Source organism: Aliiglaciecola sp. SL4 (genome assembly GCF_041538045.1).
Taxonomy (GTDB): domain Bacteria; phylum Pseudomonadota; class Gammaproteobacteria; order Enterobacterales; family Alteromonadaceae; genus Aliiglaciecola.
Genome location: NZ_JBGOSE010000004.1, coordinates 287,556 through 345,226 on the forward strand (window position 1 = coordinate 287,556; position 57,671 = coordinate 345,226).

Annotated in this window: 42 protein-coding genes and 1 pseudogene (2 of these 43 cut by a window edge); 25 read left to right on the forward strand and 18 right to left on the reverse strand. The window is 41.4% G+C overall.

Annotation, left to right across the window (positions count from 1 at the left end; genetic code table 11):
* From AB6T38_RS08365 to AB6T38_RS08375, 3 genes are all read right to left on the reverse strand, one after another.
* Positions 1-1,937 carry the 5' portion of a TonB-dependent receptor family protein gene (locus tag AB6T38_RS08365; protein ID WP_372546865.1) on the reverse strand. It extends 247 nt beyond the left edge of the window, so 1,937 of the gene's 2,184 nt are visible here — the first part of the coding sequence; the start codon lies at positions 1,935-1,937; the stop codon falls past the left edge of the window.
* A 256-nt stretch (positions 1,938-2,193) separates the two neighbouring features.
* Positions 2,194-3,114 (reverse strand): glutaminase, encoded by a 921-nt coding sequence (locus AB6T38_RS08370; protein ID WP_372546866.1) that lies wholly within the window; start codon positions 3,112-3,114, stop codon positions 2,194-2,196.
* A gap of 45 nt (positions 3,115-3,159) precedes the next feature.
* Complete coding sequence (locus AB6T38_RS08375; RefSeq protein WP_372546867.1) at positions 3,160-4,137, reverse strand: LLM class flavin-dependent oxidoreductase; 978 nt, start codon at positions 4,135-4,137, stop codon at positions 3,160-3,162.
* A gap of 310 nt (positions 4,138-4,447) precedes the next feature.
* On the opposite strand from AB6T38_RS08375, the gene AB6T38_RS08380 reads away from it, so the two are divergent.
* Positions 4,448-5,224, forward strand: a complete 777-nt coding sequence (locus AB6T38_RS08380; RefSeq protein ID WP_372546868.1) for a hypothetical protein — start codon at positions 4,448-4,450, stop codon at positions 5,222-5,224.
* 144 nt (positions 5,225-5,368) lie between these two features.
* On the opposite strand, the gene AB6T38_RS08385 is transcribed toward AB6T38_RS08380, so the two are convergent.
* Entirely contained in the window at positions 5,369-6,658 is a 1,290-nt protein-coding gene (locus tag AB6T38_RS08385) for a dihydrolipoamide acetyltransferase family protein (RefSeq protein ID WP_372546869.1), read from the reverse strand.
* Between the two features lie 9 nt (positions 6,659-6,667).
* Positions 6,668-9,340 carry a pyruvate dehydrogenase (acetyl-transferring), homodimeric type gene (gene aceE, locus AB6T38_RS08390; RefSeq protein WP_372546870.1) on the reverse strand — a complete coding sequence of 891 codons (2,673 nt, stop codon included), beginning with the start codon at positions 9,338-9,340 and terminating at the stop codon, positions 6,668-6,670.
* Between the two features lie 123 nt (positions 9,341-9,463).
* Between aceE and AB6T38_RS08395 the strand changes: the two genes are divergently transcribed.
* The 6 genes from AB6T38_RS08395 to AB6T38_RS08420 all read left to right on the forward strand — a co-directional run bounded on the left by AB6T38_RS08395 (position 9,464) and on the right by AB6T38_RS08420 (position 18,270).
* Complete coding sequence (locus AB6T38_RS08395; protein WP_372546871.1) at positions 9,464-9,943, forward strand: Lrp/AsnC family transcriptional regulator; 480 nt, start codon at positions 9,464-9,466, stop codon at positions 9,941-9,943.
* A gap of 162 nt (positions 9,944-10,105) precedes the next feature.
* Complete coding sequence (locus AB6T38_RS08400) at positions 10,106-11,056, forward strand: phytanoyl-CoA dioxygenase family protein (protein WP_372546873.1); 951 nt, start codon at positions 10,106-10,108, stop codon at positions 11,054-11,056.
* Positions 11,057-11,308: 252 nt separating this feature from the next.
* The gene (locus tag AB6T38_RS08405) at positions 11,309-12,220 is read left to right on the forward strand and encodes a LysR family transcriptional regulator (protein WP_372546874.1); all 912 of its coding nucleotides are present in this window, start codon (positions 11,309-11,311) and stop codon (positions 12,218-12,220) included.
* A gap of 136 nt (positions 12,221-12,356) precedes the next feature.
* On the forward strand, positions 12,357-13,679 hold the full coding sequence (locus AB6T38_RS08410) for a spinster family MFS transporter (RefSeq protein WP_372546875.1): 1,323 nt from the start codon (positions 12,357-12,359) through the stop codon (positions 13,677-13,679).
* Positions 13,680-13,884: 205 nt separating this feature from the next.
* Positions 13,885-16,281 carry a TonB-dependent receptor gene (locus tag AB6T38_RS08415; RefSeq protein ID WP_372546876.1) on the forward strand — a complete coding sequence of 799 codons (2,397 nt, stop codon included), beginning with the start codon at positions 13,885-13,887 and terminating at the stop codon, positions 16,279-16,281.
* Between the two features lie 588 nt (positions 16,282-16,869).
* Positions 16,870-18,270, forward strand: a complete 1,401-nt coding sequence (locus AB6T38_RS08420) for an FAD-dependent oxidoreductase (RefSeq protein WP_372546877.1) — start codon at positions 16,870-16,872, stop codon at positions 18,268-18,270.
* Positions 18,271-18,386: 116 nt separating this feature from the next.
* On the opposite strand, the gene AB6T38_RS08425 is transcribed toward AB6T38_RS08420, so the two are convergent.
* A complete protein-coding gene (locus AB6T38_RS08425; RefSeq protein WP_372546878.1) occupies positions 18,387-19,889 on the reverse strand; it encodes an AMP-binding protein in 1,503 nt (500 codons plus the stop codon).
* Positions 19,890-20,121: 232 nt separating this feature from the next.
* Here AB6T38_RS08425 and AB6T38_RS08430 point away from each other — a divergent pair, with 232 nt between their 5' ends.
* From AB6T38_RS08430 to AB6T38_RS08450, 5 genes are all read left to right on the forward strand, one after another.
* Positions 20,122-21,288, forward strand: a complete 1,167-nt coding sequence (locus AB6T38_RS08430) for an amino acid aminotransferase (RefSeq protein WP_372546879.1) — start codon at positions 20,122-20,124, stop codon at positions 21,286-21,288.
* A gap of 126 nt (positions 21,289-21,414) precedes the next feature.
* A complete protein-coding gene (locus AB6T38_RS08435) occupies positions 21,415-21,924 on the forward strand; it encodes a cupin domain-containing protein (RefSeq protein WP_372546880.1) in 510 nt (169 codons plus the stop codon).
* 4 nt (positions 21,925-21,928) lie between these two features.
* Positions 21,929-22,918, forward strand: coding sequence for an ornithine cyclodeaminase family protein (locus AB6T38_RS08440; protein WP_372546881.1), 990 nt, complete (start codon positions 21,929-21,931; stop codon positions 22,916-22,918).
* Between the two features lie 41 nt (positions 22,919-22,959).
* Positions 22,960-23,814, forward strand: a complete 855-nt coding sequence (locus tag AB6T38_RS08445; RefSeq protein WP_372546882.1) for an oxaloacetate decarboxylase — start codon at positions 22,960-22,962, stop codon at positions 23,812-23,814.
* A gap of 48 nt (positions 23,815-23,862) precedes the next feature.
* The gene (locus AB6T38_RS08450; RefSeq protein WP_372546942.1) at positions 23,863-24,513 is read left to right on the forward strand and encodes a dienelactone hydrolase family protein; all 651 of its coding nucleotides are present in this window, start codon (positions 23,863-23,865) and stop codon (positions 24,511-24,513) included.
* A 68-nt stretch (positions 24,514-24,581) separates the two neighbouring features.
* Here AB6T38_RS08450 and AB6T38_RS08455 read toward each other — a convergent pair.
* Positions 24,582-24,761 (reverse strand): annotated as a pseudogene (locus AB6T38_RS08455) (3-isopropylmalate dehydratase large subunit); the annotation flags it as partial.
* A gap of 528 nt (positions 24,762-25,289) precedes the next feature.
* On the opposite strand from AB6T38_RS08455, the gene glpK reads away from it, so the two are divergent.
* The gene (gene glpK / locus AB6T38_RS08460; protein ID WP_372546883.1) at positions 25,290-26,774 is read left to right on the forward strand and encodes a glycerol kinase GlpK; all 1,485 of its coding nucleotides are present in this window, start codon (positions 25,290-25,292) and stop codon (positions 26,772-26,774) included.
* A 133-nt stretch (positions 26,775-26,907) separates the two neighbouring features.
* Here the strand turns inward: glpK and AB6T38_RS08465 are convergent, their stop codons facing one another.
* Entirely contained in the window at positions 26,908-27,687 is a 780-nt protein-coding gene (locus AB6T38_RS08465; RefSeq protein WP_372546884.1) for a hypothetical protein, read from the reverse strand.
* A gap of 272 nt (positions 27,688-27,959) precedes the next feature.
* On the opposite strand from AB6T38_RS08465, the gene AB6T38_RS08470 reads away from it, so the two are divergent.
* The 3 genes from AB6T38_RS08470 (at position 27,960) to AB6T38_RS08480 (ending at position 31,566) form a co-directional block, all read left to right on the forward strand.
* Positions 27,960-28,703, forward strand: coding sequence for a flagellar basal body L-ring protein FlgH (locus AB6T38_RS08470; protein WP_372546885.1), 744 nt, complete (start codon positions 27,960-27,962; stop codon positions 28,701-28,703).
* A gap of 19 nt (positions 28,704-28,722) precedes the next feature.
* Complete coding sequence (locus tag AB6T38_RS08475) at positions 28,723-29,892, forward strand: flagella assembly protein FlgT middle domain-containing protein (protein WP_372546886.1); 1,170 nt, start codon at positions 28,723-28,725, stop codon at positions 29,890-29,892.
* Between the two features lie 315 nt (positions 29,893-30,207).
* Entirely contained in the window at positions 30,208-31,566 is a 1,359-nt protein-coding gene (locus AB6T38_RS08480) for a uracil-xanthine permease family protein (RefSeq protein WP_372546887.1), read from the forward strand.
* A gap of 41 nt (positions 31,567-31,607) precedes the next feature.
* On the opposite strand, the gene ggt is transcribed toward AB6T38_RS08480, so the two are convergent.
* The 3 genes from ggt to AB6T38_RS08495 form a co-directional block, all read right to left on the reverse strand.
* On the reverse strand, positions 31,608-33,281 hold the full coding sequence (gene ggt, locus AB6T38_RS08485) for a gamma-glutamyltransferase (protein WP_372546888.1): 1,674 nt from the start codon (positions 33,279-33,281) through the stop codon (positions 31,608-31,610).
* A gap of 6 nt (positions 33,282-33,287) precedes the next feature.
* Positions 33,288-34,664: a Na+/H+ antiporter NhaC family protein gene (locus AB6T38_RS08490; RefSeq protein ID WP_372546889.1), complete on the reverse strand. Its 1,377-nt coding sequence runs from the start codon at positions 34,662-34,664 to the stop codon at positions 33,288-33,290.
* Between the two features lie 274 nt (positions 34,665-34,938).
* Positions 34,939-35,445 carry an EF-hand domain-containing protein gene (locus AB6T38_RS08495; protein ID WP_372546891.1) on the reverse strand — a complete coding sequence of 169 codons (507 nt, stop codon included), beginning with the start codon at positions 35,443-35,445 and terminating at the stop codon, positions 34,939-34,941.
* A gap of 460 nt (positions 35,446-35,905) precedes the next feature.
* Between AB6T38_RS08495 and AB6T38_RS08500 the strand changes: the two genes are divergently transcribed.
* Together AB6T38_RS08500 and AB6T38_RS08505 are read left to right on the forward strand one after the other, a co-directional pair.
* Positions 35,906-38,290 carry a TonB-dependent receptor gene (locus AB6T38_RS08500; RefSeq protein WP_372546892.1) on the forward strand — a complete coding sequence of 795 codons (2,385 nt, stop codon included), beginning with the start codon at positions 35,906-35,908 and terminating at the stop codon, positions 38,288-38,290.
* Between the two features lie 230 nt (positions 38,291-38,520).
* Entirely contained in the window at positions 38,521-40,578 is a 2,058-nt protein-coding gene (locus AB6T38_RS08505) for a TonB-dependent receptor plug domain-containing protein (protein WP_372546893.1), read from the forward strand.
* Between the two features lie 80 nt (positions 40,579-40,658).
* Here AB6T38_RS08505 and AB6T38_RS08510 read toward each other — a convergent pair whose 3' ends face one another.
* Positions 40,659-41,951: an NAD(P)/FAD-dependent oxidoreductase gene (locus tag AB6T38_RS08510; RefSeq protein ID WP_372546894.1), complete on the reverse strand. Its 1,293-nt coding sequence runs from the start codon at positions 41,949-41,951 to the stop codon at positions 40,659-40,661.
* A gap of 143 nt (positions 41,952-42,094) precedes the next feature.
* A complete protein-coding gene (locus tag AB6T38_RS08515) occupies positions 42,095-44,215 on the reverse strand; it encodes a TonB-dependent receptor (protein ID WP_372546895.1) in 2,121 nt (706 codons plus the stop codon).
* Positions 44,216-44,622: 407 nt separating this feature from the next.
* Here AB6T38_RS08515 and AB6T38_RS08520 point away from each other — a divergent pair, with 407 nt between their 5' ends.
* The 7 genes from AB6T38_RS08520 (at position 44,623) to AB6T38_RS08550 (ending at position 54,017) form a co-directional block, all read left to right on the forward strand.
* Positions 44,623-45,789 (forward strand): porin, encoded by a 1,167-nt coding sequence (locus tag AB6T38_RS08520; RefSeq protein ID WP_372546896.1) that lies wholly within the window; start codon positions 44,623-44,625, stop codon positions 45,787-45,789.
* 155 nt (positions 45,790-45,944) lie between these two features.
* Entirely contained in the window at positions 45,945-47,462 is a 1,518-nt protein-coding gene (locus tag AB6T38_RS08525; RefSeq protein ID WP_372546897.1) for an aldehyde dehydrogenase family protein, read from the forward strand.
* Positions 47,463-47,585: 123 nt separating this feature from the next.
* Positions 47,586-48,563, forward strand: coding sequence for an ABC transporter substrate-binding protein (locus AB6T38_RS08530; protein ID WP_372546898.1), 978 nt, complete (start codon positions 47,586-47,588; stop codon positions 48,561-48,563).
* Positions 48,529-49,344 (forward strand): ABC transporter permease, encoded by an 816-nt coding sequence (locus AB6T38_RS08535; RefSeq protein ID WP_372546899.1) that lies wholly within the window; start codon positions 48,529-48,531, stop codon positions 49,342-49,344. Before AB6T38_RS08530 ends, AB6T38_RS08535 begins: the two co-directional genes overlap by 35 nt.
* On the forward strand, positions 49,338-50,087 hold the full coding sequence (locus AB6T38_RS08540) for an ABC transporter ATP-binding protein (protein WP_372546900.1): 750 nt from the start codon (positions 49,338-49,340) through the stop codon (positions 50,085-50,087). The genes AB6T38_RS08535 and AB6T38_RS08540 overlap by 7 nt, the downstream gene beginning before the upstream one ends.
* Before the next feature lie 68 nt (positions 50,088-50,155).
* Positions 50,156-51,367 carry a nitric oxide-sensing protein NosP gene (nosP, locus tag AB6T38_RS08545; RefSeq protein WP_372546901.1) on the forward strand — a complete coding sequence of 404 codons (1,212 nt, stop codon included), beginning with the start codon at positions 50,156-50,158 and terminating at the stop codon, positions 51,365-51,367.
* Positions 51,333-54,017, forward strand: a complete 2,685-nt coding sequence (locus tag AB6T38_RS08550) for a NahK/ErcS family hybrid sensor histidine kinase/response regulator (RefSeq protein WP_372546902.1) — start codon at positions 51,333-51,335, stop codon at positions 54,015-54,017. The genes nosP and AB6T38_RS08550 overlap by 35 nt, the downstream gene beginning before the upstream one ends.
* 65 nt (positions 54,018-54,082) lie before the next feature.
* Here AB6T38_RS08550 and AB6T38_RS08555 read toward each other — a convergent pair whose 3' ends face one another.
* The 5 genes from AB6T38_RS08555 to AB6T38_RS08575 form a co-directional block, all read right to left on the reverse strand.
* On the reverse strand, positions 54,083-54,748 hold the full coding sequence (locus AB6T38_RS08555) for a response regulator (RefSeq protein ID WP_372546903.1): 666 nt from the start codon (positions 54,746-54,748) through the stop codon (positions 54,083-54,085).
* 61 nt (positions 54,749-54,809) lie between these two features.
* A complete protein-coding gene (locus AB6T38_RS08560) occupies positions 54,810-55,607 on the reverse strand; it encodes an ABC transporter permease (protein ID WP_372546904.1) in 798 nt (265 codons plus the stop codon).
* Positions 55,604-56,368 carry an ATP-binding cassette domain-containing protein gene (locus AB6T38_RS08565; protein WP_372546905.1) on the reverse strand — a complete coding sequence of 255 codons (765 nt, stop codon included), beginning with the start codon at positions 56,366-56,368 and terminating at the stop codon, positions 55,604-55,606. The genes AB6T38_RS08560 and AB6T38_RS08565 overlap by 4 nt, the downstream gene beginning before the upstream one ends.
* The gene (locus AB6T38_RS08570) at positions 56,365-57,324 is read right to left on the reverse strand and encodes a YVTN family beta-propeller repeat protein (protein WP_372546906.1); all 960 of its coding nucleotides are present in this window, start codon (positions 57,322-57,324) and stop codon (positions 56,365-56,367) included. The genes AB6T38_RS08565 and AB6T38_RS08570 overlap by 4 nt, the downstream gene beginning before the upstream one ends.
* Before the next feature lie 2 nt (positions 57,325-57,326).
* On the reverse strand, positions 57,327-57,671 hold the 3' portion of the coding sequence (locus AB6T38_RS08575) for an ABC transporter substrate-binding protein (protein ID WP_372546907.1). The gene runs 936 nt beyond the window's last position; the window shows 345 of its 1,281 coding nt (coding positions 937-1,281); its start codon lies off the right edge, out of view — the gene reads right to left on this strand; it ends in the stop codon at positions 57,327-57,329.

The following is a 57,671-nucleotide window of genomic DNA, read 5'->3' on the forward strand; positions in this document are numbered from 1 at the left end:
ATTAGTTGCCAAGAGTTAGCTTGGACTCCAACAGAAAGATACAGTTGATCATCAGGCAAGTAAGTTAATGAATCCCCTTTTTGAACGTCATCCCAACTTTCAAAATCTGATGAGAAGTCTGAAGCAAATTCTGCATTAGTGTAGGTGTAAGCCAGTTTAACCGGAAAGCTTAGTTGGTTATTTTGTTTAAACTCATAACCTAAACTTAACTCTACACCGCTCACTTCCACTTCGCCTGCATTGTATTGGTTGCCTATATTGTCATCGTCACAACCTTGTGCAGCGGTACAGTTACCGTGCATGTTGCTGTAATCTCCAATAAATACAATTGCCTCAGAACTAAATGCATTTTGTTGATAGCGAAAGCCCGCTTCGTAATTCCAGCTTTCTTCTTCTTGCCCATCTGCATTACCTGGTGCTGCTGGGGAAAACCCTTTTTGCACACCTGCTAATACAATCAGAGATGGGTTAACCTGGTAGGTTGCCGATAGTGAAGGTAAAACAGAGCTAAAGCTGTTCTCGATATCGGTATCAGCAACCCCGTCCCGAGCTGGGTTGGATTTGCCCCAATCTAAACGATTAGTGGTGACATCCTCAAAACGAAGACCAAGGGTTACTGCAAAATTGTCTATAGTGAAACGGTCTTGAACGAACATTGCCCAAGCTTCCGCGCTATCAATCCGGTTTGAATCTGTGCCTGGTATGCCACTTGAGGTGCGAGTCATAATTTGGTTTGTATCTAATTGGTATGTATCAGCCCATTGATAACGATCCATCTCGTCTTCGTGATAGCGCACACCAAATGCAAGCTCATGATTATCAAGGTAGTAGTTAAGTTCCGTTTGAATGCCTTGTGATAAATAATCACGGTTATTGGCTTTAACATCGACTTCTATTGGCGCAGTGATTAAACCTTGGTCAAAATCAGCCGCGGTTTGAATGCCGCCACCACTCAAGCTGTCACCATCAATGTTGTAGGCTTTATACCAATTACGATGGAAATCGTTGTAATAAGCCGTGGTGCTAACTGTTGCATCTGGATTGAAGGCAATTATGTGATTCAACTGAATCTGTTTGTGTTCAGTATTCATCTGATCTTTTTGTGAGGCTGAATAACGCATAAAGGGGCTTGTTGCATAATCTTCATCCGTTAACCCCATATAGGTTTCGTTTGAGACTTCATCTGCATATTTCAGTTTAAGTTCAACAATTTGTTGATATTTAGCGGATTTGTCAGATTTAAAACGAATTTTTGCCATAACATCATTTTTAACAAAACCGGTGTCGCCCCCCACACCATTGATATCACGGAAGCCATCGGCTTGGTAACGATACACTTCGCCTACTGCGTCAACGCGTTCACCTTGACCACCTACATATCCATGTATTTTGCCAAAGCCATCTTGACCTTTAGCCACATCAATTTTACCCGCTAAAGCTTCCTCTGGAATTTCACGGGATAGCATATTGATGACACCACCAGTGGTGCGGGGGCCATACTTAACTGTAGAACTACCTTTTAATATCTCAACACTCTGCATACGACCGGATGTTGGAAAGTAATAAGCTGCGGGAGAAGCATAAGGAGCAGGAGCGGCCAATACACCGTCTTCCATAATCGTTATTTTTTCAGAGCGATTTTGGCCTGTGCCTCGCATACCCAAGTTAGGACGTAAACCATAACCATCTTCTTCTTGAATATATACACCTGGGACGGCTGCCAAAGTACGCATAATATCGGTGTACTTAAATTTTTCAATCTCAGCCTGGCTAATTAAATGAGCGCTACCAGGGACAGTATTTATTGGGTTTTTACTGCCAAAAATATGCATTTGTTCAACCTCTGTGTTTGTCGCATTATCATCTGCAACAACCCCAAATGTAATTAACAAAGCACTTGCTAGTAGGTTTAAACGCCAAGTGTTTGATTGATTCATTCTTTACTCCGATACTCTGGATATTTTTATGTAAATAGAAATTATTCTTATTTACATTGTAATTTTCGAGCATTTTACTCAAGAATTCGTTAAAAGCAATATAGATAATGAATTATTTAGAACTGAATATTTAGAAGATATACGGTATGAATGAGATGCAGGAAAATTGTCACGGCCTTAAGGTGCGATAGGGAAGCTTAGTCTACTCGTCAGAATGATGGCTAGTTGTTTGTGAAGCGGGTTATCTAGCCTAGGGTTATTTACCGAACACTGACCAACCAGTTTTATAGGCCAATAATTCCAATGCTTTTGTACCCAGTTTACTATTGCCGATGGCATCTAGTCCGGGTGACCATACGCCGATGGAGGCATTTCCTGGAGCGACAGCTAATATGCCTCCGCCTACGCCACTTTTGCCCGGTAGTCCGACTCTAAAGGCAAACTCACCAGAGCCATCATAATGACCGCAGGTAAGCATTAATGCATTGATTCGTTTTGCCCGTTGTGCAGAAACAACCGTATAGCCAGTTATTGGATTTACCCCATTGTTGGCTAAAAATAGCCCTGCTTTGGCAAGTTGTGTGCTGTTCATGGCAATTGAACAATGATGGAAGTAGGTACCCAAGACTTCCTCTACAGGGTTTTCGAAGTGACCAAATGAAGACATGAAATAGGCTAGGGAGGCGTTCCTTGCACCGGTTTCCAACTCAGATTTCGCCACTTTTTCATCAATCGCTATGCTGTCATCATCAGCGATATAACGCATAAATTGTATTATTTCGGCTAATACTTCTTTAGGTTGGTGACCTTGCATAATGAGGTCAGCAATTGTTATCGCCCCTGCATTAATAAAGGGGTTACGGGGTTTTCCTTGTTCGTGTTCAAGTTGCACTATGGAATTAAACGGGTCTCCCGAGGGTTCTCGACCGACTCTGTGCCAGATACTATCCCCCAACTTTCCCAGTGCCAAGGTTAGGGTAAAGACTTTCGATATACTTTGAATTGAAAATAATTTGGCGGCGCAGCCCGCCTGATAAATCTCACCATTGGTTAAGGCCACGCTAATGGCAAATTGATTTGGGTCGATTTTTGCCAATTGAGGAATATAGTGTGCTACCTCACCTTTATCCTCAAGGTTCATCATTTCTTCAGCAATTTCATCGACAATTTGTTGCAAAGCTATCTCCATCAATTTGAGCTTGGCATTAGTGTTGATATTGTTTTACATGCTATCTCGTAGTTCTGCCATTAATTTTACACTTTTTAGTCGGGCGGCAGGGTCATGTATGGGGAAGGACATGATCAATTCATTGATACCGGCTTTTTCAATAAAATCTGCCAATTTGGGTTTTATCGATTCTTTTGTGCCAACTAATGAATATTGTAAAACGTGTTCAACATTATACATGTCGGCAATGCTCCAATGGATTTTATCCACTGGTTTAGGGAAGGGAGTATTAGCGCTGGTGCGCATTTGCAGAAATTTTTGCTGCACCGAGGTATACAAATAATTTGCTTCTTCTTCCGTATCCGCTATTACCGCCATAACCCCTGCCATTGAATAAGGTTCTGGGTTTTCATCGGTTGCTTTGAAGTTCCCTCGGTAGCTGTCTAATGCCTGATGTAATTGATCTGGGGCAAAGTGGGATGCAAAAGCGTAGGGCAGTCCGAATTCTGCGGCCAGTTGGGCACTGTATAAACTAGAACCTAATAACCACAAAGGGATATTCGTATCTTGGCCAGGTACAGCCAGCACTGGTTGAGCTTGGGGACCTAAGTAACTTTGTAATTCACGGATATTTTGTGGGTACTGATCTGCCCCCGAGCCGCTTTGTCGACGCAGGGCCATTAACGTTTGCATGTCGGTGCCAGGAGCTCGCCCAAGGCCTAAATCAATACGATTACCGTAAAGTTCTGCCAAAGTTCCGAATTGCTCCGCGATAATTAAGGGGGCATGGTTGGGTAACATTACGCCGCCGCTACCAATGCGAATGTTTTTCGTGGCCGCGCCAATGTTTGCCAGCAATACCGCGGTAGCTGAACTAGCGACGCTTCTCATGCCGTGGTGCTCGGCTAACCAATAGCGTTTATAGTCATAGGCTTCTGCGGTAATGGCGGTTTCCCTAGCCATTTTTAACGCGTCAGAAACACTGCGACCTTCACCAATGGTCGCTAAATCTAATATGGAAATCGGAATCATAATACCTACCGAGTCATTGAATTGTAATAGGATTATTGCGGTGGATGTTTCAACTTACAAGGGGACACCCGCGATTATCAGTAAAGATCTCAGTGGTTGACTATAATATTCAGCATAGTCAAAATAAATAGAACCAAATTGTTATATATACTGTATATCACTATGGCTAACAGTAATTTTCAGGTGGGAATCGAGGATATTGTCGCGAGTTTCAAGTACTTTACATGGTTGACCCAGTTTTGAATGGTGATATTGTGTGTTTTTAAAGGGCTAACAGCCTGTCATCACATTAAATTATGAGAAGAGACTAATGAAAAAAGGATTAATCGTTTTTGCAATTATCATTTTGCTTATTGCAGGCGGTGCTTGGTATTTACTAAGTGGCGCAGGAGACTTCATTCGAGTACAAATGGAGCAACAAGGCTCTAAATATTTAGGTACACCAGTATCTGTTTTTAATGTGGATTTGGCACTTAGTGACGGTCGTTTGACCATCAGCGATATTGACGTTGAGAATCCAGATGGGTTCAGTGATGAAGATGCCTTTAGCGTCGAAAACATCACACTCGATTTAGGCGAAGTATTAAGCGAACCATATGTTGTTCAGACGGTTAGTATCAATGCTCCTGAAGTACTTTATGAAGTAGATGAAAGTGGTAAAGGAAACTTACTTGTTATTAAAGACAACCTAGCTGCTAATTTACCTAAATCTGAAAGCCAACCTTCTTCTGAGCCAGGTGCAAACCCGCTTATTATTGTTGAAAATGTGACTGTCAGTAACGTTCGTCTTAAACTCGATTTTGAAAAACTGTCTACCGGTGAGCTTGAAATCGAACAAAAAACTTACGAGATTACACTACCTACATTTAACGCTGGTCCCATCGGACAGCCAAACGGTATTCCGGCTGATCAAGCGGGTATGGCCATCGTCAATGCTATGTTAGATAACATTATTGACCAAGCGAAATCTGAAGCTAAGAAAAAGTTAGCAGAAGAAGCTAAAAAACTAGCAAAAGAAAAGCTAGACAAAGAAAAAGAAAAACTCAAAGAAAAAGCTAAAGATAAACTGAAAGGTTTGTTTAATTAGGAGCTGAGAACGTTTTTTGAAACGCTTTATAGAGGCTGGGTATGTTTCCAGCCTCGTTAAAAACGTATTTGCCAACAGAATCTAGGTTAGATATCAGCATTATTAAATAACCGTTACCCTCAACCTGAACGATTAGTTAATACGTTACACAAGTAACAACCGAATATCTTCGATTATATCTTTCAGATGCACTAAAAATCTAGCGCCTTCTGCACCATTAATTATACGATGATCAAAACCAAGTGTTACTTTCATTATGCGTCGTTTACATATTTGGTCGTTAATATATTTAGGTAATTCTTCACTAGCAGCAATACCTAAAATGGCAACTTGTGGCCAGTTAACGATAGGAAATATTGAGGTTAACCCAATTCCACCTAGGTTAGAAAGGGTGATACCTGCTCCTTGCATATCTTTTGCGAGCAATTTTCTGTCTATTGCTTTTTTACTTAGTGTTTTGAGTTCACTAGACAACTCATCTAACCCTTTTGAGTCTACAGATCTTAATGACGGAACGACTAAGCCTTGAGGAGTATCTACAGCAATACCTACGTCATAATATTGTTTATATATTAATTCGGAATTTTCCTCATCATAGATACTATTGAATTTGGGGAAAGAACGAAGCGCGGCCGCGAGCGCTTTTGCTAAAATCACCGTAATTGTTAGAGAGCCTCCTTTTTCCTTGTAGCTTTTACGCCAGTTTTCAAGGTCTGTAATATCGATATCTTGTTGCAGCCAAGCGTGTGGAATTTGTGACCAGGCGTAAGTCATATTTGCACTAGTTGCGAAGGTCATTTTAGATACCTTTTGACGTTCAATAGGGCCATAAGCCTCTACATCTGGCAATGGACGACGAACGGCTGAAGAACTATCGTTAACATTTGGCTGTCTTAAAATAATATTTTTAGCATGAAGTTTCACATCATCCGTGGAAATTCTTTTTGTGTTTGGTGCTTGCTTAATATCTTCGAGATTTATACCTAACTTCCTCGCTAGCCTTCTAGTACTTGGGCTTGCTGGCAAGGTATTTGTGTTAATTGCCTCCCTTGTTTGTTCATCGGAAGAAGATTGCAATTTGTTTTTATCTACTGACTTTTCTTCACTAGGGATGGCTAAAGTTACGTTAACGTCTTTTGTCGGTTCTTCTATTTTGGGTTCTTCTATTTTGAGTTCTTCTACTTTTGGTTCTAACGCTGTAATAGTCGCGAACTCAACCCCCTCTGATACTTCCTGATCAATATTGACTAGTATGGAGTCTACTGTGCCTGAATATGTTGAAGGTATTTCTACCGTTACTTTGTCAGTTTCAATTTCCAGTACAGTATCACCTTCTTGTATGACATCTCCGACCTCCATAAGAATACCGACAATCGTACCTTGAATATCATCTCCACTCTCACTTAAGTTAGGGATTATTAAATGGTTTTGCATGTCAGTCTCCTATGAACGAGTGCGAGGGTCACATTTGTTAAAATCTACATTTAACAATTCGGAATGCTGCTGATATTGTTCTTTGCTAATTCGCTCATCTTGGAGCAATGCTGAAATTGCTGCATGGGCAATATAGGTTGTACTGACCTCAAAGAAATCCCTGAGGTTTTCCCTTGATTCACTTAAGCCGTAACCATCTGTACCAAGTACTTCATATCTTCCTGGTATCCAACGACTAATGCTGCTGGCATAACTTTTCATATAATCAGTTGCGGCAATAAAGACACCCTTCTGGCCTTTAAATAATGTTTGTACGAAAGGCGTTTTAGCTTTCTCGGTAGGATGTAAACGATTCCAACGTTCTGCGGTTTCTCCGTCTCGTTGCAATTCGGTAAAGCTGGTAATACTCCAAATATTTACTCGATACCCCAACTTATCAAGTAGCGTATAAGCATCAATAGTTTGTTGCATAATTGAGCCACTAGATAACAGGTTGATCAACTCTCCTTTTTGTTTAGTCGATTTTTTAAAGAGGTAACCACCTTTCAATATATTCTCTGCAATACCTTTATCTTCCGGAAGTGCAGGCATCACATTATTCTCGTTATACACGGTTAGGTAATAAAATATATCTTGTTGTTCCGTATACATGCGTTGGATACCGTCACGGATGATGATGGCTAACTCGTAGCCGAATGCTGGATCATAACTCACCATATTGGGAACAGTTTGAGCTAAAATATGTGAGTGGCCATCTTGATGTTGTAGGCCTTCTCCATTTAATGTTGTGCGTCCGGCTGTTCCACCAATGAGGAATCCTCGACACATCATATCGCCACAGCTCCAGATCATATCGCCGACACGTTGAAAGCCGAAAATAGAATAAAACACATAAAAAGGAATCATTGGTAAATTATGTAACGCATATGCGCTACCCGCAGCCATAAAAGAGGCTATTGCGCCTGTTTCACAGATACCTTCTTGTAAAATCTGACCGTTTTTGGCTTCTCTATAAGGTGATAGAGTATCTGCATCAACGGGGGTGTAGTTTTGACCATCGTGAGAATAGATACCTGCAGCTTTAAACAAACCATCCATACCAAAGGTTCTTGCCTCATCAGGCACTATTGGTACTATATATTTACCAATTTCTTTCTCTTTGAGTAGTTTGGCTAATAGTCTGACGGTGACCATAGTGGTCGATAACTTTCTATCTCCTGACCCTTTTAATATATCGGCAAAAAATGCCAAGGGGGGTGTGGGAATAGATGGACAATTGACGTTTCTACTTGGCAAATAGCCGTTTAGATTTTGCCTATGTTCCTGTAAATAACGCATTTCGTCACTGTTTTCATTGGGGCGATAAAGTTCAGCTTTTGCTGCCGCTTCATCACTGATGGGGATTCCATATTTTCTGGCTAATGCTATGCGCTCTTCATGTTTCAGATCTTTTTTCTGATGAGCGGTATTTCGACCCTCTGCAGTAGGCCCCATTCCATCACCTTTTACGGTTTTAAATAAGATAACGGTAGGTTTATCTGTTTCTAACGAGGCTTGTTGAAAGGCTGCAAAAATCTTTTTAGGATCTTGACCACCGCGTTTTATTTGCTTGAGTTCTTGGTCGGTTAAAGAATTCATCATTTTTTCTAGTTCAGCATTACCTTCAACCCAGTGTTCACGCTGCACACCACCTGGCAGTATAGAGTAACGTTGGTAATCGCCATCTAAGCAAGCATCCATTCGTTTACGTAGTATGCCTTTGCTGTCTTGAGCAAGTAATACATCCCATCCTGATCCCCAAACTACTTTGATCACGTTCCAATCAGCACCTCTAAATGATCGTTCAAGTTCTTGGATTACTTTTCCATTCCCTCTCACTGGTCCATCTAAACGCTGTAAGTTGCAGTTAACGGTCAGCACTAAATTATTTAATTTTTCTCTGGAGGCGATATTAATGGTGCCAAGTACTTCCGGCTCATCTGCTTCACCATCACCAATAAAGCACCAATATTTTCCCCCTGTATCCGCTTTTAATCCTCGGTTAACTAAATATTTGGAGAAACGAGCATGGTAAATAGCCGCGGGAGTAGAGAGTCCCATTGAAGCATTTGGCATTTGCCAGAAAGAAGGCAAAGAACGTGGGTGAGGATATGAAGATAGTCCTCCACCTTCACCTAGTTCACGCCTGTAATTTGATAATTGCTGCGCTGTTAATCGGCCCTCAATAAATGCTCTAGCATATATACCCGGTGCTGCATGAGGCTGGGGCATGACAGTGTCACCGCCATAGGTGTTCGAACTAGCTTTAAAAAAGTGATTAAATCCAACTTCTAAAATGGTTGCAGCAGAGGCGTATGTTGCAATATGCCCTCCAACCCCTGTACCTTGATCTTGGGCTTGAAGTACTATTGCCATTGCATTCCAACGGATAATGTTTTCTATTTTCTTTTCTAGTTCAATATCACCCGGATAAACCGGTTGCTCAGACAATGGAATTGAGTTGATATAGGATGTATTTAAAGTTGCTTCATTAACAGAAATACCTTTACTAAGTGCATAGTCTTGCATGTCTCTTAGTAAATCTTTAACTGCATCATTACCAAAGTGATCACGAATGTAATCGATAGATTCTAGCCACTCTTTTCTATCTTCGACTAATAAATCGCTCAATATTTCTGTCATCACACTCTCTCCCATTAAATTCATAAATTCAGCTTTATTTGACGAAGCTACATTACATTCAAGTTCTAAACAATTGCATAATAAGGTATTATCTATCAATAAAATTCATATTCAGGGTTATATATGCCAAAAATAAAGCTGGATGAGCTAGATGTTCAACTCTTGGAGTGTATTCAAATAAATGGTCGTATTAGTAACGCAGAACTTGCTGATAAAGTAGGTTTATCGCCATCTCCCTGTTTAAGAAGAGTCAAAGCATTAGAAGATAGCGGTGTAATACAGCGCTATGTGGGTATCATTGATCCCACTAAGCTGGGTATGTGGACTAATGTTTTTTTGACCGTACGCCTTAAAACGCAAGGTCGCAGCGCACTAGAACAATTTGAATCTATTGTTAGTGGTTATGAAGAAGTGATGGAGTGTTTTTTAATGACCGGTTCATCAGATTATCTAATACGAGTGTTAGTCGCTGATATGGAGAGTTATGAAAAATTTCTGTTTGACAAAATAACGACGATACCGTGTGTCGGTAATATAGAGTCTAGTTTTTCTTTAAAACAAGTGATTTATCGCACTGAGATGCCAGTGGTGGCAACTAAGTAACATCAATTCTGTATAAATGCCAATTGTCTAATCTATTACGGTTAATTATCTCTGATATGCATATTATCTATTGATGATATATCAACACTCATTGGATCCTTTTTTTTAATCCATTTAGATTGTATTCATCGTCATTAGATTAAATCGAATAGAGGACTAATTATGGCTTTAAATACAGAACTACAGAACCCTATTACACAAGAAGATATAGACACCTATAACCGAGATGGCGTTGTATGCTTGCGTGGCGTATTAAATAGCGAATGGATCAAAACGCTTTTACCTATCGCGAAACGTTTGGTTATTGAAAAAGAAGATTTTGGCTTGTTACCTGCAATTCCAGGTCGTTATATGTCGCGCTGCATTCCAGAATTTCGCAAAATGGTATTCGAATCTCCCATTGCTGAAGCTTGTGGGAAAATATTGGAATCGAATGAAATACGATTTTTCTTTGATGAAATATTTGCGAAACCACCAAAATCAGATGCTAAAACTATTTGGCACACAGATCACATGGGGTGGCCGACAACCGGTGAAATGGTACCTTCTTTGTGGTTGCCAATAACACAAGTGAAAAAAGAAAACTGTTTAGAAATTATTGCCGGCTCTCACCATGAGAATGTACCTTATTGGTTGTTCTCACCTAACGCACGAAAAATGATTAAGCCAGACGACAGAATGCCTCATCCTGAATGTGAATCTCGTCGTAATGATGGTAAAACAAAGTTTTTAAGTTGGGACATGGACGCCGGTGATTTATTAATTGTTCACCCACGAGCGCTACATTATTCATCTGGTAATAGTGCAGATGATTGGCGAGTTGCTATCTCATTTAGAGCTTTCGGTGATGATATACGATGGGCTCCTAGACCAGATTGTGTAAACTTAGCAGGTGTTAGTTTTGATGAAATGATTGAAGGTGAAAAACCAATGGGTAGCCACTTTCCAGTTTTATGGTCGAAAAGCGGTGAAAAAGATTCGGATGAAAATTTCCCTCGAGGTTTTGCTACGACTTGGGCTAAAAGAGAAATGGAAGGTGTTAACGAATATGCCACTTTTAAAACCTTGAAAGGAAAAGAAAATCGAGGTGAATTAGGTAAGCCTAAAAAGTAGTTTGTGTCATTTTATAGTGTAGAAGATTTTAACCGTTGCGCGTTCGCTTAATTAACGTAAAGATAAGTATATGACTTTATTTTAAGTGTTTGTTTTTCCTATCTATTTAATCTTGAGGAGCAATTGAGTTAAAAAAATAGATTGTTTGCAGTTTTTAGAGCACAAAGTTATCTTACCTTTTATGGATGAGTGTGTTATAAAAAACGGGTAACGTTAAATCTTCTATATTAAAAGCGTGGGTCAAGTGTAGTTATGGAAATTCGTCAATTACGTTATTTAGTCGCAGCAATAGAGAAAGGAACACTGAGTGTTGCTGCAGACTCTGTGTTTATTACTCAGCCAGCACTAACTCGCAGCTTAAAAAATCTTGAGCATGAACTTGGTGTGGATTTATTAGAGCGCCTACCTCGAGGCGTTATTCCAACACCAGCTGGAGACTTATTATATCGTCATGCGCATTTAATTATCAATGAAGTCAAAAAGATTAAAGCAGATGTTCCTCTTGCCGCCGAAGGGGTTGTTGGTAATTTGAAGATTGGTGTTGGGGCGTTATTTGCTCAACATATCGTTGACGATGTTGTATGGCAACTTGCTACCACCCACGACAGTTTAAGTATGGGGATTACAGTTGGTTTTTTCGAGGGGTTAATTAACAAATTAGTAGAAGGAAACTTGGATGTCGTGTTTTCCAGTTTACCGTCAGTTAATGTACCTGAAGAATTAATCGTTGAGCCCCTTAGTGATTTGCATGTTAGTTTCGTTACTAATAAAGATCATCCGCTAGCCGAGAAAGACGTTTGTGATTCTAAAGATTTAGAAGCTGCTCGCTGGGTGATTGTAGATCAACCTCACGCAGCCGCAATGTTTACCCAATTTTTTGCGTCTCAAGGTATGGTTACTCCAGCAAGCCTTGTGCGTACAGACTCCCTTGAGCTGATCCACTCACTGCTAAAAAGAGGTGGTTTTGTTAGTGTGTTACCAAGGCACCTAATTCATGATTCCTCAGTAAATGACAATCTAGTTGAACTGAAAGTTAAAGGTCCACCTATTAGTCGTAAATTTGGACTAATTTATCGAGAAGATATTGCTGGTAGGCCTTTGTTAGCGCCCTTCTTCGAAGGAATACGCAGGGCATGCAAAGAAATTGAGGAAGGTTCATACTAACGGTTTGAACTTTATAGATGCTGCTATTTTTGGTCAGATTAGATCTTTGTCTGTTGCTTGAAATCTATGCACCGCCGTTCCGAAACTCAAATTAAATAACTTACCAAAATGGGTCTATTGACCTTGGAAATCACCGATGATTGAAGCTTCAGTAAATATAAGAAAGCAAGACAAATGGTATCAATGGCTTGTCGTTGGAATACTAAGTTTAGCAGCAATAGTGAGCTATGTTGATCGACAGATTATTAATTTATTGGTTGAGCCAATCAAGCTCGATTTAGGTATCAGTGATACTCAAATTAGCTTGTTACAAGGTTTTTCATTTGCAATGTTTTATGCCTTGCTCGCTATTCCAATTGCCAGAGTCGCAGATTCTGGCAATCGGGTTAGAGTGATTATTATTGGCATCATAATTTGGTCTATGGCAACATTTTCTTGTGGGTTAGCGGTCGGTTTTTGGAGTCTTTTTATTGCGCGAATATTCGTCGGTGCCGGTGAGGCAACTTTATCACCTGCGGGATACTCCTTATTGGGCGATTACTTCACTAAAGAAAAACTCCCACTTGCTATAAGCGTGTTTACTGGGGCTGGTTTTGTCGGATCTGGTATTGCGCTTATTTTAGGTGCATTCGTGATAGATAAAGTGATGGTCTTGGGTGATATTTCTTTACCAATATTGGGGGATGTCCAAAGCTGGCAGTTCATCTTTATGCTTGTAGCTTTACCTAGCATTTTGTTGGTTTTGTTAATGGGGTTGGTAAAAGAGCCGCCGCGCACTGGTGAAATTAACGTCGATTCAAGTAATGTCCCACTAAAGGAAGTACTTCAGTACATTATTACGAATAGAAGAATATTCTTTGCTATCTTCATCGGATTTACGTTAATGGCATCTGCTCAATTTGGAATTGGTGCTTGGGTTCCTAGCTTTTTTGTTAGAACTTACGGTTGGACTCCATCTGAAATAGGTACATGGTTTGGAATTATTGCAGCAATATTTAGTACTGCAGGTGTAGTAACTGGAGGGTGGCTAAGTAGCCGAATAACGAAATCTGGTATTCTAGGAAGCAACTTTCTAGTGCCTATTATTGCTACTTTGATTTGTATTCCTATTGCTATCGCCTTTCCAATAATAGGGAGTGCAAAGAGCTCTCTTATTTTACTCGCTCCCTTGTTGTTCTTTGGGGCAATGCCTTTTGGCACTGGAACTGCTACTTTACCGCAAATTGCACCGAATAGAATGCGCGCTCAGGTTGTGGCTATGTATTTACTCATCGCAAATTTAATAGGTTTCACTTTGGGTCCAACTGGCGTAGCTATAACTACCGACCTATGGTTTGGTGATCCTAATTTAATTAGTTACTCAATGGCTTTGGTTCCTCCTATTTTGATGTTTTTCGGGGCCATAGTTGTTGCTTCTGGGCTCGAAGATTATAAAAAATACTTAATTTTAGATAAATAAATCCTGCTGTTTAAATAATCAGTTTTAATTTAAGTGTATAAAAATTATATGTTATTTTTTATCTTTATTTATATTGCAATAAGATATGCGCAGAATTTATCGTTATGCAACTTATAGTTATTTGTTTTCTCGGGGATATTACGGTTATATCTAAATTAACGCAGGAACTTGCGTAATTGCCCAACCTTTCGAGGATAATATAATAATGATAAAAACTAAAATGAACACATTGAAACTGAAGCCTGTTTTTATAGGTGTCGTTGTAATAGCACTTGGCATAACTCCCATACATATGTTGCAAGCCCAGGAAACTGAGTCCCAAGAAGCAGATAAGTCTGAGATAGAACTTATTACTGTTACCTCTCGAGGACGTCCTGAGGTTATCCAAGAAGTACCTCTATCGATTACGGCATTTAGCCAAGAGGATATGAAACGTCGTTCAATTTCCGAATTGGATGATGTTGCGCGTTTTACACCAGGGTTTAGTTTTGAGGATTTTTCAGGTGGTTTTGCTACGCCAATTATCCGCGGACAAGCTCAAACAAGTGTGACTGCACTTGAACAAAACGTCGCCACCTTTTTTGATGGCTTATATATTCCCCGTTCTTGGGCAATTGACATTGGTACTTCCAATGTAGAACGAATTGAAATTGTAAAGGGTCCACAAAGCGCTCGTTATGGACGTAATGCATTCGCTGGTGCTATTAATTATATTCCAGTTAAAGCTGCAGTCGGTGACGATGAGATTTCTGGTAACATCGATGTTGTTTTTGGCTCTGATGAGCGAGTCGATTACGGTGGCTTTATTCAGATTCCTATTTCGGAGAAGTTTGCTATTGCTGCTTCATACAACACCTCTGAATTTGATGGGAGTTGGGAAAATAGTCACCCATACGCAGATTTAGATATTGGTGATGATCGCAGTACCAATGGCAATGTTGGTGGCCGGGATAACACATCTTACTCAATTTCTTTGGCTGCGGAACCTACAGAGAAGTGGAAATTTGATTTAGCTTATTATAATTATGAAGTGAAAAATGAAGCCCGCGCCGGACGAGCTTATGATCACAATTATAATACTGAGGAGTTTAATTGTGGTAATACCCAATTTGGTAAGAACCTGTTAATTTGTGGTGAAATTCCAGCCCCTGACGAGACAACCATAGTTGACCCTAGAGCTTATGGCGTACATGCAAATACTGACACAATTCGTTTTAGCACTTCATATGCTCTGTCAGATATGTGGAGCGTTAGCTATTTGTATGGAAAGATTGAAGGTGACACAGATATCGGAACAAGCAGTGAGCCAGACCCCATTAATTGCGGTACTATTTTAAATGCTAATCTTGGCTTTGCTGATTTATGTAATTTTCAAACTACTCCCATCGGTGGAATTGAATACGATTCTCATGAACTCAGATTCAGTTTTGTTGGTGACAAGCTAAGCGCTGCTTTTGGAGGGTATATATCCTCAGGTGAAGATGATTATCGATTTATTAGTTTCAATATCGCGCCAATTACCGATCCAAATGATTATATGACTTTAGTTAACCAGGTTGTGCCTAGTTATATCCTGAATCCAGGGCCTTTTAATTCTCCGTTAGCAAATGAGTTGACTAAAACTGACGTGAATTCAATATTCGGTGAATTACAGTGGACATCGGAAGATGGCGCAACCCGTGCTGGCACAGAAGTGCGTTATGCAAAAACTGAAGTTGACCTACTTAACAATCGTTCAGGAGAAGCCTTTAATGCCGAGTTTAATGCGGTAACACCACGTTTCACAGTAGAGCATGACTTAAATGACGATTCATTATTATTTGCATCTTTAGCCAAAGGTAATAAGGGTGGCGGCTTTAATGGTTCAGCAACTTTCGTTGAAGATCAGACATTTGGTGAAGAAACAAATTGGGTAGCTGAAATAGGGTCTAAAAATACTTTCTTGGACGGCGATTTAGTTTTAAATGGAAGCGTATATTTCATAGACTGGAGTGACATTCAAGTACAATCTGCTGATCCAGGTTCGGATAGTCCGCAGAATTCGGCTATCACGCTTAATTTGGGTGATGCCGAAGTATTTGGGTTTGAAATTGATACAGTTTATCTACTCACTGATAACCTAACTGTTGATGCGACATTTTCCTATGCTGATTCAACCTACAAGAATGGCACGAAGGATCAACGTTTGGCTCGACCTTCTGTTGGTGGCGGTACGCCATGTGATGATATCGTGTGTAATTCCGACGGAGAAGTGGGTGGTAATGACACGGAAAGAACGCCTAAATCTCAGGCATCTTTAGGTATTCAATGGGAAGGCTCATTAGATAGTGGATATTACTACATAAGAAGTGATTTAAGCTGGCAAAGTAAGTTTTATGCCACTACCGCTAACGTTGCCACTATACCTAGTCGAACATTACTTAACTTAAGTGCTGGTATTGACCTTGATAATGGCATTAGTTTGAATGTATGGGCGAAAAATGCAACGGATGAAATTTACACCTCTAATGCATTTGTAGTGATATCTCCTTTTAATGATTTATACAACTTGTTTTATGGAGAACGCAGAACTGTTGGCTTGAATGCTTCATATAAGTTTTAGTAAATACGTTTAATGGAGCCGCTGCTTAGCGGTTTCATTAAAATTTGTTGATTTTTGAAGTTACACTTCAGCAAAGTATCTTTGAATTTACTCGCAAGCTAATTGCGAGTTTCATTTCTTTCATTCGCATTTTTTACTTCATCGAATCCTTTTTTTTACCAATCATTTTTAGCTTGTACTTAGACTTTGATTTCTACTCTAGGTTCGATCTTTAAAGGCCTATATATCATCTATGCGTTCTAAGTATAGATCCATGAAACTAGCTCAATAGAACTAATTAGGGATCTATGCTAGCTTCATAAATTGTATTTATGATTACGTTTTCTGCTTGCTTTCATATAAGACTTCCCTTGAATAATAGTGTCTAGATTAAGGGGAAATATGTGAATAAAGCTGCTGCAGAATAAAGAATGTGAGCTTGCATCCTCGTGTTTCCGGATGAGCTTATCGAATACGTTAAATCGTTGTCAGGTGACTACGTGCGAATAACTGGTTGATTGGTACGTACAAAATCAAGGAAAACATATACCTGGTCAACTAATAATTAAGAAACGGTATGTTTTCAGTAAAATATAGGTCAAATTAACTATGAAAGTAGAAGTTGTAGAGTCAGCCCCAGCATTTGAAATTACATATCCTGTCGTTGTCATAGGAGCTGGAGCATGTGGGTTATCTGCGGCGTTAGCTGCAAGCGATTCAGGTTTAGATGTTTTAGTCTTGGAGCAGGACAAGTCACCTTTGGGTACTACTGTCATGTCGACAGGGTTGATTCCTGCTGCGGGTACGCCAGAACAATTGGCGGCGGGAATAACAGACTCAGCAGAAATTTTCGCTAAAGACATTCAACGTAAAGCTAAAAATGGTGCAGATCCAGAAGTTGTCATGAAAGTAGCTCAAGAATCAGCAGAGACTATCTCATGGTTACAAACAAAGCATAAGTTACCTTTATCTTTAGTGACTGGATTCTTATATCCGGGGCATAGTGTGCAACGAATGTTTGGTAGTCCTGGTCGAAGTGGAGCTGAACTGATGGCAGGTTTGGAATCCGCAGCTTTAGAAAATCAAGTAGATATCCTAACTGAAGCGTCAGTTGAAGACTTGATTGTAGACAATGAGCACAATGTTTTAGGTGTCAGAGTATTTAGACCTGATGGAGAAAGTGATGTTATTGGTTGCTCAACCTTAATATTGGCCTGTTGCGGTTTTGCTGGTAGTGAAGAAATGGTTGCCAAATACACACCAGAAATGGCCAACGCAACGTTTCATGGGCACCCCGGTAATAAAGGTCATGCGGTAAAGTGGGGAGAAGAAATGGGCGCAGCATTAGGTGATATGGATGCATATCAAGGACATGGTGGATTAGCCCATGGTCATGGTATTCCAATATTATGGCCATTGATTATGGAGGGGGGCTACCAAGTTAATCGTGCTGGTAAACGCTTCTCTGATGAAACCAAGGGATACTCAGAACAAGCTGTCAATGTCATCGCCCAAGAGGGTAATGTTGCGTGGAGTATTTTTGATCAACGATTGTATGAACTAATGATCGAATTTGAAGATTTTAAAGATGCTGTTGAAGCAGGAGCTATTGTGCAAGCCGATAGTCTTGATTCATTAGCTGCGAAAGTTAATATTTCTGCTGATGGTTTAAAAAATACTGCATTACTTGTTGCTAACTGTATCGAAGGAAAAGCCTCTGACGAATTTGGAAGAGACTTCAGCAAAACAACTAATTTGGTTGCTCCTTTTTACGCAGCGAAAGTAACTGGTGCGTTATTTCATACTCAAGGTGGGTTGGCAATCAACGCCGATGCCAGAGTATTAACTAAAGAAGGTAAAGCCTTTCCGAATTTGTTTGCTGGTGGTGGTGCTGCTAGAGGTATATCAGGTTCTGGTGCGTCTGGATATATGGCTGGAAATGGCCTTGTGACTGCGACAACGTTAGGAAAAATAGCAGGTCGTTGCGCTGCCAAACAAGTTAAATCCTAACTTATACCTGTTAAGTTCTCAGTCTATATTCAATGTATTAGTCTGAGAACTGTAGTCACATTTCCTTAGTATCAAATATGATTTTATATTTGTGATAATGAACACATAATTTTAAATTAGATTACTATGTTACAGAAGCGAGTAACAATAATAATTTGGCCGTTATCATCTACATAACCCGTATCACCTGTTTTATAGAAGCCAGGGTATACAGAAAAGTGACTTTCAATAAAATAGGTCTCAGCATTCCACTGATTAACAAGTGAAGCTGGAGGAAGTGGCAAACGACATACAATTTCCCCAGTCTCTCCCCCATTGGTCGGTATACCATTGCTGTCAAGGACTTGTACGTTCCATCCCGGAATTGCGCGACTGACAGCGGTGGGATTTGGTTTAAAATTTCCACAGTCTAAATTGTTTACAGCTGCGATTGGCCAAATCGTTTCTGTCTGCCACCAATGATCAATAATGGGAATATTTAATGTGTTTTTGTACCACAACAGTGTATTTTCTTTACACTTGTCACCCGTTAAATAAATAGACTTTAACGACGAAAAATTATGTGTTTGAAGTTTTTCGGCGACTAAGTTTTCTGCTTTGATTGTTTCAAGTGCTTTTATATCGGTAAGTAAGTAAGTTACTTTATATTCGTCGATAATCCGCAAAAAAGCTCCAGCGTCTAAGGAGTTGCCTTGCTTACCTTCATATAAAATAGTTGTAGCCCCGTTGAATAGTGGCCCATAAACTAAATAAGAATGACCCACAATACAGCTAATATCTGATGACGCCCAAAACACATCATTCAGTTCTAAATTATATATAGATGTCATGGTCCAGTTGAGTTCGACAGCATGGCCACCATTGTCCCTAATTAACCCTTTTTGTTTTCCCATGACGCCAGAAGCATATATAATGTATAGCGGGTCTGTTGCTTCTACGTGAACACAATCTTGTGGTACTGCATCTGCAATAAAGTCAAACCAATTGTGGTCCCGACCAAACTTAAGTGGCGAATTGACATGTTGACGCTGTAATACGACACATAAATCAGGTTGATGTATAGTTTGATCTATAGCTTCATCAATAATTGGTTTGTATTCCACTATTTGGCCAGATTTCAATCCGCAACTGGCTGTAATAACAAGTTTGGCCTTCGTATCTTCCATTCGGCTGGCTAGTTCTTCGACTGCCGTGCCACCATATATAACGGAATGAATGGCACCAACTCTAGCGCATGCTAGCATAGCGATTATTGCTTGTGGGATCATCGGCATGTAGATAATGACACGGTCGCCTTTGCCAATGCCCTGTCTTGCCATTGCTCCAGCAAATGTTGTTGTAGCTTCGAGCAACATTTGATAACTATATTGCTGTCTTTCACCCGTCATATCACTATCGTAAATCAACGCTATATTTTTTCCTCTGCCAGCGTTAACGTGTCTGTCAAGCGCATTGTGGCAGGTATTCATCTGTCCACCCACAAACCATTGTGGAATCGGCACAATCGATTTGTCGATTACTTGTTTGTATGGCTTAAACCACTCAATTTTTTCAGCGATTGTGGCCCAATATTCTTCGAGCTCTTCTGTAGAAAGCGGACTTATTTGTTGTTTGCTCACGGAATAGTCCCAACAATAAACGTTATTACATTATTGGTCTATTTAAGATGAAAGTGGTTTTGTACACAATTTAAAAAATCGTCTGGTGGTATTACTTCCAGTTATAGCAAGACTTTAATTATCTATTTTCTTTTTATTTTCAAGCATGCCAAAGTTCAATGCAAATTAATGATCTAGGTGCGCAGTAAACTTAACTGTAAATCCATTGAAATATCTCTAAGGTGTGTGACAAATGTTCGAACAGTTAGCGAGTACAAAACCCGATGCCATCATGGCTGTAATGGCGCAATATAAAGCTGATCCTAGGGACAATAAAATTGATTTAGGACCGGGCGTTTATCGTGATGATGCTGGTAATACACCGGTAATGGAAGCGGTTAAGTCTGCAGAACAAATACTTCATACAACACAAGATAGTAAGGCATATATTGGACTGGTTGGCGATAAGCTATTTTTAGATCATTTACGAGACCTTGCATTTGGGGATATCTCTTCAGAACACCATCGCCTGACTAGTATTCAAACTCCAGGTGGATGTGGCGCGCTTGGGTTAGCGGCTCAATTGATAAGATATACATCGCAGGCCAGTAAAATCCTATTTGGTTTACCTACTTGGGCTAATCACGGGCCTTTGTTTCAAGCCGCAGGAATTGAAATAGAGTCTCATCAATTTTACGACGCAGATTTGAAAAAAGTAGATTTCGAATCTGTTGTCAATGCGTTGCTAGCCGCAAATGCTGGAGATGTAGCTTTACTTCATGCTTGCTGCCATAACCCGACCGGTAGTGATTTTACCTTAGAGCAATGGCAAGAAATCACTGCTATTTGTAATAAAAAAGGCCTTATTCCATTGGTCGACATGGCGTACCAAGGGTTTGGTGATGGAATTGAAGAAGATAGACAAGGCATTCGTCATATATTGCAAAACGTGGAAGAGGCGATTGTTACAGTATCTTGTTCGAAAAACTTCGGTCTATACCGAGAGCGGACAGGTGCTATTTTCGTCTTAACCAAGGATCAAAGTACTGCCAAGCTAGTACAGGATAATCTTTGCAGCTTCGCTCGCCACTCTTATTCGATGCCTCCGGACCATGGTGCTGCAATCGTTGCCACTATTTTGGGTGACAAAAAATTGAAAGGTATATGGTTAGCTGAACTTAACGTTATGCGTGAGCGTATTATTAATACTCGGCAAACTTTGGCTGCGGAACTAGGTGCTGATTTCAAATTTTTGCAACAGCAACGTGGTTTGTTTTCTCTTTTACCCCTTAGCCAAGCTCAAATTAAAGAATTGAATTCCACACACGGTATTTATATGTCACCCGATGGACGAATTAATTTGGCGGGTTTTAAACATACTGATATCAAACGTTTCGCAAAGGTCATTAACTCCCTGTAATACTGATGTATAAATCATATAGATTACATTCATATATGGTGGTTAAGTTTCTATTGTTTTTTCATTTTTCGCTATGAGACATTGGCGCTTAAGTCGATTTTTCATGCCTCAAAAGAGCAAAATATTATGCCTGAAGATATAACTAAAACGCCCTGGTGGGCAGTGGTAGAACCCGAAGAAGGCGAGTCTTATTGGCAACCTGAACCTTCAAATGGTTTTGTTACCATGAAGTTCAGCCCAGATAATACGCCTTACGATACGTTTACCAGCGGTACACAAGTGTTACCTCCAGGTTGCCATGTTCGTGAGCATGGTCATAAACAAAACCATGAATTGATCTTTATCCATAAGGGGACAGGGATCTGCAAAATAGAAGATGAAACCTACGAATTAAAGCCCGGTGTAACCGTTTTATTCGGCCGATATGCCCGCCATATAATTGAGAATACCGGTGATGAAGACTTACATATGTTTTGGGTATTTTTTCCGCCAGCTCTTGAAAATTGGTTTCGCGCTATCGGAAAACTTCGTATTCCCGGTGACGAACCACCTGCTCACTTTCCCCGCCCAGACGGCGTAGAATCAGTAATGGAACAGTTACGATTTGTTCCACCTAAACCAAAAAGCGAGGACTGAATTAATGTTGATTTTAAATCGGCATGATGTGTCAGCAAGTCTTAGTCATGCTCAATGTGTAGATGTAGTCGAAAGCGCGATGAAAAGTGTTTCTCAACGTAATGTTGTTATGCCTCTGCGACAATTCATTGGTATCCCTCAAACCAAGGGTAAATTCACCATGATGCCGGGATATATTCAAGATCCTAAATGCTTCGGTGTGAAACTCGTGAGTAAATACCCTCCTGTAGAAGGTAGTGAGTTAGGTAGCCATATTGGCGCGGTCATGGTCTTTGATGCAGACACGGGTGTTCCCAAAGCACTATTAGATGGTGGCGAGTTGACCGCCATACGTACATCTGCGGCGAGTGCGTTGGCGACTAAAGTTCTCGCCAGAAAAGAATCTAAAACGTTGACCGTTATGGGCTATGGCGATGAAGCTTGGCATCATATTTTAGCCATACTGGCTGTTACTAAACTTGATAAAATTATCATTTGGGGGCGGTCTTGTGAGCGAGCAACCAAATTAATTGAGAAATGTCAAAGCAGCCCAAAAGTGGCAGATAATATTGAAATAGTATTCGAAATAGATGCGCAGGCAGCTGTCTCTGTGGCTGATATAGTTTGCACTGTTACCTCGTCCACCCAACCCATATTGGAAGGTAAATGGCTGCAACCCGGCACTCACGTTAACTTAGTTGGAGCGGCGATCAGAACATCTTCAGAAGCTGATTCCGATGTAGTGACTCGCGCAAAGTTCTACATTGATTATAAAGAGTCAGCGATGGCGCAAGCCGGTGAGTTACTTGATGCAATAGACGCTGGACTTATCGATGAGAATCATATTGTGGGTGAGATTGGCGATGTGTTGTTAGGCAATAGTCCTGGACGAGAATCTGGTCAAGAAATTACGGTCTATAAATCATTAGGCGTCTCGGCGCAGGATTTAGCTGCTGGGGTGTGCGCATTTAACAATGCAATGGATAACAACATCGGTGTGTCAATCGATTGGTAAATACCGTTGTATTTAATCGACTTTAAAAAAGAAAATTGTATATGAAAATGAACTTAAAAACACGTTTGGCGCAACAAGAACTTTTAATGGCCGCTGGTGTATTTGATGCCTTAAGCGCATTGCTAGTAGAGGAAGCTGGATTTGAAGCTGCTTTTGTTTCTGGTTCCGCAGTTGCCTATTCGCAATTGGCCAGACCTGATATTGGATTGGTGACTTTAACAGAAATGGCATTCGCGTTAGAGCGTATACGTGATCGTGTAGATATGTATTTGTTAGTTGATGCAGACAGTGGATTTGGCAATGCCTTCGATGTGCAAAGAACGGTGAGAACCTTTGAGCGTGCTGGCGCGAATGGTATCCAGATCGAAGATCAATTAAATACGAAATCTCCTAAACAAGTTGCCGCACGTCCAGTTTTATCAACCGATGCCATGGTGGGTAAAATCAAAGCCGCTGTGGACGCAAGACAAAAGTCAGAGACTGTTATTAGTGCCCGCAGTGATGCTGTATTTACCTTGGGTGTTGAACAAGGGCTAATGCGAGCTCAAGCTTTTATTGAAGCCGGTGCAGATATGGTTTTTGTGGAAGGTATAAAAGACCCGGCTGACATTCAAAAACTAACCAAAATATGCGGTGAAAATGCACCAGTGCTATACAATTTAATTAATCCTTCGCTGTTTACCCCTGAGCAGTTACAAAGCTTCGGTGTTTCTATGGCGCTATACCCTGCAGTAATGATAAATAGCATGGCCAATAGTGGTAGAGAAGCCGCGACTAATCTTAGCCAAAAGTTAGGTCTTTTTAAAGGAAATAAACCTATACCAGAGCCTATCAATAACATAATTGGCAGCGATAAGTTCTTACAAAATGGCTATCGATACGACGAACACTCTTAGTGTCAAAAGCGTATGACACGCCCAAAGAAGGTAACAACTGTGAATAAAATGACAAATTTAACTGCAGAAGATGGACATCAATTTTCAGCTTACCTTTGCGATCCAGAAAATGCGGTTGCGGGTTTGGTCATTATTCAGGAGATATTCGGTATTACTGAGCATTTGAAATCGGTGGCAAGAGAATTTTCTGCGATGGGATATCGCACTATCGTTCCATCGTTATTTGACAGAATTGAGCCAGGTATTGTGGTTGATTACGCCAATGTGGATAAAGGTGTTGAGCTCATGGGTAAATCTGACCAGCAAAGTATGATAATCGATATTAAAAGCGCGATGGATGCGGTAAGTGTTGACGGTAAGGTTGCTGTTTTAGGGTACTGTATGGGCGGAACGTTAGCCTATACTAGCGCTTGTGAATTGTCACCTAGTTGTGCGATTAGTTATTACGGTACTGCAATCACATCCCATTTATCTCTGCAACCTAGTTGTCCTATATTATTTCATTTCGGAGAAGAGGATCCCTATGTGCCTTTATCAGACATTGAATTAATCCGTGACGCGAACCCAAAACAACCTTCGTTTGTATATGAGCAGGCCAATCACGGTTTTTCTTGTGCAGATCGTGCTAGTTATCATCAGCCCAGTGCTGAACTAGCCTTAGCACGAACTCGAACTTTCTTATCCGAACATTTAGCCTAAATTATTTTTTTCGCCAAAATCAAGGTTGAATATCACGTTGTCTCTGTTCAAACATTCATAGTTCGTTATCATGATATCTCACCTAAGCCTCTGATCTGTGCTTTATGTGCCGCCGCTGTCTTTGCTAGATTCTTTAACAGTGTGGATCCATCCATGCCATGCCATCCTTCAATGTTTCTATATAAAGTCGAGGCACATCGCTCCCTAGGGTTTAAACGACCATTATTCATTGCAACGCACATAGAACAGCCAGCTGCCCTTTATTCAAATCTGGAATTGATGAAAATTTCATAGAGACTTTTTGTTTCAAAATGCGCTTTGACTTCGCCGGAGCATGGCACCACAATGGCCCAAATATGTTTAGCGATTAGCTTGCCTTTGATTTGCTAATTTTCTGTACTGTTCATATAACCTGGTGCTTTTATTCAACTGGGTTTCGTTGAATCATCTTTAGGCATTTCAAGAAGCCGCGTTTTTTGGCTAATTGCGATGAATTGTTCTGGACTTGCGCTTAGAGTGACTTAGGGTTCAAGATCATTGGTATCAATTTCACAATCATATTTTGTATCTGTATCACACTGTTGAACAACTCTACGATGAGGCTGAAGAAGCGTTTAAAGTGCCAAAAAGAGAGGGATTAGCATAATTGAAGTGTGTAACAGAAATTAATGTTCGATAGGCCACATCATGTTAACGTTATTTTAAAGGTTTGATGTTAAGTTAAGTGGAATATGAAAATGGCCAATGGGCGTGCCTTTTCATCATGGGAGTTCGCAGTGCAAAATTATATTCTGGCTATTGATCAAGGCACAACCAGTAGCAGAGCGATTTTATTTTCGTTGCAGGGTAAACCTTGTTTTATTGCACAACAAGAATTCAGTCAATCTTATCCCGAAGATGCTTGGGTTGAACATGACCCTGAAGAAATTTGGCAAAGCGTCCTTAAAACCTGCAAAGACGTCATACGTGAAGCACAAATCGACATTTCTCAAGTAATTTCCATCGGTATCACAAATCAACGAGAAACAACCCTAGTGTGGGATAAAAAAACCGGTAAGGCGGTTTACCCAGCCATCGTTTGGCAAGACAGACGAACATCTTCAACTTGCAAACAATTTGCACAAGACACTCAACTAGTTGATTACATTGCCAATACTACAGGGCTGTTGTTGGATCCTTACTTCTGTGCCACTAAAATTCAATGGATTCTCGATAATGTAAAAGGGGTTCGGCAAAAAGCTGAATCTGGTTCACTTGCTTTTGGCACTATCGATACCTTTTTAATTTGGCGTTTAACTAAAGGCCGTTGCCACTACACCGATGCAACCAATGCCTCTCGAACTATGCTATTCGATATTCATCGACAGCAATGGGATAGCAAGCTGTTAAACACTTTCGACATCCCTAGCTCAATGTTACCTCAGGTACTAAACAGTGCCGACGAGTTTGGTAAAACCGATCCTAAACTACTTGGCAAAGCTATTCCTATCCAAGGGGTTGCTGGTGATCAACAAGCTGCATTGTTTGGACAGACTTGTTTTAAAAAGGGCATGGCCAAAACAACCTATGGTACAGGCTGCTTTATGGTTTTAAATACCGGCTCTTCGCCTTTAAAATCGGAAAATCGGCTGTTAACCACTGTGGCTTATCGACTAAACGGAGAAACTACCTATGCGTTGGAAGGTAGTATTTTTATGGCAGGAGCCACTATTCAATGGTTACGTGATGGATTGCAATTAATCACAGATGCCGCTGAAAGCGAATCTTTAGCGAAAATGGCCAGTGCAAACAACAGTGTGTTTTTGGTACCCGCGTTTACCGGGTTAGGCGCTCCATATTGGGATCCTGATGCTCGTGGTGCAATTTTAGGGTTAACTCGTGATACTGGAATCAATGAAATTGTCGCCGCTGGTTTGCAATCGGTGTGTTATCAATCCAAAGATTTACAAAAAGCCATGGAAAGTGACGGTGCTAGGGCTACTAATCTGAGAGTTGATGGCGGCATGGTAAAAAATGACTGGTTAATGGGGTTTTTAGCTGACATTTTAGGTGCAGAGGTTGATAGACCTGAAATTACCGAAACTACTGCTTTAGGCGTCGCTTACTTAGCAGGGTTACAAGCTGGAGTGTATACATCTTTAGATGAACTCAGTGGGCAGTGGCAATGCGAACATACATTTGTACCAAGGTTCAGCAAACAAGAACGAGACCACGCTTATGGGTTATGGCAACAGGCGGTTAGTCGTATTCGTTGTGATTAAATGCAAAAGCGATTTGCCAAAATTTACTTTCATGGTGTGAAATTGGCAATAGATTGCCTAAGCTCGACAAATTTTATCCCTAAGTTGGCGTAACTTTGCCACTTACTTGCACTTATTTATAGCGTATTAGAGGTTAATAAGTTCTTGAAACAAAACTATACGCTTTATTCGCTTGTTCAATAGTATTGGTAACCTGAGAAACCGTTGATTCTATTGATTCTTTCTCAGCATCTTCAAATATAAAATCCGTGACATTGTTGTAAATGGATTTTCCAGAGAATGATTCAATTGCCATATCCGCAGCGGCAAACGCCACTCCTATAGGTCCTCCATAAACAAATCCACCTAATAATTCAGACACCGGATCCACACTCGTATTAGATGTGTTTTGGTAGATGTCAGAGACGATAGGAACATGATTTAGTATGTTGATAGTGTCAAAAAAATCGTCCATTCCTAAGCCATCATCACCTACCACATAATTTGAAATATCTTGAATTGAACCTAACAAGCTTGAGTCAGAATTTAATTCACTCAAGTCTGTGGTAGTAACCTCTGGTTGTGCAGTAATCGCGGCTGTTGCAGCACCGAAAAGGTTTGCATTGAGACTACTCAATAACGACGTTTGCAGGTTTGCAATAGAGTCTAATGACGTCAATTGAGATAAGGAGTCTTCGGTGAATTGATCTAAGCCAATCGCAGAAAATAGACTTTTCTGGATACTATCAATGGCAGAGTCCATATTGCTATCATCTTGAGTCGAATTATCACTGGTACTTTGCTGCATCAGCGACATTAACCCACCAAATACCTGATTGATCCCATCCGTATTTGCAGTACTTTGACTCTCAGAAGTTGATTCAACTGAGGCACCTAAACCTAAGTTATTTTGCAGTGTATCGATGACATTCATGGCTATGAATTACTCTTAATTTATGCAATTTGGATGAACTTGTGTAAGTTCTTGTAGGCTAATATCGTGCCAAAAATTTAACCACGTATCATGGACTTAAATAATTTGAGGTAATTTTTATTTACATTAAAAGCGCTTGTGTAAAGTTTTAGTAAAGGTACTCAAGAGAATTTATTTTTCGGTAAACTTACCTGAGAATTTGGCAAATGAGAGGCAATTCTAATAATAAACGTGTTGTTATCTTTGGATAGCAATAGAGGTTATATTTCACTATGAAAAAATATCACTTTATTACTTTTTTCTGTTTTCTTGTTTGCTCTTGTTCTCAGACGCCTACTGTAGAAGAAGAAGTTGTCGAAAACCTACCAACCAATCCAAAAGTTAGTCAAAGAGCTGTTACGCAAAAAGACAAAGAAATCATGCCAAATGATCCTAGCTATCGACCCATCCGCATGGAGGAGGTTGAATCTATTGCTGTGCCTACGGGATCACTTTTCCAACCTGACAACGAAGCGAGCCTGTATAAGTTGCACCGCAAATACCAAGTGGGTGATATGATTTTAGTTAGGCTAAGTGAGTCAACTACATCAAAAAAATCTGTTGATTTTCAAACCGATAAAAGCAGCCGTTTCGAGTTAGGGCCGGTGAATGTTACCGCCGGACCTATTCAGATTGATGAAACTGATTTAGATATTGAGCACAACCAAGAAAATGAGTTTGATACATCATCAGAAGCTAACCAATCTAATTCTTTAACAGGTGATATTACCGTTTACGTAAAAGAAGTCCTACCTAATCGTAACCTTGTGGTTGCAGGCGAGAAGTGGATTACGCTGAATACGGGACAAGAATATGTCAGGTTTTCCGGCGAAATAAGAACCGTTGACATTGATGCTTCAAACACCATTATTTCATCTAAAGTGGGCAATTCACGTATCGAGTATAGCGGTAAAGGTGAATTGCACTCTAATCAAGAAGAGTCAGTAATAAACAAATTATTTGGCATTTTCAATTAACTTATAAATGAATATAAATATGATGAAAATGTTTAATTGCATAACTTTGTTAGTGCTTTTGCTGACCTGCCCCAACGCTTTTGCTGTCTGGCAGCAAGGCGAGGCTACTGTAAAATTAGATGGCGCGGATGTAAGTGATGTGAGAGTCACAGCCATCAAGAATGCAGTAGCAGATGCATCTTTTAAAAACGGAAGTTTTGTTTCAGCCGAAGATGTGGTGCTAGATGGCCTGTTAGTCAGTAGTAAATCTGTTATCACCACCCAAGGTCAAATTCAGCGTGTAGAAGTACTAAGTGAATCTGTGAATGAGGATATATTCAGCGTTATCGTCAGAGTGGATTTTTCTCCTATGTTTAATTGTCCTCATGATGGCTATAACCGCTCAGTGTTGCTAACCCAATTTCAAGTGTTAAAACCTCAGCAAGCCAGCTATGGTGGTATTTTCGATATTGGTAAGCAGATAAGTAAGCGAATCGAGCAACAATTGCGTGCTGAACAAACCAGTCCTATGGTTCGATTGATTGACAAGGCGTTTACAGGGGTTGACTCCTACGATCAAATTCATCTCAACGAATTAACCAATAAAGCTATTTATATGTCCAAAGAGTATGGTCGGCAGTTTGTAATGTTTGGCTTTATTCGTGATATTAGTTTGTTCGAACAAGTAAAAGAAGAACTGCTATCTGATGACGTGTCGTTAAGACGCAATTTTACCATTCAAGTGTACGTACTGGATGTTTACCGACATACGATTATTTTCCAAGAGTCTTACCACAGTGAAGCCGATTGGGAATACAGTGATGATTACAATGTTGATACCAATAACAGTTTGTTCTGGCGCAGTGATTATGGTCGTACAGTACTCAATACCGTTAATGGCGCGGTTTCAGATGTTGCCAATAAACTTCAGTGTGAACAGAGTTTTGCGCAAATTGTGGGAACCAATAACAATAAACTAATCATTAATATGGGCTTAGACAACGGGCTAAAGTTAGGCGATAAATTCCTACTTTATAAAAAACGCTTGCCTGTTAGTGCAAATGGACTAAGTAATGCGGCATTGGTTGCCGTTGACCGAGGTGTTTACAAAGTTGTGCAATTAGATAGTTTAACTGCAGAATTGAGTAACGATGATCCAGCCCAAGTTATCAATGGTGATTTGCTCGACCTCGTCAGTTCAACTCGCTAATATTAAACGATAAAGTCACTGAATGTTTGCAAGATAATAATTGGAGGCTCATTTGAGGTCTTGCTATCCAACTAAGTTAATTGACTTGTGCATTTTAATAACTGCCTATGCTGCATCATTTCAGTGCAATAATGCATTTCTGTCTGAAGTCATTTGATCCTATTCTAGCTCTTAGCCCTTTAAAATTAACAAATTTAAAACCTGACTGATTGGTCATTTTCTTGCATCGCAATGCTATTCGCTTTCCCAACTTAAAATCAAACTAAATGATATCAAGTTCGAAATTCCATTTACTGATAACTCTAAGGCAAATCAATGCAAAAAAACCTTGAACTGCTTTACGGGTTAAATGATATACCCACGAAAAAGCAAAGCATTACTGCCGCGACTCAGCATATTCTGGCCTGTTTCGTGGGGATTATTACACCAACCCTTGTCATTGGCGGCACCTTAGGGTTACAAGCCGAGTTGCCTTACTTGTTAAGCATGGCGTTATTTGTGTCGGGAATGGCAACCTTTATTCAAGCGAAAACCATTGGTCCTATAGGCAGTGGTTTAATTGCCGTACAAGGCACTAGTTTCTCGTTTGTTAGTGCCATTTTAGTGGCCGGCTTTGCAATTAAAGCCAAAGGAGGCAGCAACGAGGAGGTCTTGTCGACTATTTTCGGGGTATGTTTGCTCGGCGCTTTTATTGAAGTGTTTATTAGTCAGTTCATAACTAAAGTGAAGCGTATTGTTACCCCACTAACCACTGGCATAGTGATCACCACCATTGGTTTTAGTTTAATAAAAGTAGGAATGACAGACCTAGCGGGTGGCTTTGGTAGCGACACTTTTGGCGATACACAAAATTTATATATTGGTATTTTTGTGCTGGTTACCATCATTGTGCTTAATGTCTCGGCAAACCCTTGGATTAGGTTATCGGCCATAATGGTGGGCATGGTGATAGGCACATTGCTGGCTTACTGGTTAGGTATTGTGTCGCTAGAGCATATTGGTGAACAATCTTTGTTTAGTGTGCCTGTGCCGTTTAAATACGGATTAAACTTTGATTGGGAGGTGTTTTTACCCGTTGCCCTAATTTATCTGATGACAGCTCTGGAAAGCTCCGGTGATTTAACCGCTAACAGCCTGTTTTGTGGTTTGCCCATTAAAGGTGAACAATATCTAAAACGCATTAAAGGAGGCATTCTGGCTGATGGTGTGAACTCGGCACTTGCTTCGGTATTTAATACTTTTCCCAATACCACTTTTGGCCAAAATAATGCGGTGATTCAGTTAACCGGTGTAGCGAGTCGACATGTGGGATTTTACATTGCTGGTATCTTGGTGTTGTTAGGCTTGTTTCCAATTATCGGCGGGGTGTTGCAGTCCATTCCTAAGCCTGTCTTAGGCGGCGCTACCTTAGTCATGTTTGCCACCATAGCCGTGGCTGGTATTAAGATATTGGCAAGCGAACCCATAGACAGACGTAAGACCTTGATTATGGCAACGTCTTTTGGCGCTGGCTTTGGGGTTCTGATGGAGCCGAATGCACTGCAAGGGTTACCCCAAGCACTACGAAATATATTTTCATCTGCAATTACCACGGCAGGCGTCATCGCAATTATTATGAGTATCCTTATTCCAGAGCCAGTTCAGGAGGAAGCGACCGCTCCCTCGCAATTGTAAGCGTAACTTTAGCCGCAGTTTAGGCTGCGGCTAGGTACTAATTAGTTTACCGATACAACTTTGGCTTTGCCTCGGCCACTTTTTTCCGAAGCGGCACTAAGTTCGCCATCGTTTTGCAGAATCAAATGCACATCTCCAAAGCGGCCTTCACGGATGATGTAACCCATTTCTTTTAGTGGGGTTAACACCGACTCGCTGATACCAGGATGCACCCTAATGGTATCTTTGGGCCACAGTTGGTGATGAAAGCGTGGGCTATTTGCAGCCTCTTCAGCGCTCATATTAAATAACAATGTGTTAAGTATTGATTGGGTAACCGAAGAGATAATAGTGGTACCGCCGGGAGATCCTGTCACCAATTTTACGGCATCGTTGTCGAGCACAATAGTCGGGCTCATAGAGGATAACATGCGTTTAAAGGGGGCGATGGCATTGGCTTCTCCACCTATGGCGCCAAAGAAGTTGGGCACACCAGGCTTGGCGCTAAAATCATCCATTTCATCGTTTAATAGAAAACCTGCACCTTCAGCCACTACACCTGCGCCAAAGCTCAAATTAATTGTAGTGGTATTGGATACGGCATTTCCCCACCCATCAACAATAGAAAAGTGGGTGGTATCTTCACTTTCATGCAAACCTGGTTTGATTTTGCTAGTTGCGGATATGGCCGTTAGATTAATCTCCTTTGCCCGTGATTGGATATATTCTGGCACCATTAACTCAGTTTGTGGAACATCAATAAAGTCTGGATCCCCAAGGTATTCAGCACGATCAGCAAAAACACGTTTTCCGGCTTCTGATACTAAGTGCAAGTAAGCTGTAGAGTTTTGTTTAGGTAGGGTATTAGTTTGGATAACCGAATCTAACATACCCAACCATTGGGCCACAGCAATGCCGCCTGAACTAGGAGGAGGCGCAGTGATAACCGTATAACCGCGCCAAGGAAAGGATACCGGAGTGCGCCACTTAGCTTGGTAAGAAGAGAGGTCTTCTAGGGTAATTAAGCCGCCGTCTTTTTGCATAAAAGACACTATATGTTCAGCGGTTTTACCTTTATAAAATCCGTCAACACCCAGGTCGCGGATGCGGGTTAAGGTTGCGGCTAATTCTGGCTGTTTGAACAAGGCACCGGTTTGGGTGGCAGCAGCAAAGTAGTCTTCAAAGTTGCTTTCTATGCCATTTTCATTTTTTCGGGCGATATAGCGACTGACTTTTTGCGCAAACTTTTCAGGTACGATAAAACCATCTTTAGCTAAGCTAACTGCCGGCTGAACTAAACGAGTCCAAGGTAACTTTCCATATTTTTTGTGGGCTGCCCACATGCCTGCCACTGAACCGGGTATGCCTGAGGCTTTTGCGCCAAATAACGATTGTGTTGTAATTACATTACCGTCTTTATCCAGGTACATATCACGTGAGGCCGCAGCAGGCGCCATTTCACGGTAATCTAAGAAGTCCGCTTGCTGATTAAAATAAATGGTCATAAAACCACCACCACCAATATTTCCAGCTTCAGGGAAGGTTACTGCTAAAGCAAATTGCGCGGCAATGGCAGCATCTACCGCATTACCGCCTTCGTCTAGTACGGCAAGGGCCACATCAGCACCAAATTCATCTGGCATGGCCACAGCATAATCGCCTTTAGTTTTGTCTATGCCGGTCTGAGAACAGGCGCTTAGAAAAACAACAAAAGATAAAACAAATAAAATACGCATAAACATTTATCCAATCATTAGTAAGCTAGCAATAAAATAAGCAACCAGAGTTAAACTTCCGGCAACCAGCGCGTAGGGCAATTGAGTACGAACATGTTCCAGTAGATCACAACCTGAAGCGATGGAGGAAACCGCCGTACTATCAGATATGGGGGAGCAGTGATCACCGAATATCCCACCTCCTAAAATCGCCGCTATAACCAAAGAGGGAGGTAAACCAAGTTGTTGGATCAAAGGGACACCTATGGGAATAAGAATGGCGAACGTTCCCCAAGAGGTACCTGTAGTAAATGACATAATCGCGCCAGCGATAAACAACATAGGTACAACAAATACAAGTGGTAAGTACTCACCAACCATGCCTGCCACAAAGGTGCCTGTTCCCAGTATTTTTAAGCTAGCACCCAAAGTAAGGGAAAGCAGCACTATACTCACCAAGGGTAAAAGTTCACCCATGCCTTTGAAGCCAACTTCAACGGCTCGATGATGATTAAATTGTTTGCTTGAGATTAACAAGAAGTAGGCAACAACGGTTGCTAAAACGGTGGCATACAATACGGATTTACTACCACTGCCTTGGGATAAAACCCCGTCTCCAGTCCAAAACATGAAACCCACCATGCTCAGTACCATAGTTAATATAGGCACTACCATAAAGCGTGCTTTCGTTGCGGGGGCGGCAGATAGACGACTTTGGGTAGCATCCAGTTGCTGCTCAGCTTTGGCCATAGGGCCATGGACCTTATCCGCGAATACAGTGTAAGCAGCAATAACTAGGGTAATGATGGCATAAAAGTTAAACGCCACTGTTCCCCATAAAATACTGGCTGAAGATTGTTCCAACTCATAACCTTCTAACAAGCCAAGGACAAAGGCCCCCCAACCATTGAGTAGGATTAAAATACAAACGGGTGCGCTTGTACTATCGATGAGGTAGGCCAGTCGTGCTCGACTCATACCAAATTTATCAAATAGACCCCGGGCAAATATCCCCGCGGTAAGCACACTTAAATTTGATTCAATGAAAATAACAATGCCAGTTAACATGGTTAAGCCACCAACTTGGCGACGATTGTTGGCAATGCCGCGCCGAGTTAGCCAGTTTACGGTGGCGGTCACTCCGCCAGAATCTCGAATGTAGGCCAATAGAGCACCCACCAATAAACTAAATAACAAAATACGGGTGTTGCCAGCGCTGGTGGCCACACCCACAACTCGTTCAATTGAAGAAATTGGTGCTAATATGACACTTTCAGAAGCTGATGTGAGTAATATAAGCGCTTCAGAGCTTAACACTGCCATCAACAATGCCATGATGACTTCTTTTTTCCAAAACACGATAAATATCGCAATCAATGGCGGTATGATGGAAACCCAATCCATAAATTATTCCCTAAAACCTTTTCTTAATTATTATGAGTACATGGAAGTAATCGTGATCAGAATGACATTAAATCATAAATCAATAGTGTATTAGTTTACCGATGATAATCACATGTTCTTATTTAGGTGCCACCTTAAACTAGACTGGTTAAAAAGGGAATGTATACAATTCAGCGAACCAACAACCGCTCACATTTTACCCTGTGGTCATGGACTAAAGTGACGGTGACCATTGAGCAAGTATTTTAGCTAATAATCACAACTGCTGTTAATGCTAGGCTGTGGTATTGATGGGGGGAGCCACTTTATTCATCAGCTCTACTGATTTTTTCACACCTTCTTTTGAATAGCCTTCGGATTCTAATTCCGTCAGTAGGTCTTGCAATCGAGAGGCGGTGGTTTGATCTTTTGTATCATCAGCAATGGAAGACAACATGCTTTTGAATGAATCGAAATTGATGGCTTTTTGGGAGTCTTTTTCCCCATATAAACCAATTTCGCCATCCAATTGCGCCATCATCTGTGTCATTTTTTGTTCACGCTCTTGAACGGCTTTTTCATGTTCTTGCTGACTTAAATTGCCATCACTGTTGGAGTCCATATTACTGAACATATCAGATGACTGGGTACTCTCTACGCCTTGGGATGATAACGCTTCCATAAACTCAGTGGCACTAACAACACCATCTTCATTGGTGTCAGCAATGTCAAATTGTTGTTGGGGTTTCTCTTTCTCGCGGGCAGCTGGATCTAATCCGCCGCCGATGGACATCATACTCATGGTTAGCTCCGGTTGGTTAAGTTCAACTAGCTAATAAGCAGGTTTAATTCCAACTTGTGTAAGCATTATGTAAACATGAGGGTTTTGTTTTAACTGTATGATAAATATGATGTTTATTTTATTGTTTTGTGAAATGCAGGCTATTGAAACTATCTTTGTTTGAATCAGAAAAGAGATATTCCGGCATGATTTTGCCTATTTACCATACGAGGATAAAGGCGGTAGGTAATGCTCTGCCAGTCTGCCAACGTCAATCAACAGCGTATAATTAATGGAAGTTTACTTTTAGGGGATTTCATAGGAACTTAAGTGAACCGTGCCCCCTCTTTGGCTGTATTAACTAAAATTCCACTACTACTAAAGTACCCCATTGATTAACCCTTAAGACAATAGGTATACCTTCTATATCTGCATTACCATTGTTAAATAAACGTTAATGATAAGAATAAGGTAGTTGAATATGAAACCATGGATTGTCCATATTTCTGGGGTATTAGTTAGCTTTTCGGCAATGGCTCAGCAGCCAGGGCCAGAGAGTATCGAAAAGTTAGTCATTACTGGTGTATCACCTTTAGGTGCGCAAACTGTCGGCAGTATCTATTCGATTAATCAGGTGCTAAACAGTGAAGATTTATCCCCTGAGCAGGGTACATCCTTAGCCCGCTTACTTGACGGTCAGCTTTTCAGCGTTTCAATTAATGATGTCACTAACAATCCCTTTCAACCCGATGTGCAATATCGCGGTTTTACTGCTTCACCTTTATTGGGACTGCCGCAAGGTCTATCGGTATATCTAAACGGAACACGCTTTAATGAACCTTTTGGCGATACGGTTAATTGGGATTTACTTCCTACCTCAGCTCTAGAGCAAGTTTCTTTGGTGGCTGGGGCAAACCCATTATTTGGGCAAAATACCCTGGGTGGGGCACTGGTATTACAATCCAAAAATGGATTCACTTTCCAGCAGAATAAAATAAGCCTACAAGCTGGAGATTTTGGTCAGCAGGGGATTAATTTTGAATCCGGTGGTAACAATGAAGAGTGGGCTTACTACCTCAATGTTAATTCATACCAAGAAGATGGCTGGCGTGACTATTCAGATACTGAAATTAAACAATTATTTTCAACTATCAGTTACCAAGGTGACAGTCATCAAGCGGAGTTAACATTGGCAGCCAGTGATAACAGCTTAATTGGTAATGGTGCTATTCCAGTGGAGCTGATCCCTTATGAAGGTCGAGATGCTATCTTTACTCGCCCTGATCAAACAGAAACGGCATTACGTTTTATCGGTCTAAAAAATCAGTGGGTATTGTCCGAAGACACTAATTTAGTGGTTAACGCCTATTATCGTGAAAATGAAATTGTCACTTATAACGGTGACGACAGTGATTACGAAGAATGTGATGTGGGTTTTGGTGAAACCCTATGTGTAGAAGATGAAGATGCGGAGATCGCCGAAGGGGATGATGATTTTGATGGCGATGAGGACGAAGAGGGGGAAGAAGAGTTCGAAGCAGATGATGCGGTTCACTTCGTTGACTATGCAGCACTCACTCCCCTTGAAGATATTTCTAGTTTTGATGCAGACGACATCGATGGTACAGCCAATACTAGCCTGACAAAAAATCGTTCTTATGGCATCAGCAGTGAACTAAGCGGTAAGCTTGAGTCCGCCAATTTATCCCACAATTGGATTATAGGCATGGGGATTGATGTGGCCTCAATTGATTTTAGTAGCGACACGGAATTTGCGTTGTTAAATAATGATACTGCTGAAGATAGCCGAGATGTAATGGGAATTGGTGTGTATGATCTTGATTCAAAAGTTCGCTTAGCCACCGATGTACAACACCTTCATCTGTTCTTCAGTGATAATATTGAATTAAATCAACATTGGTCCCTGCAATTATCAGGACGTTATAATCGTTCAGACATTGATATGCTTGATGGTGTTGAAACTGGGCCTGGTTCATTAAATGGTGAACATCAGTTTAATCACTTCAATCCTGCAATGGGTGTACACTATCAAACAGAGGGGTTTGCTTTTTACAGCAGTTATAGTCAATCCTCGCGGACCCCCAGCCCAGCTGAATTAAGTTGTGCAGATGAAGATGACCCTTGTAAATTACCTAATGGATTCGTTGCTGATCCACCCTTGGAGCAAGTGGTGACCAATACCATTGAGCTAGGTGCTAAATGGCAATATGAATCTGGACTTGTTAGTGCAGCCATCTACAGTAGCGACAGTAAAGACGATATTATTTTCCAACAAGCAGGTGACAGACCTTCCGTTGGTTATTTTGTCAATGTAGACAAAACTCGTCGCCAAGGTATTGAATTAGGCCTAGCTCACAACATGGATAAGCTAGATATTAATGCGCAACTAAGTTATTTGCAGGCGACCTTTGAATCTTCATTCAGGTCTTTTAGTCCGCAAAACCCGTTAGGACCAAACAGACAAGTAAACCCTGGGGATAAAATTCCTGGACAGCCATCTACCCAAGCCAGTGTATCTTTTGATTATGCACTTAGTGATGCATTAGCATTGAATGCCGATATTAACTACTCTTCTAGCCAATATTTCCGAGGAGATGAAGCTAACGAAAACCGCCAACTTTCGGGGTATACCATAGTGAACTTAGCGGCCAGCTATGGGTTTGATAATGGTATTAATCTGGCAATCCGCCTAGAAAATGTTTTCGATAAAGAATTTGAAACCTTTGGAACCTATGGTGAAGCGGATGAGGTTTTAGGGGATATTTACCCCGATATCGAATCCCCTGAATTTATCGGCCCTGGTCAGCCGAGAACTTTACGCTTATTTGCGTCGTATGCATTCTAAGTTAGCGGACTGGCGACTTGATCTTACCCAAGTAATTTGCGATTCATTTAAACCTTAAATGTGTCGCAATTTGCTTTGCTCACTGGCCAACTGAGACGACTGCACCAGTATATAAGTTACTTTTAACTACAGGCACTGATTAGCAAAGAATTTTCGTGATAACATGCCCCCTTATGACCCCGCAATAGGGCTGGTTTTGATACATTCTGAAATAAAGGTAATTAATCACAGTGCGTTCTTTTTACTCTTGTAAAACTTCATTATTCCTCATTCCCACATTATTTTCTTTTCAGGTTTTAGCTGACGCTAAAGAGGCAAGTTCTCATCAACTCGCACCAGCGGCTGTGCACAATAGCCATGAGCAAAATTCACAGCTAGATCGTGCCGGAGATAAGCATGAAGATGAGCACGAACACGGCGATGAAGTAGAAACTATCACGGTTTCCTCCACACGGGTTGGTCGTAATGTCTCCGATGAACCTGTTCGAATTGAAGTGATCAACCAAGAAGAGTTAGAAGAAAAAGCGATGATGCGGCCGGGTAACATTTCTATGTTAGTGGCAGAAACGGGAGGGGTGAGAGTACAAACTACTTCTCCAGCTTTGGGTAGTGCAAATATTCGTTTGCAAGGTCTTTATGGTCGTTATACTCAGTTGCTAAATGATGGTTTAGCTCTGTACGGTGGCCAAGCCGCATCAATTGGTTTATTGCAAATTCCCCCCACTGACTTGGCGCGGGTAGAAATTATCAAAGGTTCGGCTTCGTCTCTTTACGGTGGCTCAGCCATGGGTGGGGTAATTAACCTAGTTTCGCGCAGACCTTCCGATGAAGCAGAAGGGGAAGTGTTATTTAACTTTACCTCCAGAGACGGGCAGGACGTTACCACTTATTTAGCCGCGCCGGTGACGGACTCCTTAGGCGTATCTTTGACCGCTGGTGGCCATCATCAAAGCACCCAAGATTTAGATGATGACGGTTGGATTGATATGGCCGGTTATGAACGTTATACCGCTCGACCTCGCCTATTTTGGGAAGGAGAAAGTGGCGCAACCTTATATGCAACAGTTGGTTATATGACCGAGAATCGACAAGGTGGCACCCTCGAGGGATATCCCCTTCCTGATGGCAGCTTTTTCGAACAATCTCAAGATAGCGAGCGCATTGATAGTGGCTTTATTGCTACCGGCCCTCTGGGAGATGTTTTGAGTTGGAATGTGCGTGGCTCTGCCATGGTACAAAACCACGACAAACAGTTTGGTGAAGACCTAGATGAAGATCGCCATGAGAGTTATTTATTAGAAAGTACCTTATCTGGCTATACCGATAAGTCTCAATGGGTAGTTGGCCTTGCTATGCAGTCAGATCGTTTTGAGTCAGATTATTACCCTGAATTTGATTATTCGTTTGATGTACCGGGATTGTTTGCGCAAGCAGATTATGAACTAAACGAGCAATTATCGACGTCGTTAAGTATGCGTTTAGATGATCATAGCGAGTACGGTACTCAATTAAGTCCTCGGTTGTCTTTATTATATCGCCCCGAAGATTGGACCGTAAGAGCGTCCTATGGCCGCGGTTATTTTGCCCCCACTCCCTTTGTGGAAGAAATAGAAGCTGCGGGCCTATCGCGCTTAGCGCCGTTGGTAAACATTGAAGAAGAAACTGCAATTACTTCGTCATTGGATATTGGCCGTCAATTTGACCAGTTAGAAGCCAACGTTACCTTTTTCGCATCCAATGTTGAGCATGTGACAGAATTAGAAGCCTATGCGTCTGAAATCGATGGCCCCCTTGATCGAGTCCGTTTAGTGAATGCCCAAGGGGAGTCTCGTATTTACGGTTCAGAATTGATGCTGCGCTACAAATGGAATGATTTTAAGGTAACCGCCAGTTATTTATTCTTAGATGCAACTGAATACAATGCCACTACTGATAGCCGTCAAGATATCAAGTTAACGCCTAAACATTCCGCAGGATTAGTTGCCATGTGGGAGCAACACGGTAAAGGTCGGGTAGGATTTGAAGCCTACTATACGGGTACTCAACGTTTAGCTGGCAATCCATATCGTTCTGCTAGTGAACCATACTGGCATCTCGGCTTGTTGGGGGAAATCACTTTGGGTCAGTTCAGTTGGTTTATCAATGCGGAAAATTTGCTGAATATTCGTCAAACAAAAGAGGATCCTCTGGTGTTACCGATGCGCGCAGCAGATGGTCAGTGGACAACGGATATTTGGTCACGCAATGATGGTTTTACCGTTAATGCAGGCGTGAGAATGCGCTTTTAATTCGGCTGAGTTGATCCATTAAAAAGCCCGAATAAATCGGGCTTTTTTTGTGGCCGTTAGTGGATTGTTTGCCGCTAGGTTTAGTGCAACTTTAGCTTCGGGCCCACAATGTTCCTGACTTTGCGGAAAAACAAAATAAATACGCCCTTAAACCAACCATGTATAGCGAACAAATGCATATTATATAGTGACACATAAACCAATTTAGCTAATCGTCCTTCTATAAACATAGTGCTATTAGACAGTGCGCCCATCAAATTCCCCACGGTGCTGTATTTACTCAAATGCACGAGGGAGCCGTAATCCTTGTATTGATATTTTTGTCCAGGCTTGTGATTAAACTCATTGATAATATTGGTGGCTGCAGTGCTCGCCATTTGGTGAGCTGATTGCGCTCGTGGTGGAACCCACCTGCCATCTTCCTGCTGAAACCCACAGCAATCGCCAATGGCATAGATATGTTCATCTAAGGTACTTTTTAAATAAGGCGTGACCAAAATTTGATTCGCCCGATTAGTTTCAAAAATGCCTAATTGCGTAATAAAGTCAGGTGCTTTGACTCCTGCAGACCAGACCATTAAATCCGCCTCAATCAGTTCATTATCGCTCGTCACAAATCCTTCTTTGTTAGCCGCAGTGACCTTAGTGCCTTCCAACACTTTTATGCCTAATTTGGTCAAAGCCTGACGAGCTGAGTTGGTGATTTTTTCCGGTAATGCCGGCAGGATACGTTCACCAGCTTCAATAATCGTTACCGTTAATTTGTCCGCGGACATTTCCGGCATACCATAGGCTCGGGCAAGGTTAGCGACATGATGTAACTGCGCCGCTAACTCGGTGCCTGTCGCGCCACCACCGACTATCGCCACATGCAAGGGTTTGCTTTCCACACCTTTTTGATTAATGCGCAAAAGTTGATTCAATAAAGCTTTATGGAAACTTTCAGCTTGGGCGAGTGAGTCAAGGAAGTAGCAGCGTTCAGCTACACCTGGCGTGCCAAAATCATTGCACACACTACCAATCGCCAGCACTAAGGTGTCATACTTTAAGGTGCGTTTAGGCAAGATCAGCTGCTCATTCTCGTCATACAAAGGCGCAAGTTCAATTTGCTGGTTTTGTTTATCAATGTGGCACATATTGCCCAGTTGAAATTGGTATTTATTGGCAACCGCATGAATACGGTAGTTAATACCATCTGAGTTTTTATCGATAACCCCAGCTGCAACTTCATGTAACAGTGGTTTCCAGACATGATTCTGGCTTTTATCAACCAAAATTATTTCTGCTTTGTTTTTTCTCCCTAATTTTTGACTAAGGCGTTTGACTATTTCTAGGCCGCCGGCGCCTCCTCCTACAACAACTATTTTTTTCATTTAGGTTCTCCAATCATTCCAGATAGGACATTTAGTAAGTAAAAGGCTTATCTTGAATGACTAGTTTGGATATCAACAATGGGGCAAACAGCCCCATTGTTGATATTGTCAGCATCAGCCGACTATTCAGTTTAGTGTGTTAATTACCATTTGTAATCTATCGACACCATCATATTTCTTGGTCTACCTGGGAAATAACGGTCTCCCCCAAAACTGGTATAATCGGCTCGTTCTGCGTAGCTGGTGTCGGTTAGGTTATTGATCCTAGCAAATACCGTTAACGCTTCTGTCACTTGCATAGACCCACGTATGTTCAAAACATCGTGTCCATCGTAGCGGTGCAAGTTTTCTGGGTCTGTGTAATAACTGCCCATATGTTCCCACTCTAACTCAGCTCGCGTTGACGCATTAATGTCCCAACCAAGACGGGTATTGGCGATGGTTTTTGGTGCGGTATCAATGTAGTTACCATTGATATCAATATCGCTAAGAATCTGACTGTAGGAATAAGTATGTTTGGCGTAACTTGCTGCCATTTTTAAATCCCAACTTTCGGCAAGCTGATATTGTAATTCTAATTCAATACCACGGTGTTTTGATTCACCGTCGTTAACATTGTAATAGTCACTATCGCGAAAAATGAAGTTGTCTTTATCCATATTGTAAACAGAGACTACGTAACTGAGATCATCGAATTGGCCTTTTACGCCAACTTCAACATTGGTAACCGTTTCAGAGTCTAAATCAGCCACTTCTTGTTCACGTTGTAAGCGATAGAGTTCAGTTGCCTGTGGTGCGCGATAGCCGCGAGATAGATTCGCATAAAATTGGGTGGTTTGTGAAAACTGATAACGCACACCTAATTTGGGTGAAGTATTGCTATAGCTGTCTTCAGAGGACGGTGGTCGACTGTATCGACAACCACCCATACCACATTCAGTGCCATCATCCCTGGTGCGGCCATTAAGCATGTTATTGGTGTAATCATAGTTCATGTTTTCGTAGCGTAGGCCAAAGGATACCAACCATTTATCTTGCTCCCAATCAAGGGAAACAAAAGGTGCGTACAAGGTTGCATCTACATCGTAGTCATAGTGCATACCAATGGGCACAGTTTCTGTCAAAAATGCAGAACCTTCGGTTTCTGCATCTTGATATTGTCGCATACTCCCTTCAGTTTGTTCGGCATCTAATCCTAAACTAACTGTAAAGTTCTCTGATGCAGTGTGTTTCCACATAGTCTGAACACCAAAACCCTTCTGTTCGTTTTCTTCTATGGGAGTACCGGGTAAAAAATGCATTAAGAAAGACATATCTTGATTACGCATGTAAGGAGTAATCGAAACCAAATCATCATCAGTTAAGTTCCAAAGTACGTTGGACCACAACCTGAATGAACTGGCATTTCTATAGGCTTCGGGGTTTTCATTTGCCTGAGCTAAATCTTCATCTTTGTAACTTTCGAACCCGGTGATATAGCCAGCAGTTTCTTGGTCTAAATTGGTATAGGTTAGTCCTGTGGTCACGGTGAAGTTATCACCATCATAACGATGACGAAGGTTCACCTTTTCTTGGTCAACACTTTCTTCATCTCGGTAACCAGAGTCTCGGGTGATACTGGCATTGATACCTATCCCCGAATTACCAAAGTCTGCTCCTTGGCGAAACTTGTATCTATTGTATCCATAAGATCCGTAATCAATACCAAACAGTCCCGCATCTACTGTGGTATCTGGGGTAATAACATTAATGACACCGTGAACAGCATTGGAACCATAAAATGCCGATCCCGGCCCTTTAATCACGTCTATGCTTTGCGCCATTTCACTGTGAGCTTCAAATAATTCGTTAATGTTACAAAATCCAGCAGCCCGCAAGGGGATGCCATCTTCGGCAGTTAAAATCCCACCGCAAGCCCCCGAACCTGACATGACTTGGGAGCGTAAAGCCGGTAGGTATTCTTGACCATTGGCGCGCTGCACCCCTGCACCAGCTATGAAGCTAAGGGCTTCTTCTATGTGGGTGGATCCCAGTAATCCTAGGGTTTGTTCGTCTATGCTGCTCACTACATAGGGTAAGCTAGAGGAGCTTGTGGCGACTCGAGTGGCTGTGGTGGTGATTCGTTCTATTCCATCGGGCGATTCCTGGGCTATCACTGATAACGGTAATAAGCAGGTGACTACACTTATATGTGAAAGCCGAATTGACTTACTTAAGCGAGTAAGGGGAGATACTTGCTTAAGAGTTTTATGTAAAAAAATCATATGAATACAGCCTTCTTAATCATAGTTTTGGGGCGCAGTTTGACACTTAAATAGCGACAAATCTAGGGTGACATTCGTATCTAAATAGTATGTTGCTTTTATGTTAATTAGTAGTTGCGTTGGCTGCACTTTACGCACTGTTTTTGTAGTACTTTTCAGTCCTAATCAGACTAGTTCCATCGGCTACTACTTTGGAACTAGATCTTTAGTGCATTTATTTTTAAAGACTAAAGTGCAACACAAAGAGACCAATCGACGAGTTTCTATATTGCCATTAGCAAACAATACTAAACCAACAAAAAAAGTGCGTCGGCAACGTATCGATGCATAGGGTTGGAGTAACCCGGGATAGATAGTTCATGTTGCTCACCCAAAAATACTAACAATCAAACAGGGTACACATGAACATGAACAGATTTACATTAACAAAAGTTAGTTTGGCCGTTTTAGGCTTAATAAGTGGCTCAGCTTCAGCCGCCGTTACAATTTACGATGATCCTGAGGTAGCAAGTGTTTCAGTGGATGCTTCATTTAACACATTCTATGTATCTAGTAGCTCTGATAACGATATCTCAGGCATAGATCGCGACCAGTCTCGCGTCAAAATGGGCTTTCTTCCTAATTATGTTGGGATGAACTTTAGTAAAGAAATTGATGGCGTGAAAGTTGGCGGCCGTTCATCTTTTTGGGTCTCTATAAACGACAGTAACACTGGAGTGACCTCGACAGGTATAGATGTTCGTCAGTTTTATGCCACTTTGGATTTTGACTGGGGACAAGTGTTAATTGGTAAAGATTTCACCTTATTTAATCGTTCTAATATTTTCCAAGATGAAATCCTCCAAGGTTACGGCAACGTCAACGATACTTTAGGGCTTATTGATGGCCAAGGTGTTTCCTTTGGTAATATTGGTAGCGGATATACCTACCCTATGCCAACGGCGCAAATTACTTATCGTTCACCGGAATTTGCCGGCGGTTTTAAAATAGCCATCGGATTGATCGACCCAGCAAATACCTCTACTGACACTGGAGCCGGTCGCTCAAGTGAAGAAAGTACCCCAAGAATTGAAGGGGAATTAACTTACAACACTAAGTTTGAAAACGGAACCTTTAACGCTTTTGTCGGTTTCCTCTCACAAACCACTGAGAGTGACATTCAAGGAGACGTGGATTCCACCGGGTACTCCTATGGCGCAAAAGTTAATGTCGGCGGTTTCACCCTCAACGCTTCTGGTTTTACCGGTGAGGCTATCGGACTCTTGCTCGGCCCGTCAGACAATGCCTTAGGTTTACAAAACCTCTTCTATGAAAACGACGATGAGGTGGATAGCAGCGGTTATCTACTACAAGGCGCCTATAAAACAGGCGCTAATCGATTTGTATTGTCCTATGGCAATACTGAAGTTGAAACTGAAGTGCCATGGGAAATGGATGGTACACAAGCAGCTTGGTTCTATAGCTATAACAGTGCAGTCACCTTTGTTGTTGAGTATGACTTGAATGAAATATCCATTGGTGATGCCAGCGAAGAAGTTAAATCTATCGCCCTTGGTGCCATTGTGAATTTCTAATTATTTAGCTTTCAATTTTTGCCCTGAAAGTTAGGGCAAAAATTATTTTCCGGCAGCCGGTGCCGGTGTGACAGACAACGCCCTTTGGAGTTGTAGGTGCAAAGTCCGGCAAACTGGTAACGCTTTTTACAAATATGAACACCGGAGTAAATAAAATGATATATGCAAAACCTGGAAGTGAAAATTCACTCGTAACCTTTAAACAACAGTATGGTAACTACATTGGTGGCGAATGGGTCGCACCGCTTAAGGGACAATATTTTGATAATGTGTCTCCTGTTAACAACGAAGTATTCTGTTCGGTTCCCCGTTCTACTGTGGAAGATATTGATTTAGCGTTAGACGCTGCACACAGAGCCAAAGATGCCTGGGGTAAAACGTCCGCTACTGATCGCTCGAACATACTATTAAAAATTGCAGACCGTATAGAGCAAAATCTAGAAATGTTGGCCGTAGCTGAAACTTGGGATAACGGTAAAGCCGTTCGCGAAACCCTAAACGCTGATATTCCATTGTGCGTAGATCACTTCCGTTATTTTGCGGGTTGTTTGCGTGCCCAAGAAGGCAACATGAGTGAAATCGATGAGAAAACCATTGCGTATCATTTCCATGAGCCATTAGGTGTTGTTGGCCAAATTATTCCGTGGAACTTCCCGCTTCTTATGGCGGCTTGGAAATTAAGCCCTGCTTTGGCTGCCGGTAACTGTGTGGTTATGAAGCCTGCGGAACAAACACCTGCATCTATTCTTGTGTTGATGGAATTAATCGGCGATTTATTACCTCCTGGTGTACTAAACATTGTAAATGGTTTTGGTAAAGAGGCCGGTGAAGCCTTAGCGACAAGCAAGCGCATTGCTAAAATTGCGTTCACGGGTTCAACGCCTGTGGGCTCACATATTCTTAAATGTGCAGCAGAAAACATCATTCCTTCAACCGTTGAATTAGGCGGTAAGTCTCCAAATATCTATTTTGAAGATGTGATGAGCCACGAAGACGAATACCTAAGCAAATGTGTTGAAGGTACGGTTTTGGCATTCTTCAACCAAGGTGAAGTTTGTACCTGTCCTTCTCGAGCGCTGATCCAAGAATCTATCTATGATGACTTCATCTCTCTTGTTGTAGCTCGCACACAACAAATTAAACGCGGTAATCCTTTAGATACTGAGACCCAAGTAGGTGCGCAAGCTTCAGAGCAGCAATACGATAAAATTCTTAGCTACCTAGATATTGGTAAAAAAGAAGGTGCCGAAGTCCTTATTGGCGGCGGACCAGCCATGGTTGAAGGTTTCAGCAAAGGTTTTTATGTCCAGCCTACCTTATTAAAAGGCCAAAATGATATGCGCGTATTCCAAGAAGAAATTTTTGGTCCAGTTGTCGGTGTTACCACCTTTAAAGATGAAGCAGAAGCGCTTGCCATTGCTAACAACTCTGAATTTGGTTTAGGTGCTGGTCTGTGGACTCGTGATATGAATCGTTCATATCGTATGGGCCGTGCAATTCAGGCCGGTCGAGTATGGACAAACTGCTATCATGCTTACCCTGCGCACGCTGCGTTTGGTGGGTACAAAAAATCAGGTGTAGGTCGTGAAAACCATAAGATGGCGTTAGGTCACTATCAGCAAACCAAAAACTTATTGGTGAGCTACGATACTAACCCATTAGGCTTTTTCTAAAAGCGTTGCCTTGAAAAAGGCGTAAGTCGGGTTTCCACACATTGTGTGGAAACCTTTTTAGCTTTTCGAATTTGAACGTCTTAGATGATTGACCATCTTGCCGATTAAAAAACCGGAGTGTATATGCGAATTTCAACCCTTATAGTCGTATTCTTGTGGTTATTATTTGGCAAAAGCGTTCAGGCGAATGACACTATTCGTGTTGGGGTTTTGAAATACGGCACCCTGAATTGGGAGATGGATGTTGTAGAAAAATTAAAATTAGCAAAACAGTACAATCTTAATGTTGAACGTATTCCCTTAGGGTCGCCACAGGCACTATTAGTAGCCCTGCAAGGCGGTTCCCTTGATGTCATTCTCAACGACTGGTTATGGGTAGCACGACAAAAAGAAGCGCAACGCGATTTTTACTTCTACCCCTATTCCACAGCCGCAGGCTCACTTGTTACCCATCCTCAAGCTAATATCAAAACACTGGCTGATCTGCGTGGTAAAACCATCGGCATTGCTGGTGGCAATACTAATAAAAACTGGGTTTTGTATCGCGCTTTTTTTAAACAACAGGCTAACTTAGACCTAGCAAAAGACGTTACAGTGAAGTTCGCTGCACCACCGATGCTCAATGCGCTGCTAGCAAAAGGTGATTTGGATGCGGTAGTTAACTTCTGGCACTATGCCGCTCAGTTAAACGCACAAGGCATGACATCTTTAGTGACTATGCCCGAGGTGCTAAAAGCACTTAAAGTAGAAGGGCAAGTACCGGTTTTAGGTTGGGTCTTTAAACAGCAATGGGCAGACAAAAACAGTGAGACCATTAATCGATTTTTAAGTATGTCAGCCCAGGCTAGACAACTTATGAAGCACGATGATGAAATTTGGAAGCAGATCCCAACGTTTACCCAAAAATACCCTGAGCAAGTACACCCATTTTTAATTGAAGGGTATCGACAAGGGATTCCTGATGCACTTGCAGAAGCGCAAAAAGTACAATTAGATTCACTATTTCAACTGATCAAGGCCAATGATAGTCAGCAGGCATTGACGGGCAATTTGGGAGGCTTACCAGATGATGTCTTCTGGCGTCACACCCGTGTTAGATAAAAGCATTCAACCAGCACAAACAAAAACTTGGGCTTTGCAAGGTAGCACCCTTATCCGTATCGCTTCCTTGTTGCTTTTATTAGCTCTCTGGCAGGTAAGTGTATGGTGTTTTGAGGCGCAAATGTTGCCATCGCCAGTAGCGGTGATCAACGCGCTCATTAAACATATGGGATCAAATGAACTGCCCTATCATTTAGGCGTAACCCTACAGCGAGTGATGTTCAGTTTTTTCATTGCTATGCTGCTGGGTTCGATTATTGGTTTGCTTATGGGCTATTTCAAAAAGGTCGATATTTGGCTGGATAGCCTACTCACCTTAGCATTAAATATTCCGGCACTGGTGACTATCATTTTGTGTTTTATGTGGTTCGGACTAAATGAATTTTCTGCAGTGTTGGCAGTTATATTGAACAAAGCGCCCAATGTTGCTGTCACTTTACGTGAAGGAGCAAAAGCCATCGACAAAAGTCTGATGGAGGTAGCGAAAGTCTATCAATTACCCTGGCAGCGAACTTTAACAAAAGTATATCTACCGCAACTCTATCCATATTTTTTAGCGGCAGCGAGAACGGGGTTGGCGTTAGTGTGGAAAATTGTATTGGTTGTGGAGTTGGTTGGGTGCAGTAACGGTGTCGGTTTTCAACTGGGTAACTTTTTTCAGTTTTTCGATATCACCAGTATTTTGGCATATACCTTTGCTTTTGCTGCAATTATTTACACCGTTGAAGGGCTGATTTTAAGGCCCTGGGAACGCAAAGTAACGAGGTGGCGAAAATGTTAACTGTAGATATTCATAACAAAGTTTTTGAAGCTGATGTCAGCATAATTAAAAACCTGAATTTTTCGGTGGATAAAAACGAAATTGTAGCCTTAATTGGTCCATCGGGTGCGGGTAAAAGTACCTTGCTCAATCTTATTGCGGGTCTTGATGAGCAATTTGAAGGCACTATCACCAGTCCAAATTGTGCTATGCATAATATCGGTTTAATGTTTCAAGAGGCGCGATTGATGCCTTGGTTGACCGTATTGGAAAATGTCGTATTGGTTGCTGAAGGCCGAAAAGATAAACAAAGGGTAGAGCAAGATGCTTTGGAAATCCTTAAACTGGTTGGTATGGAAGGGCACGAGAATGCCTATCCGAAACAATTATCCGGTGGCATGACCAAGCGGGTCGCCCTAGCCAGAGCATTTATGTTTAACCCAGAGGTGTTACTCATGGATGAACCCTTTGCTTCATTAGATGCACCTTCGGCAGAGCAGTTACGCCAGAAGTTGTTGATTCTTCAACAACAAATGCATTCGAGCATATTATATGTCACCCATGACTTAACTGAAGCTGTCGCCATTGCAGATAGAATCATATTTTTAAGTGAAAAACCCATGACAGTGATCGAAGAAAGAAAAGTGACGCTTCCTCGACCGCGATACTTACATGACCCTGAGGTCGGTGACATTTGCCAATTTTTTTACCGTCAATTTCCAGATTTACTTTGCACACATGAAAATAGTGCTAAATGCATGTGAAACACGATGGCTTTTGTTGTTAAGCAATTGTGAAAGAGATAGTATTCCTCCATACCTCAGGAGGAAACATGGGCAATCAAAATCTGCATTTAAATGTGGTGGAAAAATCTACCCCAGGCGTGGCAATGGCTGGTTCGGAGCATACTGACCCTGTGCTTGCTGCCGAAGAAATTTATGCTGCGATTGCGCCTTGTCAGCCAACATGTGTAGTATTTTATTGTGGGGTTAATTACCCGCAAGCAGAACTATCGAAAGAGTTGAATAAGTATTTTTCAGATACTGTGGTAATAGGTTGTACATCTGCTGGTGAAATCACCCCTTTGGGTTATCGAAAACACAGTATTAGCGCATTTGCATTGAGTAGCAGTGAATTTGCTGTTGAGTCTATATTAATTGAAGATTTAGCTACCTTTAATGTAGATGAATCTGACGTTTTAGTCGGTGCAATGATGGATAAATTGCGTGAAAAAGCAGTGTCTCCTTATCCCATTGAAAAGCAATGTTTTGCTTTGTCGTTATTAGATGGCCTGTCGGTACGAGAAGAGTTGGTGATAAATGCTTTAAGTTTGAGCCTGCAAGATATCCCTATCGTTGGTGGTTCTGCAGGTGATGACCAGAACTTCCTTAACACACAAGTTTATTATGATGGGCAATTTTACACTAATGCTGCGGTTATCATGCTAGTGAATACAATTTGTGAGTTCGAAGTGTTTAGCCAGCATCACTTATCACCAGAAGACGAAAAGCTTGTGGTTACACAGGTTGCGCCTAATTCGCGTGTGGTGCATGAGTTTAATGCTGAGCCGGCCGCTTTAGAGTATTGCAGGATTAATGGTTTAAAGTTAGAAGATCTGAATTCTAAAACTTTTGCTATGTATCCACTGGCGGTACAATTTGGTGAACAATTGTATATTCGCAGTATTCAAAAAGTGAATGACGATCTGAGTTTAACTTTTTTCTGTGCCATCGACTCAGGCGTGGTGTTAACTAAAATGATTTCGCCTGGATTGCTGCCACATACATCGCTTATTTTTAATTTATTGAAAGAATCTGTTGGTGAGATGCAGTTGGTTATTGGATTTGATTGTATTCACCGACGTATAGAAATAGAACACCATGATATTGCCGAAGAAATGTCTGTAATGTATCGAAAGAACAATGTAATCGGCTTTAGTACCTATGGCGAACAAATTAACGGATTGCACCTGAATCATACCTTTACGGGTGTTGCTATTGGATATCCATATGACCCAACCCAACGTTCCCCTTCCAGAAAGTAGTGAGCTAACTGTCAAAGTAGATCATGAGAGAACTGAACTAGAACAACTACGCTATGAAAATCAAAAGCTTAGCAAAATAAACAATGTTTTGATGCGTCGCGTTGAAATGGGATGGGGAAATCATAGTGACGCATATCAATCCTTCGAAGATGCAGCGCTGCTGGCTGATAAAGTAAAAGAACGAACTCAAAAACTGCAACAAACCCTACATCGACTTGAAGAGTCGAACCAAAAATTAGAACAAGCACGTTTAGATGCTGAACATAACCGCCAAGCATCAGACCAGGCACGACAAAGACTCAATGATGCAATTGAAAGTATCTCCGAATCCTTCGCATTATTTGATGCTGAACGAAAAATGGTGATGGTCAATAGCCGTTGCAGTGAGTTCTGGCGCAGACACAATATTGATTTTGAAATTGGCAAAACAACCTTTCAGGAAATTACTGCCGCGTCTTTACCTTATGTGGATAAGCAGGCGAAAGCACAGAAGACCGTGGGAATGTACCCTGATCCTATCACCCATACCATTTTTAAACTCAAAGATGGGACCTGGATTCAAATGTCCGAGAGAAAGACCTCTGAAGGTGACCTAGTTGTCGTTTATACCGACATTACTAACATTAAACAAAGTGATGAACTGCGCTATGAAAAAGCCATGGCTGAGCAGGCTCAGGTACTTAAATCGACATTAGAGAACATGTCTCAAGGCATTGCCTTAGTGAATGCAAATGGCAATATCGAAACATGGAATCAACGGTTTTTACAATTAGCCGGTATTCGCAAAAACAAAATTCAACGAGGTGATAACTATCTTGGACTACTGCAAGGTAGTGAGTTAGATGAGTCACTTACCGAGAACCAATTGTCAGGTATTCTGACCCCAAAGGATGATTTTGAGACTGAAAAAACCTTGCAAAGCGGCAAGGTTATTCTTATCAAACGGCACTCAATCAGTGGCGGTGGGTATCTGAATAGTTACACTGATATAACCGAACGCAGCCTAAACCAACAGGCTCTGCAAGAGAGTGAGCAGCGTATTCGATTAATCACCGACGCTATGCCGGCGCTGATATCTTATGTGAATAAAGATATGTGTTATGAATTCGTGAATCGTGAATTTGAAAAATGGTTCCATCGCTCTCGCTCAGAAATTATTAGTCATCACCTTAATGAAGTGCTAGGTGAAGAAGAGTTTAACAAGCTGTATTTGTACATTGAAAGAGCCATGCAAGGGCAATCAGTGAATTTTGAACTTGAGCATCGGCATGACGGTGGTAATCCACGTATTTCTAACAAGACATTCATTCCACACTTTGACCAAGATCGTAATGTCATCGGATTTTTCACGTTAGAACAAGACGTCACTGAACAGCGCAGGACGGCCAAAGCGTTGCGCCATGCTTATGACTACATGGAGCAGCGGGTTAATCAACGAACCCAGAAAATCTCTGAAATTAATCTGCAATTACGTCAAGAAATAGAAGATCGTCAGTTAGCTGAGAAAAGCTTAATAGATGCAAAAAGTGAAGCAGATCGTGCCAATGAATCTAAAAGTAAGTTTCTCGCAGCTACTAGTCATGACTTATTGCAGCCGATGAATTCGTCACGACTTTTTGTGGCAGCCCTCAATGAGCTAAGTTTAAGCGCGGATGCCGAAAAGTTACTTAGTTCGTTAAGCTACTCTTTGGAAAATCTTGAATCACTAATTAGTGCTTTAGTGGATATTTCAAAACTAGAAGCTGGGCTTATTGAGCCGGTTTTGGAAGACTTTTCGGTTAATGATTTACTGAATAACCTAGCTAGTGAATTTACCAAACAAACTGAATCAAAAAATCTACGCTTTCGATTTAGTGGCTCAACCAGTGTGGTGCGTTCAGATGCTTATTTGTTGGCGCGGATTTTACGGAATTTACTTAGTAACGCAGTACGATACACTAATGAGGGCTCAATACTGTTGGGCGTTCGCAGACGTAAATCTGCTCTGGAAATCCAGGTGTGTGATACCGGTATCGGTATACCCGATGATAAGTTAGTGGAAATATTCCACGAATTTAATCGCATTGATGGGAAAAAACGACGCCATGATCAGGGGTTAGGATTAGGACTGGCTATTGTCGAAAAGTTGGCCAGTGTTATGAACCATCGTATCTCCGTTTCTTCTGTTGAAGGACACGGCTCTAGATTTAGTATTTTCATACCCTACGGTAGCAAGAATGGCCAAGAGTTATCCGTCAACCAAGTGACCGCTCAAGATCGCTTTAATAGTCATTTAGAGGACGCTAATATTTTGATTATCGATAACGATATCGAAATTTGTTCGGGTATGGAAACCTTGCTTCAAGGCTGGGGATGCCATGTTATTAGTGTTCAAACCTTGGAACAATTGCAAGATGAAAGTTGGCTGAGCTCCTTGTCACCGGATTTAATTGTTGCAGACTTTCACCTTGATAATGGCGAAACCGGTTTTGATGCGTTGCAGATCACAGAAAGAGTTCTGGGCAAATTAGTACCGGTGATTATGATTACGGCTAACTATACTAATGAGCTTCGTCAACAAGTGAGAGAAAAAGGCTATTCTCTACTCAATAAGCCAGTAAAACCCCATAAAATGAAATTGGCTATTTCCAATTTATTATCCAACAAGTAACCCAACTGACCCTATATAGGCTGATGGCTCAAGGTGAGTTGGGTTTAGCCTATCAAGCCCGTTTTTTAGCGGATTAGATATTGGTTAAAATCGATGTTTGCCGCGCACAAAGCGGCTTGAATTCGATTATGCACATTAAGCTTATTCAATATTGCCGATACATGCGCTTTTACTGTGGTTTCAGCGATATTTAGTTCGTATGCAATTTGTTTATTGGACTTACCTTTGGTGATGCACTCGAACACCAAGAGCTGTCGTCTTGTTAATGCTCCAATCAATTTTGGATCGATTTGTTGTGCAGCGAGTTCCTTTTTCGGTGAAGCTACCGAGCCTTTACGAATAATATCTGGTGGCAAATAGACCTGCCCCGATAGAACCTGCTCAATGGCCGCGACAATTTGCTCACAACTGGATGATTTGGTAATGAAGCCCACAGCACCGTAGGTAAAAGATTGTAAAACGATACTCTTATCTTCTTCTGCGGACACAATAACAATTGGGATTTCTGGGTATAAATTACGAAAACGTACTATTCCATTTAATCCGTCCATACCGGGCATGTTGAGATCAAGCAACACAAGATCAATATTTGGATTGTCTTCGGCTTGAACAAGTGCCTCTTCTAAATCAGTACAGGTGATTGTTGTGGTATCAGGAATATTACGCTCTACAAAGTCAGTTATCGCATAGCGGAATAATGGATGATCATCAGCTACTAATATTTCTACCATAACAAGCATCCTAGTTTAAATTTAACACTTACTTTACAAGATTTTGGCGTGTACTGTCGAGTCATATCTTGGTTCTCACTTTTTGCATACTTCGTTTGGGATCGTAACCCCAGATGGCGAGGGCGCTAAGTACTAATGCTGTCACCAAGGTTATTATCATTGCGTTAAAATTGGTCGTTTCATATAAGGCGAAACGAATCAGTTCTACGCCGTGGGTAAAGGGGTTGTAATAGGATATCCAATATAACACTTCATTTGATTCACGCATTTTCCATAATGGATACAAAGCTGAGGATAAGAAGAACATTGGAAACACCACAAAATTCATGACCCCTGCAAAGTTTTCTAGCTGCTTAATCCGAGATGATAAAAACAACCCTAGTGCGCCTAACATTAATGCGGTTAACAGCAGTGCAGGAAAGGCCAATAGGTAGCCCATTAAGGTCATTTTAATCCCTAATACCCAAGCTATGGCAAAGAACACATACACTTGAATAATTGAAATACAGGCTCCGGCTAGTAGCTTGGAAATCAGCAAAAATGGCCTTGGCATTGGGCTGGTGAGTAATACTTTCATACTGCCCATTTCACGATCGTAAACCATTGATAAAGAACTTTGTAAGCCGTTAAAAAGCAGAATAATGCCGGCTAACCCAGGCACAATATAGACATCGTACGTGATGTAAGTTTGGTAAGGCGGAATGATGGCGATGCCAAGAGCCGCACGGAATCCAGCTGCAAACACAACTAACCACAATAATGGTCTAACAATGGCACTCACCAGCCTAGCTTTTTGTTGTAAAAAACGCAGCATTTCTCGTTTGATTATCCCGTTAAAACAGTACCAATATTTGATCATGATAATTGCCCTTGAGTCATTTTCTGGTACAAGCTTGCAACATCATTACATCCTTGCTCAGTGAGCGCTTGTTGGCAGGGGGCATCCAAGCGTACTTTGCCTTGGTGCAAGATAATCAGATTATCCTCAGGACTAATTTCATCAATTTGATGTGTAGAAGACAGTACGGTAATTTTTTCATCTTCACAGAGTTGTCGAATGTATTTATTGATGCTTTGTCGGGTAGCGATATCTAGGCCAACACTAGCTTCATCGAGTAACAATAATGCCGGTTGGTGGAGCAGTGCGCGGGCAATTTCGACTCTGCGACGGTGACCGCCATTTAAGGTTCTGACTTTTTCATGTTGTCTATCTTGAAGCTCAAACCTGCTTAACTCGATTTGGATACGCTGTAATGCAACTTTCCGTTTTATACCGTGAAGGCTGGCGTGGTATAACAGGTTTTGGGCAACACTTAGATCTAAGTCTAGGGTGCTTTGCTGAAACACGATGCCCATTGATTGCATTACGCTACTTGGTGATTTATTGAGCTGTTGACCTTGCAAATGAATTTGACCATCTTCGGTACTCAATAATCGGAAAATTAACGAAAATAGCGTACTTTTCCCTGCGCCATTTGGTCCTAAAAGGGCGTAGAACTTCCCCGCTGCCAGTGTTAGGTTTACCGCTTCAAGTACTTTCTTTTGCTGGTAGCGGTAGTGTAAATCGGTTACTTGCAACACTGGGCTGTTGGTGTCGCTTTTCATCTGATATTGACTCACGGCTTCACCGCTATACCCCAAGGGTAACGGCCAACTCGAATCGTTTTGATGACGTCTAGATCCTCTACATCAATAACAGACACATCGCCACTGACACCATTAGTGGTTAACAGTAATGACTGGTCTTTAGCAAACGCAAGTTGCCATACTCGTCTGCCCACTAAGAGGTAATCCAAGACTTCAAAGCTTTGTGCATCAACTACAGCCACATGGTTTGAGGGCCCTAATGCTACAAAGGCGTATTTGCCATCATCGGTGAGCTTTATGCCTACCGGTTGAACACGATCTTTATGCACACCTTTTACATGAAAACGAATGGTGTGCAGTATATTTCGACTTTCCACATCAACGACTGTGATAGTGCCACCAATTTCAGAAGACGCCCAAAGCTGCTTGCCGTCTATTGTAAACTCTACGTGACGAGGCCTTTGGTCTACTAAGGTGTTGTCCACTAACTGAAACGTTGTGGTATCTATCCAATGCAACATATTAGTTGTTTCAGTAGTGTTGATTGCCCATTTTCCATCAGGGCTTATGGCCATACCTTCAGGCTCAACTCCCACATCAATTTGTGCTAAAACCGTTCTAATTTTTGTGTCTACCACAGTAACAATAGCGTCATCTTCATTGGCTATATACAAGTGACGGTCATTTTTGTGTAAAGCAAATTGCTCTGGATCTTCGCCAGAGGGAAGGTTGTGGATAATGCGATTAGTGGCTACATCCATAACTTGTACTGCGTCGGATTCGCTGGCGCAGATATACAAGTTTGAATAATCTTTATTAAAGATGATACCCCGTGGACGCATTCCCACCTCAATAGTATTCACCACTTCCAACGAATCTAAATCAATAACCGATATTGTGTCGTCCTTTTCATTGGAGACGTATGCCATCTCACCATAAGCTGAAGTGACATTTGTAAGTAGCAGAGACAATAACAACAGGTTTTTCATTTTTACACCTCGTCCATATTGCATTTAACTTCAGGCTTGTCATAGCCAAGCGTGTCTAGATCCGTTAAAGGATGCAGGAATCCTTGTTGTGGTGATTGGCTGACCAGTGCATCGGGCTGGGCCAAAGGAATAGGTTGTCTTAACTGCCCGTTATAGTTTCGGAAGGTTAACTTTCGACCTTTAAAAGCAGCTAATTCAAATTTGTCACTCATCATGTATTGGTAAAGTTCGTTTGGATTGTTTGATTTGGTTCTGGTCACCGCCTCTGCAATTGCTCTAACTGCTAACCAAGCGGCGTAGTCCTCATTTTGCATATCTCTACCGGTAAATTCATTGAAGCGGTTTTG

What these genes read in the sequence shown, in the direction of transcription:
- AB6T38_RS08375 (WP_372546867.1), bottom strand. Translation starts at nt 4,137, where the DNA reads ATGATTCCGATTTCCATATTAGATTTAGCGACCATTGGTGAAGGTCGC.
- AB6T38_RS08380 (WP_372546868.1), top strand. Translation starts at nt 4,448, where the DNA reads ATGAAAAAAGGATTAATCGTTTTTGCAATTATCATTTTGCTTATTGCA.
- AB6T38_RS08385 (WP_372546869.1), bottom strand. Translation starts at nt 6,658, where the DNA reads ATGCAAAACCATTTAATAATCCCTAACTTAAGTGAGAGTGGAGATGAT.
- aceE (WP_372546870.1), bottom strand. Translation starts at nt 9,340, where the DNA reads ATGACAGAAATATTGAGCGATTTATTAGTCGAAGATAGAAAAGAGTGG.
- AB6T38_RS08395 (WP_372546871.1), top strand. Translation starts at nt 9,464, where the DNA reads ATGCCAAAAATAAAGCTGGATGAGCTAGATGTTCAACTCTTGGAGTGT.
- AB6T38_RS08400 (WP_372546873.1), top strand. Translation starts at nt 10,106, where the DNA reads ATGGCTTTAAATACAGAACTACAGAACCCTATTACACAAGAAGATATA.
- AB6T38_RS08405 (WP_372546874.1), top strand. Translation starts at nt 11,309, where the DNA reads ATGGAAATTCGTCAATTACGTTATTTAGTCGCAGCAATAGAGAAAGGA.
- AB6T38_RS08410 (WP_372546875.1), top strand. Translation starts at nt 12,357, where the DNA reads ATGATTGAAGCTTCAGTAAATATAAGAAAGCAAGACAAATGGTATCAA.
- AB6T38_RS08415 (WP_372546876.1), top strand. Translation starts at nt 13,885, where the DNA reads ATGATAAAAACTAAAATGAACACATTGAAACTGAAGCCTGTTTTTATA.
- AB6T38_RS08420 (WP_372546877.1), top strand. Translation starts at nt 16,870, where the DNA reads ATGAAAGTAGAAGTTGTAGAGTCAGCCCCAGCATTTGAAATTACATAT.
- AB6T38_RS08430 (WP_372546879.1), top strand. Translation starts at nt 20,122, where the DNA reads ATGTTCGAACAGTTAGCGAGTACAAAACCCGATGCCATCATGGCTGTA.
- AB6T38_RS08435 (WP_372546880.1), top strand. Translation starts at nt 21,415, where the DNA reads ATGCCTGAAGATATAACTAAAACGCCCTGGTGGGCAGTGGTAGAACCC.
- AB6T38_RS08440 (WP_372546881.1), top strand. Translation starts at nt 21,929, where the DNA reads ATGTTGATTTTAAATCGGCATGATGTGTCAGCAAGTCTTAGTCATGCT.
- AB6T38_RS08445 (WP_372546882.1), top strand. Translation starts at nt 22,960, where the DNA reads ATGAAAATGAACTTAAAAACACGTTTGGCGCAACAAGAACTTTTAATG.
- AB6T38_RS08450 (WP_372546942.1), top strand. Translation starts at nt 23,863, where the DNA reads ATGACAAATTTAACTGCAGAAGATGGACATCAATTTTCAGCTTACCTT.
- AB6T38_RS08465 (WP_372546884.1), bottom strand. Translation starts at nt 27,687, where the DNA reads ATGAATGTCATCGATACACTGCAAAATAACTTAGGTTTAGGTGCCTCA.
- AB6T38_RS08470 (WP_372546885.1), top strand. Translation starts at nt 27,960, where the DNA reads ATGAAAAAATATCACTTTATTACTTTTTTCTGTTTTCTTGTTTGCTCT.
- AB6T38_RS08475 (WP_372546886.1), top strand. Translation starts at nt 28,723, where the DNA reads ATGATGAAAATGTTTAATTGCATAACTTTGTTAGTGCTTTTGCTGACC.
- AB6T38_RS08480 (WP_372546887.1), top strand. Translation starts at nt 30,208, where the DNA reads ATGCAAAAAAACCTTGAACTGCTTTACGGGTTAAATGATATACCCACG.
- ggt (WP_372546888.1), bottom strand. Translation starts at nt 33,281, where the DNA reads ATGCGTATTTTATTTGTTTTATCTTTTGTTGTTTTTCTAAGCGCCTGT.
- AB6T38_RS08490 (WP_372546889.1), bottom strand. Translation starts at nt 34,664, where the DNA reads ATGGATTGGGTTTCCATCATACCGCCATTGATTGCGATATTTATCGTG.
- AB6T38_RS08495 (WP_372546891.1), bottom strand. Translation starts at nt 35,445, where the DNA reads ATGAGTATGATGTCCATCGGCGGCGGATTAGATCCAGCTGCCCGCGAG.
- AB6T38_RS08500 (WP_372546892.1), top strand. Translation starts at nt 35,906, where the DNA reads ATGAAACCATGGATTGTCCATATTTCTGGGGTATTAGTTAGCTTTTCG.
- AB6T38_RS08510 (WP_372546894.1), bottom strand. Translation starts at nt 41,951, where the DNA reads ATGAAAAAAATAGTTGTTGTAGGAGGAGGCGCCGGCGGCCTAGAAATA.
- AB6T38_RS08515 (WP_372546895.1), bottom strand. Translation starts at nt 44,215, where the DNA reads ATGATTTTTTTACATAAAACTCTTAAGCAAGTATCTCCCCTTACTCGC.
- AB6T38_RS08520 (WP_372546896.1), top strand. Translation starts at nt 44,623, where the DNA reads ATGAACAGATTTACATTAACAAAAGTTAGTTTGGCCGTTTTAGGCTTA.
- AB6T38_RS08525 (WP_372546897.1), top strand. Translation starts at nt 45,945, where the DNA reads ATGATATATGCAAAACCTGGAAGTGAAAATTCACTCGTAACCTTTAAA.
- AB6T38_RS08530 (WP_372546898.1), top strand. Translation starts at nt 47,586, where the DNA reads ATGCGAATTTCAACCCTTATAGTCGTATTCTTGTGGTTATTATTTGGC.
- AB6T38_RS08535 (WP_372546899.1), top strand. Translation starts at nt 48,529, where the DNA reads ATGATGTCTTCTGGCGTCACACCCGTGTTAGATAAAAGCATTCAACCA.
- AB6T38_RS08540 (WP_372546900.1), top strand. Translation starts at nt 49,338, where the DNA reads ATGTTAACTGTAGATATTCATAACAAAGTTTTTGAAGCTGATGTCAGC.
- nosP (WP_372546901.1), top strand. Translation starts at nt 50,156, where the DNA reads ATGGGCAATCAAAATCTGCATTTAAATGTGGTGGAAAAATCTACCCCA.
- AB6T38_RS08550 (WP_372546902.1), top strand. Translation starts at nt 51,333, where the DNA reads ATGACCCAACCCAACGTTCCCCTTCCAGAAAGTAGTGAGCTAACTGTC.
- AB6T38_RS08555 (WP_372546903.1), bottom strand. Translation starts at nt 54,748, where the DNA reads ATGGTAGAAATATTAGTAGCTGATGATCATCCATTATTCCGCTATGCG.
- AB6T38_RS08560 (WP_372546904.1), bottom strand. Translation starts at nt 55,607, where the DNA reads ATGATCAAATATTGGTACTGTTTTAACGGGATAATCAAACGAGAAATG.
- AB6T38_RS08570 (WP_372546906.1), bottom strand. Translation starts at nt 57,324, where the DNA reads ATGAAAAACCTGTTGTTATTGTCTCTGCTACTTACAAATGTCACTTCA.